The sequence below is a fragment of the Edaphobacter flagellatus genome (assembly GCF_025264665.1).
Lineage (GTDB): Bacteria > Acidobacteriota > Terriglobia > Terriglobales > Acidobacteriaceae > Edaphobacter > Edaphobacter flagellatus.
Genome location: NZ_CP073697.1, coordinates 1,671,255 through 1,728,925 on the forward strand (window position 1 = coordinate 1,671,255; position 57,671 = coordinate 1,728,925).

Below are 57,671 nucleotides of genomic sequence, written 5' to 3' on the forward strand. Positions count from 1 at the left end.
CCGACAGCGATACGCGACGCAGGACGGTCACGGGGTCGTTGTGTCCGGATGCAAGCTGCTGGGCGAATTGGACATATTTGGGATCGTGGTAAAAGTTGGCGGCCTGCTGGAGGCAGCCCAGAAGAGCATCGGCATGGAAGCCTCCGATCTGCTGGTAGTCCCAGGGTTTTCCTTCGGAGTAGGGGATGAGGAAGTCGAGCGCAGCTCGAATGCTGCGTCCGTCGGCGGTGCGGAAGCCCCAGAGATCGACGCCGGCTTGCTGGCCAAGCCAGGCAAGCTGCATAAGGCCGTCGAGGTTGCCGATGGAGTAGCCCCAGCCGTTGGTGCGGGCCAGCTCGAGGGGCTGGCGTCCGTCGGGTTCAATCTGAAAGGCAATGCGGCGGAGCTTGGCACGGGTGAGAGTTTCGACGGCGAGATCGCGGCGGCCGAGGAACAGGGCGTAGTCGGTGACCTGCAGGTCGTACCAGGTGCCGTGGTTGTTCTTGGCGGCATCCTCGTCTCTTCCCTTCTGACTGTCGAGCATCCATTTGAGGAAGGCAGCGTACCAGTCAGTGAGGCCCTTCTGGTCGGCGGCGGTCCATGCGGGTGAGCCCGCGAGAAGGCCTGCGGCGTCGGCGATGGGCATGAGCGAGCGCGTCTCGATGAGTCCGATGCCGCGGCCCGTGTTGATGCCGGGGATACCCTGGCCGAACTCGAGGTTAGGGTTCATCCGTGTGGCGGGTACGAGAAACCAGGTACGGATGAGAAGCGCGGCGCGGTCGGCATAGGCAGCATTTCCAGTGAGATACCAGGCGAGAGCGAGGTTGCGGGAATCTTCGCCGAGGCGGCCAAGCTGGTCGTGATCGGTGATCTTTTTGATCTCGGGGTTATGCTCACCGTCGCGGCGGATATAGGGCAAACCGTTGGGTTTGGAGGGGTCGGCCCAGAAGTAGGGAGCCTGGGACATGTAGTCGTGCTTGTCGCCGCTGGGAGGCGTGACGCCCTTCTGCATGACGGAAAAAGGGCCTTCGGTGATGGCCTTGTCGGCAGCTGCGGTAGCTGCCTTCACGACCTGCTGCTTGCGGACGTCGGAGGCCGGAGCAGCTTTGATGGAAGCAAGCTGGTTGGCATCGAGGAGGAAGACGCGTGGCGGCTGCGCGAGTGCTGGAAGGGTGGCGACGAAGAAAGCTGCAGCGGCGAGAAGTTGCCTCGTGTGGTTCATGGGTGAGTGTTATACGTGAGCGGAGGCACGATGGTCTCGCAGTTTCTTTCGAGAGTGAAATATTTTTTTCGGGAACGAAATCGTACCGAGAGGCCTACTGTGATTTTGCGGCCGCGGGGAACTCCAGACGGAAGCGGGTCCGGATGTTGCCCATGTGGTCGCCGCTTTCGACGGAGATGATGCCTCCGTTTTTTTCGACCAGCTCGCGTGTAACCCAGAGGCCAATGCCGGTTCCGGTTTCGGTCTTGGTAGTGAAAAACGCGTCGAAGATACGCTCCTGATCGTGGAGCTCGATACCGGAGCCGTTGTCCTCGACGAGGATGACGGCCCTGCTGGTGTGGTTGAGGGTATGCAGGCAGAGGCGGGGATTCTCGGTGGTGAGCGCGTCGATCGCGTTGGCGATGAGGTTGATGAGGATCTGGCGAAGCTCGTGCTGCAGGATCTCGATTTCGACGCCAGCGGTGTAGAAACGCTCCACGCAGATGTTGAGGACTTCGCAGCGCCGCTGGAAGAGGGCGAGTACAGAATCGATGACGTCGGCGACGGGAATAGGCGCGCTGACGCCACCAGCGGTACGAGAGAAGGAGAGTGTAAGGCGGGTGATGTTACCTAGACGGGCAAGCTCTTCTTCGGCAAGGGAAAGGTACTGGCGGGAGTCATCGCTGAGGGAGGGGTCCTGGCCAGCGATATAGAGGAGGTTGGTGACGGACTCGAGCGGGTTGTTGACCTCGTGGGCGATGGTAGAGGCGAGTCGCCCCATGGCAGCAAGCTTTTCCGCGTGGATGAGGGCGGCCTCGACGTTTTTGCGACGTGTGACATCAAAGGTAACGCCGCGCCAGATGTTGGGCGAGCGCGAGACCTGGAAGCCGCGGGCAGCAAGCCAGTGGATTTCGCCGTCGGGCCATGTGACACGGAACTCGATGCGGAGGGGCTGGCCCTCCTGATCGGCTTTGATGAAAGCGTCACGGATCGGGATGCGATCTTCCTCAACGACGAGATGCATCGGGAAGGTTTTACCGAACTCAGAGAAAGGGCGGCCGAAGATGAGAGTGGAGCCCTCATCCCACAGCGTCTCTTCGGCATGGACGTTATAGACCCAGGTGGCGAGCTCGCTGGCCTGCTGTGCCTGGGCAAGCGCATCGGTGCGCTCCTGGAGGGTGGCGAGCGCAGTGCGAAGCTTGCGCTCGGTAGCGCGCTGTCGCCAGATGAGGAAGATGAGGAAGAAGGCTGCGGCGAGCAAGACGAGGGAGCGCTCGATCTGGCCGGTATTGAAGGAGACCTGCTGGTAGAGAGGGCTGAAGGGAAACCTTACCGAGGCAACAAAAATGCAGATGGCGAGGAGAGCGGGACCGGGGCCAGCAAAGACGCCAATTCCTGCGATAACGCTGGAGATAAGCGCGAAAGGGATGCCGTGCAGCGCAGGTCTGCTCACCGTAAACCATGCGGCGAGGATAGGCAGAACGACGGCGCTGGCGTAGCCGAAGACGCGGCGGGTTCTGGATTCTTCTGCAGATGATGGGGAAGGTGGCAAAAGAGGGTCCCTGTTTCCCTTCGGACCGGGCTAGAGTCCTAGCTCTGCCCGAATGGCGTTAGCAATGGTATCAGCGTGACGTCGCATGAGTGGCTCGGATTCGGCCTCGATCATAACGCGGGCGAGGGCCTCTGTGCCGGAATATCGAATGACGACACGGCCGGAGTCGGCCAGCTCCTGCTCGGCAGCAGAGATGGCGCTGGCGACAGAGGGAATGGAGTCGAGAGGCTTCTTCTCGCGGACTTTGACGTTGACGATAACCTGCGGGAAGACCTTGAGATCGCCGACAAGCTCCGAGAGAGACTTGCCCGAACGGTGAACGATGTCGAGGAGGAGGAGCGCGGTGAGGAGGCCGTCGCCAGTCGTGGAGCGGCCGGAGAAGATGATGTGGCCGGATTGTTCTCCTCCAAGTGCGGCGTTGGTGGCGCGCATCTGCTCGAGGACGTACTTGTCGCCGACATTGGCGCGAAGCATCTGGATGCCGGAGCGCTTCAGAGCAGCCTCAAGCCCCATGTTGGACATGGTGGTGGCAACGACGGTGGAGTTGGTAAGCAGGCCGCGGGTTTGGAGATCGCGGGCGGCAAGCAGGAGGATAGCATCGCCGTTGACGACATTTCCGTGCTCGTCGGCAAAGAGGGAACGGTCGGCATCGCCGTCGAAGGTGATACCTAAGGCGGCTTTTTGGTGCTTCACCTGAGCAGCGACGATCTCGGGGTGGAGAGCGCCACAGTGCTCGTTGATGTTGCGACCGTTGGGAGAAGCGTGGGTGATGATGACATCGGCACCGGGAATCTGCGCGAAGAGCTCGGGGGCTACAGCAGACGCAGCTCCGTTGGCGCAGTCGACGACGATGCGCTGGTTGCCGAGAGAGAGGCCAGGGACAGCGGCAAGGAGGAAGCGGATGTAGTCTGCGCGGTCGGCTTCGTTGACGGGAGGTGCTGCGTTAATGCCTGCGGGAGAGAAGTGGATCTCTCCACTCGCCGCTTCGTTCGAGATGTGTTGTGTCGCCTCAAGGAATTTGAATATCTCTTCTTCGATAGCCAGCTCGGTGGAGTCCGGGAGCTTGTAGCCGTCGGAGCCGAAGACTTTGATGCCGTTGTCTTCCCATGGATTGTGCGAGGCCGAGATGACGATACCGGCAGAGAAGCTATGAGCCCGAGTGAGGTAGGCAATGGCGGGTGTAGTAATGACACCGGCGCTTTCGACCGTTGCACCGCCCTGTGTGAGGCCCGAGGTGAGCTGTGCGGCGATGGCCGGGCCGGACTCGCGGGTATCCATGCCCAGGATGACACGCGGGGTGGCTCCGAGATGATGGGCGAGAGCGAGGCCAATAGCATGGACGGTGCCTGGATCGAGGGGATACTGGCCCGCGACGGAGCGGATGCCGTCGGTCCCAAAAAGCTTTTTCATAGATACAGGGTACTAGGTGCCGAGAGGCATGGGAGATACAAAGTATCTGGGTTCGTAAAGTGGTCGATTACGCTTCGTTATGTTGTTTAGTCGTCAGGACTTGTGCAGCCAGGCTCCCCTTGGCTAAACGAGCCTGGATTGTTTGCCCTGCGGTAGTTTCTGCTGCAGAGCGGAGGAGCGTTCCATCGGCGTTATAGACGAGGGCATATCCCCGAGCGAGAACATTTAAGGGGGAGAGCGCTTCAAGCCGTGTGGTGATGGATTGTAGTCGGGCACGCTGGAGGGCGAATGCGGATGATGCAGCGCGGTCTAGTCTGAGGTTTGCGTGCTCAAGACGGCGATGCGAGGTGGCGAGACGCAGAGTCGGCTCCTGAGGGCGCAGGCGTTCGATGAGGGCGTGCAGGTGATCGGAGTGAGAGCGGAGACGACGCTCAATGGCTCGGTCGAGGCGATGAATCAGCTCGTCGGTGCGCTGGGCGCGGCGGTTGATGGAGTGGGTAACGGAGCGCAGAACCTGGACAGCCGAAAGGCGATCGTAACGCTGCCGGGTCTCGATGAGAGTCAGCCGGACGGCGCGGCGGAGACGATGGTCGAGTTGGCTGACGCGATCTTCGATGCGATGCTGTGCGGCTGTGATGATTTCGGCGGCAGCGGAAGGGGTGGGAGCACGGAGGTCGGCGACGAAGTCGGCGATAGTGAAGTCGGTCTCGTGTCCGATGGCGGAGACGATGGGGAGCTCAGAGGCGGCGATGATGCGGGCGAGCGCCTCGTCGTTAAAGCAGGCGAGGTCTTCGAGCGAGCCGCCGCCGCGAGCAATGAGGATGATATCGACGTGCTTGGGATTGCGGTTGAAGAAGCGGATACCTGCGGCGACAGAAGACGGCGATGATACTCCCTGCATGACGGCGGGGTAGACGAGAAGGTTAAGCGGCGCATGACGTCGGCGGATGACGATAACGATGTCGCGGATGACAGCTCCGGTGGGCGAGGTGATGACGCCAACGGTGCGCGGAAAAGCAGGGAGCGGCTGTTTCCGTGAGGCGTCAAAGAGCCCTTCAGCGAGAAGACGGGCTTTGAGTTGTTCGAAGGCGAGCTGGATGGAGCCTGCGCCGCGTGGCTCGAGGGTTTCGGCGATGAGCTGGAGTTGGCCACGGGACTCGTAGACGGAGATACGGCCGCGGGCAAGGATGGCGAGACCGTCGGCGGGGCGGAAGCGAAGGAGTTGGGCCTGACGGCGGAAGAGGACGACGGGGAGTTGAGCCTGAGCGTCTTTGAGGGTGAAGTAGATATGACCTGAGGGAGCGATGCGACAGTTGGAGATTTCGCCCTCGACCCAGGTATCGGCGTAGTTGGATTCGACTTGGAGGCGGATGCGGTTGACGAGTGCGGCGACGGTCCAGATATGGCGCTCGATGACAGATGCCGGTTTTACCGGAGCCGTCTTTGGGGGCTCAGGCTCTTCAGGCTCGGTGGCGGGGAAGAAGAGGTCGGATTGCAGGGCGTTGGTATCTTCGTTGCGCGAGGAGCGTGCGAGTGCCCGGCCTGCGCGAAGGCTGGCGAGAGTGGGCGGCTTCTGCTCGGGGGAGGACATCAGAGGTTGAGTCTAGCAGGTGGATCTGAGTGGTGTTTGCGGTGGCATGAACGAAATCAGGCTCCCTGGCTTCGCGAGGGATAGCGCATATTTGCGAAGGAGCGATCCGCGATCTAGCGTCGAAAGTAATTGATGATCCAGAAGATCAGGCACAGCGAAGGAGTGAATTCACTTCGCGGAGGAGTTCGGAGGGCTGGCAGGGTTTGGTGAGGATCGCTGGTGGCCGTGGCAGACTACGGGTCTGACTTTTGAAGACTTCGACCGTGGGTTGAGTGCCGGTGAAGATAAGCACCTGGCAGGCAGGGAGCTCGCCCGATATCTGGCGAACGAGCGTGTAGCCGTCTGTGCCGGGCAACAGAACATCACAGAGGAGAAGATCGGGGAGGAAGGCGCGGGCACATGGCAGTGCGTCCTCCGCGGAGTAGCAGGTGCGGACGTCGAACCCTTTCTTGCTGAAGACGAGTGTGAGGGTATCGGCCACGAGCTGGTCGTCATCCACGATAAGGATGCGAGAGGGGGTCCCGGCCTTTTTCGGCGTGCTCATGACGTGCAGAGCCATCCTGGCTGTAAGTTGAGACCTGGGAAGAGCAGATTATTCAATACTGCAGAAAATGTCTAATGAAAATCCCGGTATTTTTACCGTAGAGAAGATGGGCTGGGCAATCTGTTGGTCCGGAGGTGATTCCTGAGAGGTGACAAAACCATCTAAACGGCGGATCGTTTCCGTAAGAAAGATTTTATAACGAGACAGAGGGACACAGGTTGCGCATAGTTGCTTTGATTACGGGATTGCTGTGCTGCATGGCAGTGTTTGTGGACGCTTTTCAGACGATCATTCTGCCACGGCGAGCGACGGGACGGTTCCGCATCACGCGGTTCTTCTTCATCACGACGTGGCATCCGTGGACAGTGATTGGCGGAAGGATGAAGAACGCCAGAGCGCGCGAACAGTTTTATAGCGCGTATGGGCCGCTATCGTTGATTCTGCTATTGCTGCTGTGGGCCTTGCTGCTGATCGTTGGATTCGGAATGTTTTACTTCGCGCTGGGGACTCCGTTTACGGATGTGATGGGGGTGCAGACGGCGGCGGGGTTGTCGAAGGTGCGGACGGCGCTGTATGTGAGCGGAACGACGCTGTTTACGCTTGGGCTGGGCGATGTAGTGCCCCACAGCATGGCAGCGCGGACGCTGATTATCTGCGAGTCTGGGGTGGGGCTGGGATTTGTAGCTTTGGTGATCGGCTATCTGCCGGTGCTGTATCAGGCGTTCTCTCGACGAGAAGTGAATATTGCTCTGCTGGATGCGAGGGCGGGATCGCCTCCAACGGCGACGGAGCTGCTGCGGAGGCATGGATTCGAGGGTGGCGATGTGGCTCTGACGGAGCTGCTGGTGGAGTGGGAAAAATGGGCGGCGGAGATTCTGGAGTCGCATATCTCGTACCCGATTCTCTGCTTCTACCGGTCGCAGCACGATAGCCAGAGCTGGCTATCGGCACTGGTAGCGATTCTGGATACCTGCTCGCTACTGATCTCGGTGCTGGAAGGGCCCGCATCACGGCAGGCCCAGCTTACGTTTGTGATGGCGCGGCATGCGCTGATCGACCTGGGCAATGTATTTCATGTGCAGGAACAGAGGGCCTGGACGATACAGAGCGCGGTGGATCGACTTCCTGAAAGCGACTTCGGGCGGTTGTGCGAAGTGTTGGGAGATATGGGCCTGCGACTGTGCGGGGATCAAGCCTCGGCGGACAGACTACGGACGGTGCGCGAGCTTTATGAGCAACATGCGAAGGCGCTTTCGCAGTATCTGCGGATGCCGCTGCCTGCGTGGGTTCCGGCGAAGAAAGAGAAAGACCAGTGGACCTTACTAACAAAGTTGCGGACGGAAGCGGAGGCTGGACGGGTGGCTTCGCTGCTGCGCAATGAGCGTGGGCATTGAAATAGCAAAATAGCCTCCGCAAATTTCACCTTAAACAGAACACCTGCAAGCATTGACTAGCTTGCAGGTGTTCTCATGAGATCGAAGCGGTTTCTTAGAGACCTGGGCCAGCCCCAGCGGGGGTTGGGTTGAGCTTCTGAGCCGCGATCGTTCCGGCTGCTCCCTTGTCCTTGTCCTTGAGGGTAGCGTAGACCTTCTTGGCCAGCTCAGGCTTGTTCTCAGCTTCATAGAGATCGGCAAGCTGAAGCTGCGCGGTGCCCGCAGGAACGGCAGTAGTGGGATGCGCGGAAATCTCGTTGTAGAGGTCGATGGCTTGGGAGTCGCGGCCGGTCTGGCGATAGAGCTGAGCCAGGCCGAGTTTGGCGAGAGAGGCGAGATCGCTGTTCCAGCTGGAAGCAACCTGCTTAAGGGTGGACTCAGCGGAAGCGTTCTGGCCAGCTTCGATGTAGGTAAGCCCAGCAAAATAACGGGCGAGGCGACCGGAGGAGGTCATGCCGTACTGATCGGCAACCTGAAGGAAAAGCTGATTGGCAGCCTTGGCACGCTCAGCAGCGCTGGGAAAGGTCTTCATGCCAGGAGGGACCTGCTGTCCAGCCGCTGCGACAGGAGCCTGATAGATCTGCATGGCGTTGCCAAAGGCGTTGTCGGCCTGCTCGCTGCGGTGGCTGTAAACAACAGCGGAGAGGACAGCGACGAGGAGAAGAACGACGACGATGGCGCCCCAGACGATGAGGTTGCGGCGATGCTTCTCGGCCCACTCGATGCCGTGCTGGGTTGTGTCGACGAACTGGTCGTGCTTCAGAGCTTGACGGGTTTGCTGGTCCACTTTGGTCGGATCTTCCTTCTGGATCGTGCGAAAAGGGCACGAGGGATGCCATGCGAATAGGCACTCGCACGGCGGCTTTAAGTTTATCAGGCGGAGCCGAGATTACGAATGGCGGGAAACAGAACGCGGCCATTTTCACAGCAATTGTCGATAAAAGTAGAAAAACGGGATTTTAAAGAGAAAATAATGTAAGCATAAGTGCAAAAGAGTGCAGAGACACTCGTAACTTCCGGGGTACACCCGGGTTGATTCCGATGATGGAAATGTTCCGGTAGCAGACAGGGCCATGGTTATCAGCAGACAGGAAGATATCGACGTTGTAGACCGTCAGATCCGGATGTTTTCGCGGATGCGGTTTCAATGGCCTATCTTCCCAAGCGCACTTGAAGAACGCTTTGAGCAGGACACGGCGGAGCGCCGGGGCAAGCGCTTGTGGCTGGAAGGCCTGATTGCGATTCTGCTATTCGATCTGTTTTTAATCGCCGACTACTTCAGCTCACCGGCAGACTTCCGCCGAGCGTTTGTAGTCAGGATGCTGATCATTACTCCGCTATGCCTGATCGTAAATGCAAGCGTACTACAGCGACCGGGCAAGACGGTTCGCGAGACAAGCATCGCGTTTGCGGCTTCGCTGGCGGGGCTGACACAGCTTTATCTAGAGTCGAACAAGAGCGCGGCGGCCTCGGCATACGTGCAACCCGCGGTGCTGGCGGTAGTGCTGTTTATCAACATCGTGATGCGGTTGCGGTTTCCGTATGCGGTGGTGACCTCGATGGTGATGCTGGGTGGCGATGGAATTTTTCTGCACCTGGACAAGATGCTGACCCACCAGGAAAAGATTTTGGGAATCGGGCTTGCCATCGGCACGATAGCGATTACGCTGGTGGCAAACTACAGCGTGAATCGCGAAGAGCGGTTGAACTACCTGCTGAAGCTACGCGATGAGTTGATGGTCCGAGACCTGAATCGGCTGAACGCACAGTTATTGCGACGATCGGAAAGCGATGCGCTGACTGGGCTGCCGAACCGGCATTCGTTCGATACGCAGTATGCGGAGCTGTGGAAACGATCGATTGCTTCCGGCACGGCATTATCGGTCATTGTGATTGATGTGGACCATTTCAAAAAGCTGAACGACCGGTACGGTCATTTGTACGGCGACGAAGTGCTGCGCCGCATCGGGTCATTACTGCAACAGGCGCTTCGCGCGAAAGATGACTTCGTTGCAAGATTTGGCGGTGAAGAGTTTGTGATTCTGCTGCCTGCGACGCCCCAGATTGCCGCCGTCCACGTGGCAGAACGCGTACGGAAAATGGTGGAGTTGGCGGGCTTCCCTGCCCTGGATGCCTCGCAACAGCCGTATGACTCCAACACGGTTGCGACGGTGAGCTGCGGCATTGCGACCGCATATCCAGTGCCCCACGATGCGGCAGACCGGCTGTTGGAAGCTGCCGACAAAGCGATGTACAAGGCCAAGGCGAACGGACGCAACTGCGTATGCTGCGCGTCTGAAGAGTTGGCCCTGAGCCAAACCGAGCTCTACCTTAGCCGTTAACAGCTACTTGATATCGCGCCAGTTCTGGCCAACGCCAACCTCTGCGACGATAGGCACAGAGAATTCCTGGACGTGCTCCATCTCGTGCTTGACGAGAGCTTCAACCTCTTTTGCCTCGCTGGGGACGACGTCGAAGAGAAGCTCGTCGTGGACCTGGAGGGTCATACGGGAGCGCAGCTTGCGGCGGGTGAACTCGGCGTCGATGCGAAGCATTGCAAGCTTGATGAGGTCGGCGGCAGTTCCTTGCAGAGGCGTATTGACGGCAGTGCGCTCAGCGAAGCCGCGCATGTTGGGATTGCGGGAGTGAATGTCGGGAATAGGACGGACTCGGCCAAAAAAGGTACTGACAGACTGCTCGCGGCGCACGGTGGCCAGCGTGTCTTCGATGAAGCGCTCGACGCCCTTGTAACGCTGGAAGTAGGTCTCGATGTATTCGCGAGCCGTCTTCTGATCGATGCCGAGTTGGGCAGCGAGGCCGAAGGGAGAGATACCGTAGACGATACCGAAGTTGACCGCCTTAGCGCGGTTGCGGGTTTCTTTATCCATCGTAGCGGCGTCGACACCAAAGACCTCAGACGCGGTGAGAGTATGGATGTCTTTGCCGGTGCGGTAGGCATCGAGCAAGAGTGGGTCCTGCGAGAAGTGGGCCATGAGACGCAACTCGATCTGCGAGTAGTCGGCAGACATCAGGAGGTTGCCGGGTGCTGCGATGAAGGCGGCACGGATCTCACGGCCTACAGCAGTGCGGATGGGAATGTTCTGCAGATTGGGGTTGGTGCTGGAGAGGCGGCCGGTCGCAGTGCCGACCTGGTTGAAGGTGGTGTGGATGCGGCCTTCGGAGTCGGCGAGGACGGGAAGGGCGTCGAGATAGGTCCCCTTAAGCTTCTGGAGCTGGCGATGCTCGATGACGAGCGCGGCGATGGGGTGGTTTTCAGCCAGCTCTTCGAGGACGTCCTGCGCAGTGGAGACGACCTTGCCCTTGCCGTACTTCATCGGCTTGGGTAGGAGCATCTTGTTGAAGAGAACATCGCCGAGCTGCTTGGGGGAGTTGATGTTGAAGCGATGGCCGGAGTCTGCGTATATCTTTTCGGCGAGGTTGTCGATCTCGACGGCGAGGCGCGTGGACATACCACGGAGAAAGTCGGGGTCGATGCGGACACCGGTCTGCTCCATGCGGAGGAGGACGGGGACAAGAGGGAGATCGAGGGTCTCGTAGACGTGCTGGAGAGTAGAGATGCTTCCCTGCTGCTTGCCTTCCGCTTTTTGTTTTTTGTCGGCGAAGAGCATCTCGGTTGTGACGGCTCCGCCGAGTGCCGGATCGTCGGCGAGAATGGCATGCTGGGTAGGCGCATAGTCGGCGACCTGTTGGCCGAGCGTAGTGGAGAGGCGAACGATCGCGGCGGCGGCTTCAGGCAGGCGCTTGGGATCGTTGGGATTTTCTTTTGTCGGCTGATGAACGAGGGTTCGGCTGGTGCTGCGTGCGGCGATGTCAGGCAGCGTATGTGAGCCATGCGTCGGATTGACGAGATAGCTAAGCAGCATGACGTCGTTGCGAATACCCTCTAACTGAATGCCGTGTGGCTGGAGTGCGCGCAGGACGGCCTTGAGGTCGTGGATATCTTTGGGAATAGCGCTGTCGGAGAGCGCTTCCTGGATGCCTGGGGTGTCGAGTGGGACCTCAATGGCGAAGTGATCGTTGACGGCGAGGCCGAGGCGGCGTGCTGGGTCTTCTACCGGCTTTGTCGCTGTAGGTTCAGCTATAACTACGGGTGATGCTCCGAACAGAGACATGTTTTCTGCTGGAGGCGGCTCAGGCTCAAGCGTGTCTTCGGAAGGTTCGGCAGCAATCTCTTCGGCGATGGCCTGCGCGTCTTCAAAGATAGCGAGGGCCAGGCCGTTTGCCTTGCCGGTTATTGTGTTGAGCGCGCGTGCTTCTTCGAGAAGATGCTTGATCTGGACGGTGGTGGGTTTGAGCTCGTAGGTGATAACGGTGGTGTCGGCCGCGGGCGCGAGTTCCTTGAGGAGTGTGGTGAATTCGAGTTCCGAGAAGAGGTCGCGGCAGGCGGCGAGGTCCGGAGGCTGCGTACGCATGGCATCGAGTGAATATTCGATGGGGACCTCGGTGTGGATGGTGACGAGCTCCTTGGAGAGAAGAATATTCTCGCGGTTGTTGGCGAGGGATTCGCGGTAGGTCTTGCGCTTGATGGCTTCGGGATTTGCAGTGGCCGCATCGATGGCTGCTTCGACGGTGCCGAATTGCTGGATGAGCTCGACGGAGCCTTTATCGCCGATGCCGGGGGCACCCGGGATGTTATCAATGGAGTCGCCGCGGAGCGCCATGACGTCAATGACGCGCTCGGGGGGGACACCGAGGTTGGCCTCGACGCCTGCGGGGTCGAGGATGAGGTTGTCTTTCGTTGGATTGAGGATGGAGACGTCTTTGGTGACGAGTTGCATCATGTCCTTGTCGGAGGAGACGACATAGACGTGGTGGCCAAGGGCAGAGAGTTTGTGCGAGAGGGTACCGATGACGTCGTCGGCCTCAAAGCCTTCGTAGTAGAGGATGGGGATGCGAAAGGCCTCGAGCGCGCGGCGTATGTAGGGCTGCTGCTGGATGAGGTCGGGAGGAGTTTCGGTGCGGTTGGCCTTGTAGCCGCCGTATTCGATGGTCTCGAACTGTTGGGTTTTGATGTTGAATTTTTTGACGTCCTTCATCTGCGCGGCCATCTCGTTACGATGGACGGGGGCACCGACGTCGTAGACAGCTGCGAGGTATTCGGGCTGGAAGTCCTTGCGCAGCTTGTTGATCATGTTGACGAAGACATAGGTCGCTGCGGTGGGAATGCCGGTGCGCGTGGACATAGGGCGCGAGCGCTGCATGGCATGATAGGCACGAAAGATGAAAGCCATCGAGTCGAGGAGATAGATGGGGGGCTTGGTGGATTTCGATTCGGAGGGCTTGGTGGGCGTCTTTGCCATGGCCTTTTGATGGTAGCGCGTTGGGAGACGATTGTGACGAGCACAACATTTTGCCAGCCCATATCTCAGAATCAAGATGTGGGACACCCATTTGTAATAGGAACCAACTTTAGAGGATCAACATGCAGTCACCGTAAGAGAAGAAGCGGTAACGTTCACGGACGGCGTGCGTGTAGGCGGCGAGGACGGCTTCTCTTCCCGCAAGTGCGCTGACGAGCATAAGCAGCGTCGACTGCGGAAGGTGGAAGTTGGTGAGCAGGCCGTCGATGATGCGGAAGCGGAAGCCGGGACGGATGAAGATGCTGGTCTGACCGGAGTGCGGATGCAGGCGGATACCGGTGTGTGGCTCGAAGGCTTCGGTGGTTGCGATATGGGCGCAGTGCTCGAGCGTGCGTGTCGTGGTAGTTCCAGCGGCGATGATGCGGCGCCCTTCGCGTAGGGCGGCGTTGACGGCCTCAGCCGTAGCTGGGGGCAGCGTGTAGTGCTCAGCGTGGAGGTGGATGTCTTCGACGTCTTCAGTACGCACGGGCTGGAAGGTGCCGAGGCCTACGTGGAGGGTGATGGTTTCGATCTGCACGCCGCGGTGGCGGAGTTGTTCGAGGATTTCTGGTGTGAAGTGGAGGCCTGCGGTGGGTGCGGCGGCGGAGCCGGGCTCATGCGAGAAGACGGTTTGATAACGCTCACGGTCGTCCTGGGTGTCGTCGCGATGGATGTAGGGTGGGAGCGGCATGTGGCCGATGCGATCGAGGATGGCGCGGAAGTCTGGTGTGGGCGTGAAGCGGAGGATGCGCTCGCCATAGTCGGCAGCGGAGAGGACTTCGGCCTCAAGCAGAGGAGGCACTTCGCTGGAGGCGGCGAAGTGGAGACGTTCGCCGGGCTGGACCTTGCGGCCGGGCCGGACAAGCGCAGACCATTCATTCGAGCCGAGCTGTTGGGTGAGGAGGACTTCGATGCGCCCGGTGGGGTCAGGCGAGCTTGCCTGCGTGTGGGGACTGCGGACGCGTGTGGCGTAGAGGCGCGCGGGAATGACGCGGCTGTCGTTGAGGACTAGGAGGTCGCCGGGTTGAAGGATTTGCGGGAGGTTGCGAAAGAAATCGTCGCGGTACTCGCCGGCGTGACGATCGAGGATGAGCATGCGACTGGAACCGCGGACGGGTGGGGGAGATTGCGCGATGAGTTCTTCGGGAAGGTCGAAATGGAAGTCGGCGACGCGCACTGTATTTATTTTAATGCTCCGATCCCGTTCAGTCGTGGCCTTCAGGCAAAATGCGGTGTTTCCTCGTCTCCGCTCGGAATGACGCCCGTTTAAGACGTGTGAGATTCGGCTAAGCCTGTGGCTCGGTCCAATGCGTTTTGTACGGCTTGCTGTTCGGCGACAACGGGGATCGTCCAGGCGATGGTGATGCGGGAGAAGGGCTTAGGGATGAGGAAGCGATCCCAAGAGCGGAGAGCCCAGGCGCGGTGAGGGTGGAGGTAGATGGCCCCCACACGCGCGTTGACGAGAGATGCGAGTTGGGCCACGCCGGGCTTAGTTTTCTGCCTAGGGCCGCGCGGTCCGTCGGCGGTGATGGCAATGTAATTGTTCTGTAGGTAGGCCCGCTGGAGGTTGCGGAGGCCGACGGCTCCATCGCGGGAGCTGGAGCCGCGGACGGCAACGAAGCCGAGCCGCTCGACGGTGCGAGCGATCAGCTCACCGTCGAAGCTGCGGCTGATGAGGATGTGCAGGTTGGCGTTGCGGAAGCGCCATGCGCAGGCGAGGAGGCAGCGATGCCAGAGCGCGTAGATGAGCGGCGGAGGCGTTTCGTACTGCGGGACCATACCGGGCTCGCAGATGTCTTCATAGCGCAGCGTGGCTCCAAGCAGGCAGATGATCATATACGCCAGCGGAGGAACGATGGTTAGCATGACACGCTGCTTGAAGGTGTAATGGACTGCAGGCTCGGACACGTGAATGAGTTTACAGCGAGCTTAGCTGTATTTGATCCAACGTAGGATCTCAGGCAGGTTCGGGCGCTTTCCATACATGAGGATACCGACGCGATAGACGCGCGCGGTAAACCACATGACGGCCCAGATGGTCGCAAGCATCAACACAATCGAGAGCGCAATGTCGTACCAAGGCACGTTGGAGATGGAGATACGCAGGTACATCAGCAACGGCGTGCAGGTAGGGATGAGCGACATGATGCGCGAGAAGTTGGAGCTTGGGTTCGAGATGACCGGACCAAGTACGAACATGCAAACGGCCAGCGGCATCGCGATGACGAGATTGAACTGCTGCAGCTCCTGTTCGGAGTTGACCATTGCGCCGATGGCTGCGGCGATACCTGAGTAGAGCAGGAAGCCGAGGATGAAATAGCCGATGAACGCAATGATCTGCGGCGCGGAAAAATGGATCCGCAAGGTGCCTGCTCCCACAGCCGATACGATGGCCTGCGAGGAGAGCAGCATAGCGGCCGCAACCCAGATTCCGATTTGCGTGAGGCCTACGGCTCCGACGCCGAAGAGTTTGCCCATCATCATCTCTTCCGGCTTGACAGTGGCGAGCATGACTTCGAAAACGCGGGAGGTCTTTTCTTCGATGATGGAGCGGGCGACATTCATGCCGTGCAGCATGACGGCCATGTACATCAGGAAGAAGAGAATGTAGGCACCGAAGAAGGCGGTTACAGTGTCTGATTTGGAGATCTCGCCATTCTTGATGGTGTCAGTCTCCACCTCGACGGGGTCCATCATCGTCTTGATATCGCCCGCGTTGAGACCGCGATGTTGGAGGCCCTGACGCATGACGACGCGACGAAGTGCGGATGAGATAGTGCCGGTGGTCGAGATGTCGCCGTTGCTAATGGAGGTGTAAACAGCCTTAGTCGCTCCATTTGTCGAGTCGATCCAGAGGAAACCATCGATCTGTTTATTGACGGTCTCGTTGACAACATCCTGCCGGGTGGTGCTGGTCGCAGGCGAGATGAGATCGACCTTCATGGCAGAATCCTTGCCATGCTCGAGCTCGTTTTGCAGATCGAGGCCGAAGTCGGCATCGGGAGCGATGACGGCAATGTGCGAGGCAGGCTTGGAGCTTTTGGATTTAAGCACTGAGAAGAGGATGCCTCCGCCCATCAGTGCAGGGATGAGCAGCGTAGTGATGACGAAGGCTTTGGTGCGGACGCGCTCGAGGTACTCGCGCTTGGCGATAAGAAGCGTATTGTTAGGCATCGACTCTGCCCCCTCGGCTGACTTCCTCGATGAAAATCTCTTCGAGGGTTGGCTCCATGACTTCAAAACGGGTTACTTTGGCTCCGGAAATGGCCTTGGCGAGAATCTGCTGTGCGGCCGATTCGTCGCGAAGCTTAATTTCAGCGGAGCTATTGTAGAGCTTGTACTCTTCGATTCCGGGATTTTGCAGGAAGGCGTTACTTCCTTCAAAGGTGATCTGCACGCGATTGCGCGGGTAGCGTGATTTGATCTCGCGCATCGAGCCGGAGAGTACTTGCTGACCGCGCGAGATGAGGCAGATGGCGTCGCACATCTTTTCTACCTGGTCCATGCGATGCGTGGAGAAGAGGATCGCACGGCCTTCTTTGCGCAGATCGATCAGCGTATCGATGAGCAGCGTGGCATTGACTGGATCCAGACCGCTGAAAGGCTCGTCCATGATGATGAGCTCGGGCTCGTGCAGCAGCGCGGCGATGAACTGAATCTTCTGTTGCATCCCCTTGGAGAGCTCTTCGACCTTCTTGGGGATTGCCTCAGTGATCTCCATGCGTTCGCACCAGGCGTGGGCGCGGCGGGTTGCGATGTCGACGTCCAACCCGTGGAGTTGGCCCATGAATACGAGTTGATCGATGACCTTCATCTTCTTATAGAGCCCCCGCTCTTCGGGCAGATAGCCGACCCGGGTGAGGCTTTTGCGGTCGAACGGCTGGCCGAAGAGCTCGACTGTACCGGAGTCGGGTACGGTGATACCGATCATCATGCGGATGGAGGAGGTCTTACCGGAGCCGTTTGGCCCGAGGAGGCCAAACATGGTGCCTGGCTCAATGCGGAAACTCAAATCTTCGACAGCGATTTTTGTGTCGTAGGCTTTGCGGACATGCTGAAGCTGGACGATTGCCATGGATTCTCGCGAGGGTTTGTAAAGGTCAGTTTATCAGGACGGCTTGACGGTCGAGGAGTTTCAGCTTTGCTCTTGATAGCATCGGTCTGTGCTGGAACTTTCGACTCCAATTAAATACGTCAAGCGTGTAGGCGAACGCGTATCTGCGGCCCTGGCGCAGCGTGGAGTCGAGACGGTAGAAGATCTGCTGTACCACCTGCCGTTCCGGTATGAGGATCGGCTAAATCCTGTGCCGATCCGCGAACTGAAGGCGGGCGCGATGGCTTCGATTATTGGCGAGGTACGTGGTGCGGTATTGCTGCGGACGCGTTCGATGCCAATCTTTGAGATGACGGTAGGTCAGGGGCTCGACACAGTAAAATGCATGTGGTTCCACGGTACTTATCTAAAGGACAGATTCAAAACCGGGCAGATGGTCGCCCTGTACGGCAAGCTGGAAGCTTCGCGCTCAACTGCGGGCAAGTTCAAGATGATTCAGCCGCAGTTTGAGATTTTGCCGTCGGCAGATTCTCCTGAAGCTGAGTTTGTTTCGCTGGAAGTGGGCCGTATCGTTCCGGTGTATGAATTCCTCGGCGGAACGACGGCCTGGGGTGCGAAGCTGACTTCGCGGTGGCTACGACGGGTGGTTTGGGGATTGCTCGAGGAGCTCGGGGGGGAGGAGCGAGTCAGCAAGATAGTGAGTCAGCAAGCCAACGCAGTACCAGAGACTTTACCAAGGGCTATGCTTGAGCGACTAGGATTGCCAGCAAGACTGGATGCATTGCGGGCAGTGCATTTTCCTGAAGCAGGGACTCCGATGGTAGAGCTGGTGTCAGCAGCGACACCGGCGCACCGACGCTTGATTTTTGAGGAACTGTTTTATCTGGAGTTAGGGCTGGAACTGAAACGTCGTCGTCTGCGCGAGCGTGAGGGAACAGCTTTTATTACAGACGAGAAGGTGCGGCGAGCGCTGAAACAGATACTTCCATTTCACCCGACATCTGCACAGAAACGCGTGCTTGGCGAGATTGCCACAGATATGCGGCGCAGACAGCCGATGCGCAGGTTACTGCAGGGTGATGTTGGTTCGGGCAAAACGATTGTCGCGATGCAGGCGGCATTGATTGCGATCGAGAACGGCTATCAGGTTGCGATGATGGCTCCTACGGAGATTCTTGCAATGCAACATTATCTTTCTGCACGCAAGCTGTTGGATGGCGCGATTTCGCCACGCACGGGAAAGCCGTATCGTGTGACGCTGCTGACCGGCTCTCTGGATGATGCGGCAAAGCGCGAGGCGCGAGGAAAAATCTATCGCGGCGAAACAGAGCTTGCGATTGGGACACACGCGTTGATCGAGGAGAAGGTGGACTTCGACAATCTGGGACTGGTGATCGTCGATGAGCAGCACCGGTTTGGCGTACAACAGCGATTCAGGTTGATGAAGAAACCCGGGCCGGACGGACGGATGGCTGAGCCTGATGTGCTGGTTATGACGGCCACACCAATTCCGAGGACGCTTGCGCTGACGCTGTACGGCGATCTGGAGACAAGCGTAATCGACGAACTGCCGCCGGGAAGAACTCCGATAGTGACTCGGAGGACAACCGAAGAACGCGCAGAGGACGTCTGGGAGTTTGTGCGAAAGCAGGTGTCTGCGGGACGGCAGGCTTACATCGTATATCCCGTAATCGAAGGTGTTCGGGACGATCAGCCGGAGTTGGACTTTGCTCAGGAAGAGACCGCAGAAGAATTAGTGACTGGGAAGCGAGCCGCGGGTACTTCAGCCGCGCTACGTTCTACGCAGGATGGCACTTCTTCTAAAGCAAAAACAAAGAAGAAGCCTGGAAAGAAGACTGAGGCTGAGAAGTTGTTTCAGAAGAAGGCTCTACGTGCCGCAAGCGATATGTATGAGGAGCTTCGCGCAGGTGCCTTAAAAGGGCTGAGGCTTGGACTGCTGCATGGAAGACTGAATGCCAATGAGAAGGACGTTGTGATGCGGCGATTCCAGCGTGGAGAGATTGATGTGCTGATCGCAACGACTGTTATCGAAGTTGGCGTCGATGTTCCGAATGCCTCGGTGATGGTGATCGAACATGCGGAGAGGTTTGGGCTCGCTCAGATGCATCAGCTGCGCGGTCGTGTAGGCCGTGGGGGGGCAAAGAGCTACTGCATTCTGATGACTGGAGAGCGTGTCAGCGAACAGGCGGAGGCTCGCCTGAATGCAATGGTGACGACGCAGAATGGTTTCGAGCTGGCTGAGTTGGATCTTGAGCAGCGTGGGCCCGGCGAATTTTTTGGCACTCGCCAGGCTGGCATGCCTGAGTTTCGCGTTGCGAACCTGTTGCGTGATCGACAGGTGCTGGAGCTAGCAAAAGTCGAAGCGGCTCGGTTCGCTGAAACCTCGGATAACACGACCCCGCACGAAGAGCGTCATGTTGTGCGGGAACGGCTGAAGCTCCAGTGGCAAAGACGGTACGGGCTGATAGAGGCTTAGAGAGCAAGACATGCATAGCTACTCTCTAAGCCAAGCTATTACGAAGCAACCGCAGAGGTAAGAGTAGGCTGTGGCACTGGATACGCTTTACGCGGACCGCGCTTGCGGGCCACGAGGACGCGAATGCGCTCGATCATCTCGGCGGGCGAGCAGGCTCCCTTCGGGAGGAAAACATCTGCAGCACAGGCGCGATCAAAGGATGAGACCGTGTTCGAGACAATCATCGCGGGGAGCATGGGTTGGATATGCTTGGCACGGCGTACAAGCTCGTTACCGTTCATCTGGGGCATCACGAGATCACAGAGTAAGAGGTCGAGCGAACCCGGAGCAGACTGTTCAATTATTTCAAGAGCGTGCTGCGGCGAGAGAGCCGGAATCACACGATAGCCACGGGTTTCGAGGAGGAAGGTCCGAACGGAGAGGGCTTGTTCGTTATCGTCAACGCAAAGGATCGTCTTCTTAGGCCGCAATGATGTCTCACTTCTGCCGGTGGTATCCGGCTGATGGGCGGACTTAAGCCGGCTGGTTGGCCGGATTTGGGTCCGAATTTCAGGCACACCCCCGCTGGTCCGGCCAAAAAAGTGGTTCTTTGGCGCAGAACGGTCGTGCTGTTTCCCTGAGCAGCAAGTAAAAGACAATAGTCTACTTGCTGCCCCGGGAGGAACAGTGCCGTTATCCGGCCAGGCCGGACAGCGGGGTAGAGAGATGCGACGCCAGTGCAGGTTGCCACGCAAGACTCTCATCATGCGCAGAAATCAATGTCGCGAATGTAGCCGATGCCGATCAAATACAAACGATCATGCGGCTGCGTGTGCAGACAGCGATGTTGCGTCATGAAGGAGATCGCGACTGCCGAGCAGTTACGACATCTCTCAACTCAGGTTGTCAGTAATACAGGCGAAAGAACTCATCAGCGATGTTGTGCACGTTACGTGCACAACATCGTTAACGCTTGCCAAGAGTATGAAGAGTTGAGCGCCAACGCAATGGCGAAGTTAGGGCGAAAAGGAAAGAGATTTGGACTTGCACATCCACCGAATTGCGAATCAGCGCGAATTCATTGGTGATTCACATAAGAGCTCTGTTGAAATCGCGTGCATCACGGCAGGAAAAAGCGTCCCATTGCAACAGGAATGGTGCGCCCTCCCACGAACACATTTGTGACTTTGTCACCAACTCGGGCAGCAGAGACGTATAGGCGGCTTGGACGAAGCATCTCGACACCCTGCTCGATGACGATGCGCCGTTCACTTTCCACTACGCCGTGCTTCACCAACCACGCTATGGATGGGCCAGCTGCCGAACCTGTAGCGGGGTCTTCGCCGTTATAGAACTGCATGCGGGCGTGCCAGTCAGCACCTGATCCGCTCTCAGCCCGCGTAAGAAAATAGAAAAACTTTGCTTTGTTATGGCGGAGGTATTCACTGACTTGCTGCGTCTGCGGCACGCGAAGTTGCGCAGACGCAGCGAGAGATTTCAGTGGAACGATGCAAAAAGGATTGCCCGTACTGACTGTCTGTATGGGCAGAGCTGGATCGAGGTCATCGACTGAGATTTGAAGAACCTTTGCGACCGTGGCGTGATCTTGTATCTCACCAAAGATGGGATCGTTCTGCCGCATCGTTGCGAAAACGCCTTGCTCGCCAGGCTTTGAAGGAGTGAAGCGAACAGGAATTGGGCCGACATTCAGATCGAGCACGATCTCTTCGGCAGCACGCAGCCAGGGATGATGCCAGTAGAGCCAGCTAGCTGTACCGAGAGTGGGATGTCCGGCGAAGGGGAGTTCTTCAGCAGTCGTAAAAATACGAACACGCACGCCGTGGTGGTGCTCAGCCTCGGGATCGCGGGGAAGGATGAAGGTCGTCTCGGAAAGATTAGTTTCGCGAGCAAGTGACTGCATCTCCGTGTCGGTGAGTCCGCGAGCATCGGTAAAGATCGCAAGCTGGTTGCCTTCAAGGGGTCGCTCGGCGAAGACATCGGTTAGGGCATAGTCATAAGCAACGTGTGCGGTGGTTGGAGGAGCTGCAACAGGGGGCAGATTTGACATACGGAACTCCGAGACTTATGTTTTCTATAGACCGCAATCGGGCCAATCAGCTTGATGCTAGCTTAGCTAGCTGCGGTACAAAGATTTTTGAATCCATGATGATCATGCCCAACACGACCTCGATGCGCTGCTGCTGTTGCTGCGACCCGGTGGGGGGTGCGTGGATAAGCAGATCGAAGTAAGCATCTTCGAGTAGCGGAACCCACCCACCCACATAGCGGGTGGGTTTTTCATTCGCACGATAGATACATTCTAAAAATGGGTATGAATCCCCGAAAGGTACGCACATCCTATGTCACTCCGGATCAACGATGTAGCTCCAGACTTTACCGCAGAGACAACCCACGGCACGATTCGTTTCCACGAGTGGATCGGCGACAGCTGGGCAGTCCTGTTCTCGCATCCTAAGGACTTTACCCCCGTGTGCACAACGGAGTTGGGTGCTGTTGGATCGCTCGAGAGTCAGTTCGCAGCACGCGGCGCCAAGGTAATTGGCCTGAGTGTCGATCCGGTCGAGAATCATGGTAAGTGGGCAAAGGATATCGAAGAGGTCACCGGGTCGCCCGTAAACTTCCCTGTCATTGGCGATACGGAGTTGAAGGTTGCGAAGCTATATGACATGCTGCCGGGCGATGCTGGCGACAGCTGTGAAGGACGTACGCCTGTCGACAATGCGACTGTGCGCATGGTCTTTGTAGTTGGCCCCGATAAGCGAATCAAGCTCACTCTGGCATATCCGATGACAACGGGACGCAACTTCGATGAAATTATTCGGGTTCTGGATTCCATGCAGCTGACGGCAAAGCACAAGGTGGCTACGCCAGCAAACTGGAAGCAGGGCGACGATGTCATCATCACTGGAGCGGTTTCCAACGATGAGGCGGATAAGATCTTCCCGGGATATAAGACGCTGAAACCATATCTCCGCACGACAACCCAGCCGAAGTAAGATAATCTTTACAAACTCCGCAGTTATTCTTGCGGGGCCAGATGCACCGATGGCGAAGTGGCTAACGCGCTGGTCTGCAAAACCAGTATTCGAGGGTTCAATTCCCTCTCGGTGCTCCAAGCTCAATAACAAAGCCAGCTCAAGGCTGGCTTTGTTATTTTGGAGAAATTTTGATCAAGGCTAACGCGTTCGGTTCAAGCTGTATTGCGAGCTGCCCTTTATCAAGATGCACAACCTCAGGTTTTTGCAGAGATGTTTCCCTATTCATCTGATCAACCTGGGAAGGAGAGGGATACTTCGGCTTTCCCATCGCCGCATAAATTGGAAGTACGTTACTATGCTCGTTATCGACTCGTTGTATGGTGGCTCTTGCGATAGGAGTGACACCGTCTATGGAGAGCATAATCGTACGGGTGTGCGCTGGATTCTCTGGTCCAGAGTCAGGCTCTGCCAGGTTCCATACAGCAATGGAGAGCATGCCGTTCGCGTCTTTCGTCACAATCGCATTCGGTGATGGATTCGAAATACGCCGATCTCCAAGCATATGGAGCAGAGCGAATGCATAGTAACTCGGTTTATTGATTCCAAACTCTGCACGCAAACCGAATTGACCAATAAATGGCTGCGGCCCAGGACCACCTTCTTCAAACACATCAGAAAATGTCCAGAAGGACATCATGTCGACCATACCATCGCACTGCCTTATCGTGTTCGCTAAAGCAGCTCCGACATAGGTGGTATCACGTACCTTATTCATTCCCGATACATTCCACTCCGTCCAGAACAACGGCATATTAATCTTGCCGGCCGACTTCATCTGCCCTCTCACCTTTGCGATAGCGCGGCAGACACGTTTGCTCATTGGAATCTCTTCGTTCGTTCCAAACATGTTTTCAACGGTGTCATCGGCATAACCATGAGTTGATACAAAATCGACAGGGATATTTTTGTCTGCCGCATGTTTCAGAAAGGCATCTATCCACTGAGCGGCCGCAGTAGCAGGCCCGCCAACACGCAGTCGAGGATCGACCGCCTTCAAATCTCTCGCCGTGTGGTCATACAGTTCGAAATAACTGCGTTGCCTTGGAATGCCGCCCCAAAAATCGATGTTCGGCTCATTCCACACCTCGAAGTACCACTGAGAGATTTCTTCAATGCCATAACGTTCTACTAAGTGATGAGCAAATGCAGTAATAAGGTCATCCCATCTTTCTATTGACTTTGGAGGAGAGACATTGGGCTTATACCAGAAGGGATGTAATGCATCAGGATTGAAGGCGAGTTTCTTCGGCATAAAACTAATTTCAACTACAGGGCGAACGCCGTTGGCGAGCAAACCATCGTATATCTGATCAACGTATGCAAAATTATAGACAGGATTCCCATGCTCGTCCTCGTTGTAGACACCCACCTCGTCATGAAGGATCGCATGAAAGCGGACATAGCGAAAATTCGTAATCTGTTTTACAGCGCGTAGATCGCTGCGATAACTCTCGCGCAGCGAAAGAATCGCGCGGCCGGAGCCAAACATCTGCTCCCAGAAGTGGGGAAATGGAGTACCAGAAGAGTTCGCATCGATCACGATGTGCTCCTGCGCTCCTAACTTAGATGCGATAAGCAGAAGAAGGGCTAAAGCAGAAAATGCTCGCAAAAAACAGCGCATGATCGCTCCCCTGGTACAGATATGAAGAAGGAGCGCTCCATAGCCAAAGCGCTCCTTCGGGGCAAGACTTTACAGTCATTAGAAGCTGAAGCGTCCCTGAAACTCGATGACTCGAGCCCCAAGAGCACCGCTTGATCTACCAAAGTTCGGCGAGGTAATTTGGATATTTGAATCAGCTCCACCCTGGTTTCCTGCAGAATTGCCATTCGCATCAAAGGGAGTCAGGTTGGTTTGATTAAAAATGTTGAAGAACATCGCCCTCACCGTCAACCCAGCGCTATCGCCGAAGATGCGAGTACGGGGAATGCCGAAAGTTTTTTGTGCATCCATATCGGTGTCGAAGTAGTTCGGCCCGCGCAAGCTGTTGCGGCCTACCCCCGGGGGCGGAGGCGCTCCGGTAGCGGGAACAATTGGAGCAGTAAAATATGCTAGGCCGCCATTCGGAAACGCTCCGCCAGGACGCTTAAATGTACTGTTGCTTGTGTCGCCGCTACCTTTGGCAATTTGTGCCGCAGGACGCAGGTTGCAATAGCCACTTCCAATAAAGACGACATTACATTGCGTGTTGCTGTAAACAGGTGTCCACGGAAAGCCGGTGTGATACTGAATGATGCCACTGAGCTGGATTCCTCCGAAGATATCCTCCATGATTCTGTTCTTTGCAAAGAGCTTCGGGGACCAGGTGCCGAATAGTTTCATATTCTGTGCTACGTTGTAATCGGCGGGCCCATAAGCATAGCGGTTATCGTACGGATACTGGCTGACATAGTAATCTTGCGACCCTGTATCCATGATCTTGCCCCATCGATACTGAGCGTTTAGCGAGAAGCTGCGCGAGAACGTATGCTTGGCTTCGGCCAGTAGGGCATGTGAGCTTGCGCTGACATCATTTAAGTAATAAGCGAATGAACTAACAGTAGGATTCAGGTTGGGATAGTAAATCCAGTTGAGATTGGTCTGCCGTGTGTAATGGCGTGAAATACTGCCCTGATAGCCGACACTAACAATCCAGTGCTGGCTAACAGCGTATTCAGTACCAAGCGAAGTTTTGTATGTCATTGGTGTTGGCAGATTCTGCTGAATGGCCTGGAGATTAATTGGAGCGCCGCTGGTTGGTAGGCCGTTGGCTCCAAAGGAAACCTTTGCGGCTGGGTTGGACGGATAGCCGTTAATATTCGTGGCGCTGCTTGAGGCTGCATAAAGGACCCCCGGGCAGTTGGTAAGCGCGGTATCGGTACATGTCGCGTTGAGGGTCGTTACCAATGGCGGATTCGAGCGCCCATTAAGGGTGATCGCTTCCTGCATACGGTTGTAGGCAATGCCAAAGCCTCCACGGACAACGAACAGATGTGTTGAATTTGGATTCACACTATAAGCAAAGCCGAATTGGGGACCCCAATTATTTTTGCCGGTTGCAAAAAGATCACCACCCGTCTTGATATAGGCACCAGTGAGTGTCTGAGCGCCAGTTCCAAGTACAACGTTGCTGATATTTCCATCCTTCTCAGTAATTGGCGTAAAGTATTCCCAGCGCAGGCCGGCGTTGAGAGTGAGGTTGGCGTTGAGGCGCCAATCGTCCTGGATATAACCGGCATAAATATTGGAACGGATGTGCTTCGTAGCAGAGGTTGGCGCCCCAGTGCGTGGATCGAAGGAGCCGGTTTCGAGCCGGGGCTTGTCATTAGCAAACTCCCATAGATTTCGGAAAGTGTACGAGGGAATAGCTGAGCCTGTTTGCGTATCGTTATCGAGCTCGCGATAGCCGTCAAAGCCGAAGCGGATATTATGCGAGCCCCAGGTCTTCGTCATGGTATCTCGTATGTTGTACGTAGTCTGTGCGAAATTTCCCGGACCAGGCGCGCCGAAGTACTGCAGGTTGCTTATGCCGCCCATGTTGTCGATATGTCCCTGCGGGAGACCGAATGGCTCTTGCGGATTCGAAGCGACTTCGTTGAAATACCAACGCACACCATTAAGGCGGAACTCATTAAGGAGTGTAGGAGTGAAGATGTGATTCCAAAGCGTGGCGTGAGAGTAAGCCAGCCTGTCGGAATGCCACAAATTGGCCGTACGATTTGGCCCATTAAAAGAAGTTGTAGACGTTGGTACCCAGTAAATCGTGTAGGCCACCAAGTCACGTGGGTTGAGCTGCCAATCGAGACGTCCGTTGTACTGTTGCGCCGTATTGCGTGTGGGATTGAGCCAATTTACGCGAAATACATCGGGGACACCATCGAATCCTCCTCCTATGCCGGGATGAGCGTTGTCGATATAGGTTGGATCTGTCGTTCCCAGAGCGGTTTTCAAAGGTGAACCGAGATCGAGAGCCGTACCTCCCATATAGGGGACATCACGACAGTAAGCCGGACTAAGGCCAACAAAAGCACAATTGGCTCCCGAGGCAACTGACTTAAAATTCACGCTTTCTCCCGGGTAACCTGCAATTGCTCCTGAGATTCCATTCTTTGTTTGAGAAGCCATCTGATCAAAGGCTGGGGTTTCATACCAATCTGCTCCGGGAGTAAGGCTGCTATTACGCAACTCCTCGTAGGAGAAGAAGGCGAATATATGATCTTTCCAGACAGGGCCGCCGATACTACCTCCAATTTGATTGAATCGATTGTTATCTCGCTGGGGACTATCTGTTGGTCCGTTATAGCGTTGATAGGCGTTCAAACCCGGACGATGAAATTTGAAAAACGCACTGCCGTGGATTTGATTGGTGCCATTCTTGGATACCACCAGAACCTGAGCGCCACTATTGCGTCCATAAGTTGCATCATAAGGACTAGTTTGCGTTTGAACCTCTTTGACTGATTCCTGATTCGGCGTAATGACAGCCCCACCACCCCATGCCAGAGAATTCACTTGGCTTCCATCAATCTGAAAAGAATTGCCTGAGGTGCGAACTCCGTTAGCCTGAGTCTGTGCGCGGTTCTCTACTTGGAAAATACTTCCTGTAGCAGAGCTTCCACCAATGCCGCCGTTACCGGGAGAGGAGAAACTTCCTCCGGCACCACTTTGTGCACCATCACCAAGCGCCCCAGGAGTAAGCCTTAGTAGTTGATAAGGGTCACGATTTGAAGAAGGAAGCGACTGCAGCTCTCCGCTCGAGATAGTCGCCGAAATGGTTGCAGTCGAAGTATTGATTGCTGGCGAATTATCCGTCACCGTGATGGATTGCGAAGACCCAGCTGCTTCAAGAGTGATATTGAGTCCCTGCAGTATCTCACCTGAGATCTTAACCTCATCAATGGTCTTCTTCGCGAATCCTTGCGCATCAATAGAAACTGAGTACGAGGCTGGAGCCAGACGGTTAAATGTGTAGGTACCCGCACCATCAGTCTTTACGGACTGAGATTGATTTGTCTCTCTATCGAGAATCGTTATTGTTGCTCCCGGTACAACGGCTCCCGTGGAATCGGTCACCGTCCCCTGCAAGCCAGCGCGATATTGGGCATAGGCGAGGCGCGCTGGAAGGAGTACGCAGGTAAAGATAGCGAGGGCTAAAGTGCACTTTGAGTACACGTAGAAAGGAATAGCTTGTTGCGTCTTCATCGCGGCTCCTGAAAGAGGAGCGGCCCTGCTTACACGACCGTTTTCTCCTGCTCGGTTAGTGGTTTATATGCGTTGCGTTCGCTTCTTTACCCCTCCTCCTGATAGAAGGCGAATAAAACACGCGAAGCAACACCTACTCCCTAATTCAGAGAACCAAATCAAAAGCGAACAGTTGGAGGGGACGAGCGACTTGCACAATCGATGCAAGAAACCCCATCATCAACGGATGCATAAATTTGCTCTAAGGTAGGATGCGAAGAAAGAAAATTAAAATGCTTGCGCTTGAAGCATCAGGACTCCTGAATAGGTCCCGGCTGGGAGCTGCGGGATACTCGTGAGATCAATCTCCAAGGTAAGATTGTCTACGTGGCTGCCCCCAAGACTTAGTATTGCGCTTGTTGAATACAGGTGAAGACTTGCCCCGGCAGTGGGTGTTCCTTGCGTAAAGGGTGTAAATCCTGTTGGCAAGCCTGCAGTATCTTTCCCTAAAACGTTGGCTGAAGGAATATGCACAACGGGGCTTCCTCCTGAGAGTGCTGCAGTGGAGCTTGAGAAAAATGCATAGAGATCGAGCGATGACAGCAAACTGATCCCCGACCATACAGTCGTTACTGTAATAGAGCTTGTCCCTTGGGCTACACCACGCGATACAAGAGCAAAATTCACGGTTCCCGGAGATGCCGTTACTGTGATGGTGTCCCCAATCGTAATACGTGGATTTGGCCGCAGAGCTCCGATATTTCTTGTCTGTCCGCCCGCTTCTACACTTAGCAAGCACCCCACTAACACCCCAGCCAAGCGTGAAAAATGCATTGTTACGACCTCGCAACGATTACTCGTTGAACCACCACGAGTGTCTCGGTTTGGCTATTGGAACTGCTTCTAACCTCATTCGGAGAGGAAACTACTTTATAGAGACTGCCATCCAGAAATTGATCAATCAAAACCGTAAACGGATGAAGGCGAGGTTTGCGTTCATGAACATAGAAGTATCCTTGCGAGTCTGTATAAACAGAAAGCTGGTCTACCAGTAGTGCTGCTCCCATGATTGGCTGACCATCAATATCTACAACCCTGCCACGTATCACCATGTCGCCAATGGCGCTGCGCATCCCCACTGCTCCTCTTGTCGCCACCTCACGAGAGATCGTCCCCTTTCCCCCGGCAGTATAGAGAAGGCTTCCGTCAGGAGCGACAAATGTCCCACCATTTAAACTCAAGCGTCCTAAGATATTGATCTGGGCATTCACGATAAGAGCTTCTTCAAAAGGTGCATTAATTCGCGCAGGCACGTAAAAAGTTTGGTAGTTCGCACTCAGTGTGGCCAGATTTGAAAGGAACGATGCGCCACACCCAAAAGCTTTTTGACCATTAGTTGTATTGAACATCTGAGAAATGCTCCAACGCGGCGTCAAATTTTCCTGAACATTACCAACAACAGAGGCGGTTTTAGGCGAATTTTCGGGATTACTAACAAGATAGGATGCCTGCGCATAGATACGCGATCTGATGGAGCGGCTAGCAGAATAGGCTGTTGCGATGTTCTCTCCCCCTCCATATTTGGATTGGAAGATTGAGGCGGTAAGCCCCGAACCCAACACCTGGATACTCGCGGATCCTTGATTTACAGTGCTGCGAATCGTATTTGAAGATTGATAAATTGGCGTTAAATAATTCTGCCTGCCTGCTGTAAAGCTCGCCCAAGACGTGGGCCGATAAGTAAACAGAACATTGTCGCGATCTGGCTCTGCAGTTAATGGTACGGCTATATTGGCACGCCTAAACTGCGATGATGATTCGATGTACGCAGCTTTGAGATCGTACTTCTTTCGCTCAATTGAAAGGCTGGATGCGAAGTAAAGCTGTCCGGTCCCCAGGCCACCGGAAAGAGCAAACTGTACGCCATCGCCTGCATCGTATGCCATGCTATGGATAATCGTGGCGCGGAACGAGTTAGGGATAATAACGCGAGTCGCCGCTGTCCACTGAGGACTCACTTTGCCCGAAGCAAACAGAATGACAGCGGGTTTTTCCGCGCTGGTCCCCGTAAAGAAAGGGCTATTGAAGCTCGTTGACGTCTCCCCTATAAAACCATAAACATCTGCATTACTTATCTTCTTCCGCAAACCCAACCCGACTACGGTCAAATAGTGCCCTCCCTGAAAGATATCGGTTGGGAGATCAAACGTTACATTGTCCGTTCCTGCTGTCAGAGAGGCGCTCTCGAACGCTTTCACAAATTGAGCGCCGCCATAGAATTTTCCATTGATCATGCCTCCACCTGTAGCTGCACTATACCCCTTGCCACGCACTGTCACCTCTCCACCCTGCGACTGGAACAAAGTGGAAGTGCCGCCTCCTAGCTCAATCACTTGCGCGCTCAATGGAGCCACACAAGCAATTACGCTTAAAAGGATCACGGCCTTTTTTTTCACCTGAACAGGGGACATGAAGCGCACTTCAATTTCTCGCTGTGGCAACCGAACGTTTTACGTTGAAATGCTCAAAGCGAAAATCGATCTCAGATGGTGGAGAATTCGACTTCCAATCCATTTGGATATGCCGATAGCCCCCGGGCAGCAGTGGGAACCCCGACAAATCACCCGAAGCATGATCGCCCAGTGCACGAACGGACTGAATTCTAGTGAGCTCCGCACTATCGTTTTCTATCGTGCAGGTAAGCTGACGTGTCTCACCGTCATAAGACAGATCCTTCACTTGAACATTCGCTTCCAGCATCGGTTGCTTTTGATAGAGGTACACGGTATGCGGCAGCATCAGCCGTACATCAAGTCCATCGCTATGTTTTGGAGAAGAGAACGTAGCATAAATTGTGAACCATGCTGGCAGCTTATCCGCGGTGGCCTTATAGAAGACATAATAGGTCTGTTGAGGTTGCAGCTTGACGCTCATGGACGAGAGGTCCACATGAATGGAGCTATCCAAATCGCGATAGATTCCCTTCCCCTCCGGGGTGATGTTGAAGCTCTTGGGCTCCAACACCACCACCATAGGTGACGATGAGTTATTCGTTAGGGCAATTTTTCCGTCTGCTTTCCCTTTGTACTCAACGATCACAGGTTGAACGCTCTGCGCGAGCGCACTTCCAGCCATGAGCAGGAGCAGATAGAAGATGGGTTTTCGATACATAGACAAGTCTCCTGAATTCAGCGGATCGACTCATTCATCGACCTTTTAGCCAACAAAGCTCCATTTACAGAGCTTGCGCTTGAATTGTGAGAGTACCTGTATACGTTGCAGAAGGTAGCTGTGGTAACGACGAAAGGTCTATCTCCAGATTTAGATTATCCGTTCGCGTCGATGCCCTGTTTACAGAACTAAGCGACTGCGTAAATAAAGTAAGGCCGGCACCAGCGGTACCAAGTGCCGCAGTCTGAGTAAATGGTGTAAACGTTGTGGGAGTGCCCGTCGTCATCTGCCCAAGCACTGCCGAAGTTGGAATGTTTGAGGCCGGAGGACCTGCGAAGGTTAGAGCAGCGGTACTGGAGAAATATGCATCCAAAACAACATTTGCCCGGCTGGCACCGAGAACCCAGGTTGTTGTGATCGCGACTGGGGCGCTACCGGTCGCGACACCACCTGAAACAAGAGAAAAGTTTACTGCGCCTGGCGTTGCCGAAATTGTCAACGTTTCGCCTAGTGTCGCAGTCAATACAACGCTGGCTGTGTTGGAATTCAGTGCCTGGGAGAATGCTGCGGAGGCAGGTATAAACAAGGTCGCACATGCGCAAATGCAAAGCAGAATACTATTCTTACTTCTCAACATAGGGATACTCCGAATAACTGCTCTGTTCGGCGTCATAGGATATGCATCGATGGCTAAGGCCTGCTGGCATAGCCTGCGACGCGGAAATTAGGTTGTAGTTGATGCACAAAACACACCAACCCGAACTGGTTACCGGCTAGATACTAGGCCGCCAACTCAACGAACTGACATACAACTAACGTTGTAACTGGCTTGACATATTCGTCATCATGCGATTTTTCGGAACAAGCCTATGATCCATACCATGCCATGCAAGTTATCCATGCAAATACTTGTAAAAACTACTACTTGGCAGTTGTACTTTTCTCTGCCAATACTTGTATCGATTTCTATTCTGTCCTTAGGAATCTCAATTCATGCTCAAAATCCAAGCGAAATGGATGCTATCGACCGCATAAATCCTCCTATATTTGGCTTTTACGTGAAGGCAATGCATTGCGGCGGAATCACTGTTCGCGGGAGTGCTCATCTACGCGACGATTCCATCCTTACTATTTGCAATCGGGCAAAACAACTTCTATCGAAATCGGATTCTCTTCAACAGAACATGGCGCAGCGAGGAGTTGAGCTACATGTTGTAGCTATAGGCGAAGCAATGTCTCTGCTTCCAGAGCTTAGCGGGAAAGACGAAAGTAATTCTTCGAACCGCTCTTTATTTCAGCCTGGCTTATATCGTGTGTGCTTTGAAACTGAGGATGAACGTACGATGCTGAATCAATGTACGAGCCAAATAGCATTAAGCATGATGTTGTATGGATTTGATTCGGCAATGAGAAGGAACATTCAAGCTCAATTTCAGAGTACACGAACGCAGCATTTATGGAACGGGCTTGAGGCTGGTGTCGATGCTCAGGAATACTGGTCACAACTTTCAGCATGGTATTTCGGCGGAAGAGGCAATTGCCCAGACACATCTCAGATATGTCCTGAGAGTGGAGTCGAAGCCTTAAAAAGCTACGACCGTGGCGGCTATCTGCTGCTCCACCAGCTTTATGAAGGTATTGAAAGGCCTAAAGCCGTCACCGTTATGCGGGCAAGAAGCGTCTCCAAACTAGCGATCTCTTCTATGAATCCCGTTCCTGCGGAACTGCAGGTTGTGAATAACAGCGGACATTTACTCTACCTCTCGAAGATGGACCCTTATGGGCATATCATTCAGGCGGGTGAGCTTGGTCCATTCAATCGAACGGTTTTAAGCACATCTCTTTTTCAAGTATGGATAGTAAGCAACCAGAAGAAAATTGAATTAGATCGCTTCATCGTAGAAGACTCTCTAAGCGAATATATTTCAGAAAACTAACTATCCTGGATTGCCGCATTTTCAAGACAAGTGCACAGCTCTATAGGGCTATCACCACGTCAACAAACCTTGGCCCGTGAACTCCTTTAATGCGGGTCATCTCAATATCCGCGGTAGCGGAAGGACCGCTGAAGAACGTCGTCGGTAGATTCTTTGTTGCCTCCAGAATATGCATTCCTTCAACAACGGTCTCCACGACCTTGCTCGCAGGCAGAATGCAGAGATGATAATCGGGCACGAGAGTGATGGCTCGTCTTCCCTGGCCCGGCAAAGTTTGCAAAACGATGGTTCCGGTCTCAGCGATGCCAAGTGTTGCTGTCGTCATCACTGAGGTGAATTGATCAAGCTCAGTCGGAGTAAATCCACGATCGACAATGAACTCTGCTCCAACCTGCCATTCTGCGGGCAGCCCTTCAGGGACCAGCACACGCTGAATATTTCGATCACGGAGGACAGCAGCTACAGTAGAAGCGACCTGCTGGCTATCGACACAATAGACATTTGCATCGTAATCGCGAAGACGATCTTCAAAGAGATGGAGTATCTTTTCGCGCGAGAAGCTCGCTACGGATTGATAGTCCCGCTGGATGCTGCTGTATGACTGGTTTACTGCCTCCGCCGGTGAGGTTCCCTTGGCGACTCGTATGCGGTTGAGGATCACTTCACGCGCGGTGCTCATGCTTTACCTCGCTTTTCCCACCAGTCGCGGAAGGTCTCTTTTGGCATGGCCTGCAGGTCGCGCGTGTCGGTCCATCCGCCGAGAAGTCCGGGAAGCCAGCCAATCCAGCCGGACTTTGTGGCTTCTTCCTGATCGAGAATGGGGAACGTCGACTTCTCTCTTTTAACGAGAGGCGACTCTGCTATGCGGCCCAGTCTCTGCGCGGCGCGAAAGCGGCGTTCTGAACGAAAGACGAATGCTACCGCCTTCATCGCGAGGCTCTCGGGCGCGTACCATCCGTTCTGCTCAACAACCTTGTTGCGGAGGTGGATGAGGACTTCGGGGATGTTGATCTTGACCGGGCAAACCTCGTAGCAGGCTCCGCACAACGACGAGGCATAAGGCAGTGTCTGCGAGTGATCCATGTGCATCAGCTGCGGCGTAAGGATGGCTCCGATCGGTCCGGCATAGACGCTCCCGTACGCGTGACCGCCGGTCTGACGGTAAACGGGACAGGCGTTTTGGCAGGCTCCGCAACGGATGCACTGCAAGGTCTGCCTTCCTTCAGCGTCGGCGAGAACATCGGTGCGGCCGTTATCGAGGAGGACAACGTGCATTGTCTGCGGGCCGTCGCCGGGATGAATACCGCTCCAGAAGGAACTGTAGGGGTTCATGCGCTCGCCCGTTGCGGAGCGTGGGAGAAGCTGAACCAGCGCCTCAAGATCGCTCCAACGCGGAATGACCTTCTCAATCCCAACGACTGAAATCAGCGTCTCGGGTAAGGTAAGGCACATGCGGCCATTGCCTTCGCTTTCGACGATGCAGATTCCGCCAGTCTCGGCGATGAGGAAGTTGGCTCCGCTTACTGCTGTCTTTACGCGGAGGAACTTCTCGCGGAGAAACCTGCGTGCTGCGTCGGCGAGGTCGGCTGGCTTGTCGCCAAGATCGGGAAGATCCATCGCTTTGCGAAAGATCTCACGAATCTGAGCGCGATTCTTGTGCAGCGCGGGAACAACGATATGTGAGGGTTGATCTTCGCCAAGCTGGATAATCAGTTCGGCCAGATCGGTCTCGTAGGCGCGAATGCCCGACTCTTCGAGAGCGTTATTGAGATGAATCTCCTCGGTCGTCATCGATTTGATCTTGATGACTTCGTTTGCGCCAAGCTGCTTTACCAGACCGACAACGATGCTCTGTGCCTCGCGCGCGTCACGCGCCCAATGAACGACTCCTCCTGCGCGCGTGAAGTTGCGCTCAAACTCTTCGAGATAGACATCGAGATGCTGAAGCGAATGGGCACGAATCTGGCGCGCGCTTTCGCGAAGCTGCTGCCAATCCTGCTTTTCTTCGACGAGCTTGCGACGCTTGGCCTGAATAACGTCGGTAGCGTGGCGAACATTTTTGCGTAGCTGCGCGTCACCCAGAAGCGTCTTCGCTGCCTGCTGAAAAGTTGGCGCAGTGCGAGGGTCGAGAGGGACGCGGCTCATAGCTTGACCTCAGCTTGAACAGCGTCGAGCTCATCCTCTTCGGTGTGCGCGAGGATTTCGGCGATGTGGCGTGTATTGACGCCGGTTCGCTGGCGGTGAAGCGCTCCCTGAATGTGCATGAGGCACGAGTTGTCGCATGCGGTGCATTCTTCGGCGCCTGTATTCAGGACGGCGCGCGATTTTTCAGCGAGCATGGCACTGGAGACATCTGCATTTTTTACAGCGAAGGTTCCGCCGAAGCCGCAGCATTGTTCGAGATTGGAAATCTCGACGAGATCAAGTCCGCGCACTGCTTTGAGCAGACTTGTGGGGCCATCGCCGAGGCCTAGCGAGCGAAGACCGTGGCAGCTTGCGTGATACGTGACGCGATGCGGATAGTAGGCGCCGACATCGGTGAGGCCGAGTTTTTTACTGAGGAACTCGGAGAACTCCCAGACGCGCGGCAATAATTCAGCGACACGGTGCGGCAGAGAGGCATCGCCTCCTTCGGAGGCGATGCGCTCGGCCATGAGGGGATAGTGCTCTCGCATCATGGCGACGCAGGACGATGACGGAACGACGACGGCTTCGGCATGCTCGAACTGCGAGAGGAAGCGCGGCAGGAGCGGCAGAGCTTCCACCTGATAACCGGTGTTCCAGTGCATCTGACCGCAGCAGGTTTGGCCAGCCGGAAACTCGACCGTGTGTCCAAGCCGTTCGAGCACTTTGACTACGGCTTTTCCGGTAGAGGGGAAGAGCGTGTCGTTGTAACAGGTGATAAAAAGCGCAACCCTCAAGCCGCAACTCCCAGATTCCAATAGAGATTATATTTCCGAGGATTCGCTCGATACGGAAGCGACGTTCCAGCCGCATTGCGAAACAATCTCTTCGTCTCTCTATATTGTCTTTTGTATCAGACAGCCGACCGAAGAGCTTTGCCCCACTCCATAGCGACTCCACCCCCCTGGTGGTATCTGGCTAAGGCATTTATTTGCAGCATGTTGCAAGATTTCAACAAGGCAAAATATAGAAACGAAACGAGTTAGAACTAAAAATATTGATTCTAAAGGAGAAACCCCTGAGCCATGCCAAGGGGTTCTTTGTTTGACCTCTATAACCAGTATAGCGAATGGGACGGGGTGAATGCGCAAATACATCTATCTGATTACAAACGGGATAGGGCAAAACAGGGCTTGACAGAATTTCTGTGGAAATCGTGCCCGTTACTGCTTCGCCTGCTCGACCAGTTCGGGAAGATGGCGATTGTGCGTGGCCTGCTGGTAGGCGTAGGCATAGCCCAGCAGATCGCCATCGTGCCAACGGATGCCGGAGATCTCGAGTCCGAATGGGAGACCGTTGGCGTAGAACCCTCCGGGGATGGAGACAGCGGGGACACCGATGCGGTTGACCCATCCGGTTTCGCTGTATGGGCCTGCTTTCGAGGCTCCGGGCAGGGTCTCGTCGTAGGTGGGGATCTGAAGGGCGGGGTACACGAAGCCGTCGAGATGCCACTTCTTCAACGTGTCCTCATAGATGGCGAGGGCCTCTTTCTGCGGTCCGTAGTAGTTGCTGTCGCGATTGGGATCGTTGTCGATGCTGCGTTGTTCAAGAGGCCCGCCGGTGTCTTTACCAGGGCGGATGCCACCGATCATGAAGGGAGGAAACTGCTGCCCGGTTGCGGACTCATACTCCGCAACGGAGTGGTATGAGGAGGGGCCGAAGTCGCGGAGAAAGAGGTCGACGCCTTCGCGGCGATAGGGGCGGGTGTTCATGCGGCGCGCGGTGATGAAGAAACTTTCGGGTAGGATCTGTTTGTCGATGATGACAGTCGCACCGGCAGCGCGCATCTGGTCAATTGCTTTCATGAAGGCGGCGCGCGTTTCCGGAACGACACCGCCATCGAATGGTGGCGCGTCGGGCTGGCCACGATAGACAGACGGCGAACCTTCGAGAATGAACCAGGGGACAGCGAAGCGTTTGCCTTTGAGTGCGCCGGGGTTGAGGTATTTCGTATACGGTCCTCGTTCGGCTTTTGCAGAGGAGCCCTTCGTCCAGGGATCGAGCGGGTCTTCGGCCTGCATGACTTCGAGCGCGATGGCTGCGCTTGTGACATCGCGTGCGAGCGGGCCGGTGTTGTCGCGCAACCAGTCCAGAGGATGGATGCCTGCGATACTGGTGAGTCCGCGTGTGGGAAGGAAGCCGACGAGGCTGTTGTTGGCGGCAGGCTGGCGGATGGAATTGGCGGTATCGGTGCCGGTGCCGAGGACGGCGAAGTTTGCTGCGACGGCAGTGGCGGTTCCCCCTGAAGAGCCTCCTGGGGAGAAGCGTACGTCATAGGCGTCGCCGGTGCGTCCGCCGGCAGTGCTGATGTTGGTATCGCTGGCAGCGAAGTCGGGCATGTTGGTTTGGCCAAGCAGGATGGCTCCAGCGTCGCGCAGGCGCCTGACGACGAGTGCGTCTTTAGGCGAGATCAACTGCTTGCCTTCGAAGGTGTATCCCTTCCATCCGGCACTGGTGAGCCACCCTTGAACGCTGGTGTTGGCTTTGATGACGATGGGGACGCCCCATAGCAGACCGTGCTTTTGGGAGGGAGGCTCGGCGTCTTCCTGCGCGGCGCGCGCGAGTGCTCCTTTTGCGTCGACATACAGGAGGGCGCGATATGTGCCGTCATAACGGGCGATGCGATCCAGATACCACTGCGTGACCTGGGTTACGGTGTAACGGTGCTGCGCGTAGAGCTGATGCAGCCGAGGGACGGTGACCTCCATCAGGTCGCGATCCATGGCGGAGGGCGCAACGTCCGGTGTTTTTTGCGCCGTAGCGGGGAGTGTGGTCGAGAGCAGGAACAGAGCCGCGACGATCGCGATCAACAGGTTTCTCCGGTTCCACAGACACCGATTTCGCACAAAGCATTTCATCTTTCGCTCTCCTTCACAGGGCGATTGGCCATTCTTCGCTTGATCCCGATTGTCTGAAATTATCGCTCGCTTCTTTCAGACGTGTTGATAAGCTTGGACAGGAGCCGTCTGCGCTCGTATGAAAAAACGCCCTTCTCCACCAGCACGTCCTCGTCAGGTCAGCCTAAAAATGCTAGGCGAATACCTGGGGCTAAGTCCATCGACCGTCTCGTTTGTGCTGAATAATACGCCGGGAAGAGCGATCCCTGAGGCCACGCGCATGCGCGTGCGAGAAGCAGCGCAGAAGTTCAACTATCACCCCAGCATGATCGCGCGCTCGCTGCAGGGGAAACGCATGCAGACGATCGGCATCCTTTTACCGGAGCTGGGTGAGGGATATCACTCGCAGGTTCTTTCGGGAGTGGGTGATCTGCTGGTGCAGCGCGGGTATTTTTACTTCACGGTCCATCATCGCCATCGCAAAGACCTTGTCTCGACGTATCCGAATCTGCTTGGACTGCGTGGAGTCGATGGCATTCTGGCGATCGATACACTGCTCGAGACGGCGCCTGCACTGCCGACTGTCACTGTAGCCGGGCATACGACTCTTCCGGGGATCTCGAATGTTCTGCTGGATGAAGAACGCGGGGCGCGGCTCTCGCTGACACATTTGCGCAAGCTGGGGCATCAAAAGATTGCTTTTATGCATGGACAGCCGTTCAGCTCGGACGCGGATACGCGCTGGATCGCAACGCTAAAAGCGGCCAAAGAGTTGGGCGTAGAGATTCATGATGACCTGATGATCTATCTCTCGAAGGATTCGCATTCGCCAGAGATCAGCTATCCGGGCATTCGCAAGCTGATTCAAAGCAAGCATGCGTTCACTGCGGTGCTCTGCTTCAACGATGTTTCGGCGATGGGAACGATACGCGCTCTGCATGAGGCCGGGTTGCGCGTGCCGGACGATGTGTCCGTTATAGGCTTCGATGATATTCAGTCTGCGGCTTACCAGATTCCGAGCCTTACGACGATTCGGCAGCCGCTGCAGCAGATGGGAAGTACTGCTGCGGAGATGCTGCTGAAGAAGCTGGCAGGAGAGGCGATTCCAGATGTGGTCCAGGTGGAGCCGGAGCTGATCATCCGCGAATCGACGGCCCCTGCGGCCCACAAAAAAGCAAAGACCATGCGATAGAAGATCGCTGATCTGGCTTAATGCTGCATCTAAATTGGCAGTGTTTTTTAACGACAGATCAACAGGAATTCAGCGTTCAAAGCATGATCAACTACTGTCCAGAAAATTTTATGCGGAGACTCTATTCCGTTGCAGCTTACTTCCTATTAGGCGCTGTTCCCCTGCTTGCGCAGGGTCAGCGGGAGCAGCCGATTCTTATCGATGCGCATGCAGAGGGCACACCCTTTCCTCATTTTTGGGAGACGATCTTCGGCTCGGGGAGGGCGATCCTTTCACTGCGCGATAGCTACCGGCGTGATCTGCAGGCGACAAAAAAAGTGACAGCGATTAAAGCCGTACGCTTTCACGGCATCTTTATGGACGAGGTCGGTCTTTACGATCCTGACCGGCGCCCCATTCAGTTTGCGCAGATGAAAGATGCAACTGCGAGCTCGTCGACAAATACCGGGATTTATAACTTTTCGTACATCGATCAGATCTATGACGGTTTGCTGGATGAAGGTGTGAGACCTTTTGTCGAGCTGAGTTTTATGCCGAAGAAACTGGCATCCGATCCGGCAGCTTTGCACGCGTTCTGGTACAAGCAGAATGTCTCGCCGCCGAAGGATTATGCGCAATGGGACGCGATGATCGCAGCGTTTGCGAAGCATCTGGTGGAGCGCTACGGTATCGAGGAAGTTTCGCAGTGGTACTTCGAGGTTTGGAATGAGCCGAACATCGACTTCTGGGCGGGAAAGCCAGCGCAGGCGTCTTATTTTGAGCTGTACGACCATACGGCGAAGGCACTGAAGAGTGTCAGCGATCGGCTGCGTGTTGGTGGGCCCTCGACAGCACAGGCGGCGTGGACGGGAGAGTTTCTTCGCCACTGCAAAGAGAACAACGTACCAGTGGATTTCGCTTCCAGCCATGTTTATGCGAACGACACGGCGAAGGATGTTTTCCATAGCGATGAAGTGATTCCTCGCGACCGCATGGTATGCCGCTCCGTTCGCAAAGTGCATGATGAGATTGCCGCTTCGCCGCTGCCGTCGACTCCGCTCATCTTCAGCGAGTACAACGCCAGTTATGCCAATGAGCCGAATGTGACCGATACGATTTACATGGGACCATGGCTCGCAACGACGATCAGTCAGTGCGATGGGCTTACGGAGGGGATGAGCTACTGGACCTTCTCAGACGTTTTTGAAGAACAGGGCGTGGTGCGAACTCCGTTTTACGGCGGATTCGGCATCCTTGCGGAAAACAATATTCCCAAGCCTGCTTATAACGCATTCGCCATGCTGCATGAACTGGGCGACAGACGGTTGCCGGTTGCATCGGACTCTGTACTTGCGACGCGGCGGCCTGATGGCGCACTTGCTATTGCGCTTTGGAATTATGCTCCGCCAGATGGAACGGGAGCCTCGTATACGCCTCCGCCGGCGAGTCGCGGGCCGTCGAAGGTTTTTCATCTGCATCTTGCGGGAGTTGCGGCTACTGCGCAGGGTTCCCTTCTGCGTGTCGATGAGGACCACGGCAATGTGATCAAAGCCTATGATGCGATGGGCCGTCCTGCTTTTCCGTCGCGCGAACAGATTAAGAACCTTCGCGCGGCAGGACAGGCAGCGGCTCCCAAACAAATATCCTTACAGAACGGCGACCTGACGATCGAGGTTCCTCCACAGGGTCTGGCCGTTGTCATTGTCAGAAAGAACAGGACGGCGCGATAAACTCGAGTGTCGATAGGTTTCAATCTCCTGATGGTGGCTTCTGCATGAGGGCTGGCCCGACACACGGTATCACGCGTCGCGAAGCAACTCGTCTGCTTGCGGGCACATTCGCAGGTTTGTCCGTGCCTCAGTTTGCCAGCCAACCGCTGTTCGCAGAACCGCATCCGACGCAACTGAATGAGGCCGATGCGGCGTTCCTTGATGAGATGGTGCGCCAGGCGTGCCTCTATTTTTACGAGCAAGCTGATCCCGCAACAGGGCAGGTGCTGGACCGGGCGAATAATCGAACTACCAATGGGCAGATGGATTCACGCTTTGCTTCCAGCATTGCAGCAACGGGCTTCGGACTTACGGCACTCTGCATCGCAGACAGCCGCCGCTATTTTCCTACCGATAAAATTCGCCGGCGCGTGCTCGCAACGCTGCAGTTCCATCTACGGCCGATGCCGACGGAGCATGGCTTTTACTATCACTTCAACGATGTGAAGACGGGCCTTCCTCTTTTGAATATCGAGGTGTCGCCGATCGACACGGCAATTCTGCTTTGCGGAGTTCTGACCTGCCGCGCTTATTTCAAGGACGCGAAGATCACGGACCTCGCAACGCAGATCTACAACCGGGTCGACTGGCCCTGGATGCTGAACAACAGCAAGACATTCGCGCTTGGCTGGCTTCCGGCGACCGGATTTCTTTCGCAGCATTGGGACCACTATGCCGAGATGATGATGCTGTATCTGCTGGCTATTGGCTCGCCGACGCATCCGATCGACCCCTCGTACTGGAATAACTTTTCCCGGCCGCGTGTGCGATTCGACAAGTTCAACTTCATCAGCGGACACGATCCTCTATTTATTCATCTCTACTCGCATGCGTGGTTTGACTTCTACAGGAAGCGCGATGCGTACACGGATTACTTCGCGAACTCCGTTCTGGCGGTACGAGCGCACAAGGCCTTCTGCCTCGGCCTGAATCGTGGATACAGCGAAGACTACTGGGGCATTACAGCATCGGACTGGATACATGGCTACACCGCGTGGGGAGGCCCACCGCTGATGGGTCCCATCGACGGATCCGTTGTTCCGTGCGCGACGGCAGGCTCGTTGCCTTTTTTAGCGAAAGACTGTTTGCGCGTTCTTCGTTCGCTCAAAGCGAAATATGGAGAGTATGCCTGGGGGCGCTATGGGCCATGCGATGCTTTGCACCCTAGTCTGTCGTGGTATGACGCCGATGTTCTGGGTATCGACCTTGGAATCAGCCTGCTAATGGCAGAGAATCTGCGCACGAGTTTTGTGTGGAAGACCTTTATGCAGAACGCCGAAACGACAAAGGCCATGAAGCTGGCGGGGTTCCGCAGTTATTGATTTCTATGCAGCTACACCTCAAGATGTAGCTGCAATCTTTGCGGGAGCGGCTTCTTCCAGAGCTTCGCGCGACTGCTTGCTCAGCGGCTTTTCATGCAGCAAAAGTTCTGTAGCACGCACAATCGCGTTTGCATGGAACCACCGCTGGAAACATGAATCGCGCAGAAGGTTAGCCAAGGCCAGCAGGCTCATTCCCTGATGGTGGGCCATCCATGAGCGCACGAGCTGCGGCTCGCGCCCTTCGGTGTAATCGATGGCTTCGTAAAAGCCGTAGTCGCCAACCCAATTCATCGATTCCATGCGCCGAAGATTTTCAATCGCAGCATCGCGCAGCATCGGTAACGCTAAAAACGTGGAATAGGGCGAGATGACCGGACCGTCCTGCGCTCCGTATTTAAGTGCAAGCTGTGGAATGCCCCAGGCCTGGTATCCATATCTCCCAGCTGGATCCGTTTGGGCAAAACCAGACTCCGAGATGCCCCAGGGAATATGTTTTACATGATCGCGCTGAATGCGCACGGCGGACTCAAGCGACCTTGTGATCAATGTATTGGCGTAAGACCGCATCCAGAGCGCAGGCATCATGTACTCGAACATGGTTCCAGTCCATGAGACCAGACATGCGCGTCCTTTGACCAAAACATGCGATCGATCGAGCTTGAACCATGACTCCTGATCGATATCTCCCTTGGCTACTGCAAGAAAGAAAGCCATGCGGGCCTCGGATGCCAGCAGATCGTAGCAAGCGTTGTACAGCTGGCCGGAGACGCCGTCATACCCGATTGAGAGAAGCTTTCGCGATTCGACCAGAAGAAACCCATACTGCATGGCATTTGCGTAACGATCGGCACGCTCGGCAATCTCCAGAAGATTATGGATGAGCTTTGTGAGCCGCTCTCGCGCCGATGGCAACAGAGATCGCAACTCAGCCGCAAGCGGGCCCAGATCGGAGCCATCCGCATTTACTCCGGAGAATTCGGCTAGTCGGCGCTCCAGTTCTGCAACAAATTTTGCGCTTCCACCTACCGCAGGAATCTTGTGAATCTCGGCGAGTGAAGCGTGATGCAACAACACGCTGAACTTCGCATCGAGCCAGGGTGCATAGGATTCGATGAATGCTGCCCCTTTTTCTCGTGAGCGACGGCGTTCCTCGTCAACCCAATCTCCCGCTTTGCTCTTCGCACCAAACACCTGTTGCCGCAAAACTTCTTCTCGCAAAAGGGGTGATTTCAGCAGGTCTAACGTACCGGCGTGCAGCGAATAAAAAGAAGCAGCGAGATTTCCGCTATCTACGGCAGAGACAATCTTCGGCATGATCGGCTCCAGCCGTTCGATGTCGTACCAGTTATAGATGTGGCCGTTCATCTTCTCGAGGCGCTCATAGGTGTTCAGCGTGCCAAGCGTTGCCTCAGCGAATGCATCGAGCGTAATGAAGTTAAACTCGCAGGCTGCTTGCCGCGCGTTGAGAAGCATTCCAAGGTTCGTCGGCGAAAGCTTCCTCACCTGGAATGTGCCAGACTCTTCGACATTGTCAGGAATCAGCCAGTGATTTTCGGGGCCTCCGAATTCAGCGAAATAGCGCCAGATTAACAGGGCCTGCCTCTCCAGAAATTCCCGGTCAACAGCCTTCAGCGGTCCTTCTTCGGAGCGAGGTGATGAGTTCAACCATGAAGCGACCGCGGGGGCGAGCGCCCACAGGATCAGTACAGGAGCGGCAGCGAGCAGCGCCTGCGGTCTTGCCAGAAGGAGACCTAAAGCAATCGTCAAAGCGATGACGGGTGAGAGCTTCAGGTACATATCGAGTGAACCGCGCTTGCTCCCTGATTCAGACTGAGCGGCAGTTTCCCAATCCAGCAGGTTCCTCCCCGAAAGATAGGTTCGGCTGAGCGAGCGGATGATGGCATCGAGCGAGAGCAACATGTGATGCGGAAGAAAGATCAGATTCAGCAGCGTGATGCCGAGTGACGACCACAACGTTGCGAATGCATCACGCAACACCGCCAGGCTTCCATTGAATACGGCTCGAATGAAGTTGAAGCCGAACTGAATGATTCCCGGGAGCAATACCAGCAACAGTACGGTTGCGGTCCAATACATGGGGCCGCCGGGCAGAAAAAACCAGCCGAAGACGAATAACAGAAAAGCTACCGGCTCAATCAGGCTGCGACGCAGATTATCCAGAATTTTCCAGCGTGAGATGGTACTGATGGGATTGGGAACGATGCGTCCGTATTCATCGGGCACGGAGTTGAAGAGCCAGCGAAGAATCTGCCAATCACCGCGCAGCCAGCGATGTTTACGTCGCGTGTGCGCCGAATAATGCGACGGGTAATCGTCAATGACTTCGATATCCGACACCAGACCGGCACGCGCGTAGGCCCCCTCGATCAGATCGTGCGAAAGCAGAGCGTTTCGCGGGAACCGGTGATCGAGCACCTGATGGAATGCGTTCAGATCATAGATGCCTTTGCCTGTGAAGATACCCTCGCCGAAGAGATCCTGGTAAGCGTCGGAGACGGCACGAGCATAGACATCGAAACCTGTCTCTCCAGAGTAGAGAGCCGCGAGACGTGAGCGCGATGCCGACGAGACACTGACGCCGACTCGCGGTTGCAGAATGCCATATCCAGCTGTGACGATGCGCAGACGTGGATGGATGATCGCACGATTCAGCGGATGCGCCATCGTCCCCACCATGCGGGCGGCTGTTCCTCGAGGGAGTTGCGTATCTGAATCCAGCGTAATGACGTAGTGAATGCGCTCCAGCGTAGCGAGCGGACCGACTTTTCGGGGAAAGCTGTCCAGTTCGCCAAGAAGTAGCTTATTAAGATCAAGCAGCTTGCCGCGCTTACGTTCCCACCCCATCCATGCGCCTTGACGCGAGTTAAACACGCGATGCCGGTGCAGGAGAAAGAATGATCCGCCTTTACGTCCTGCATACTTTTTGTTCAACGTAGTAATCGCACGCGCCGCCATATCCACGAGAGGACCCTCGTCCGGATCGAGCGGGCGTATGGAGGTATCGGGAAGATCGGTCAATAGAGCGAAATGCAGGTTTGGATCTTCATTGCACAGATAGCGCGCTTCCAGCTCTTCCAGCAGCTCTTCCACCTGGCGTTCATGCAATAGCAGGGTTGGAACAACGACGAGGGCCGCTGCATCACTCGGAATACCCTTTGAGAAATCGAGTTTCGGCAGTGCTTCTGTCTTCATGAGGGCGGAGATACTTCCGTTCACAAGATCAACGGCGCCCTGCGTTGCAGGCAACATTGCCAGGAGAAGCGCTGCCATAACAGACCAGAAATCGTTATGGGGCACCAGAGGCAGAATGATTGCGGTAATCAGCAACAAGGCCAGCACAAAGGTGCCGAGGATATAGAACTCCTCGCTGTAGCTGCGCACAATATCTCGCAAGCGTTCGAGCGCAGGAGGATGATAGCCAATACGCGCCTTCAGTTCGCGCAGGCCTTCAGCCATCAGATAATAGCCAATGTGCGATTTACGCAGGGCCATCGTCGCATCGTCGTGGCTGGCTCGCGAGGCCATATGCGCAAGGTCCAGAGCGACCTGGGTTGTTTGCAGCTCACTGGTATCCGCATGACGTGCAAGCTCGGCTACACGCAGCTGATAGGCTGCGCGCGTCTCCTCTTCCATCGAGGCATAAACACCTGCGGGATCCTGACGAAGCACGGCATCGAATGCAATCAGCGGCTCCAGAACCTCGTGCCATTCTGTCTGATTCAGACGCCTCAGGCTATGGATTGGAGCGGAGAATGGCGACTGCTCTATGGGAGGCATCTGGCCGCTTGCAAAAACCTCTTCGGCGCGATTGAGTATGAACTCCAGTTGCGCCAGCTTCAAAGCGTCCGGCAACAGTTGAATCTCGCGTAGCGTCAGCGCTTCATGTCGCTGGAACTGATCGATCAAGGCTGTCAGCGATTTCGTGGACCAGATTCCATCTGCGCTCGCAATATAACCTCTGGCTACATGAATCACTCTAGGCAGATTTCCTGTGGGCGGCAGGTTCACGAAGGGTAATTTCGCAAACATCTCCTTGCCACCGCTGCCCCGCGGAACAACAGACTCAAACATCCGTGTGCTCTCGACCAGCTCCAGCTTCGGTGTCAGCTCAGTTGTTGAAGTGCCGATCTTCCACTGAGGTGCCGACTTGCTCAAGCGAGACTGCAAGCCTTCCAGATAACGCACGAGATCTTCGCTGCTCTCGACAGAACCGCCGGATCGCAACCTTTGCGCAAGCTCGTCGCCTGCTCGGCGCAGATCCGCCTCAGACGTAACCGGTTCTTCCGGGAGCCCCGCGGACGCCGTCTCCTGCACAGGAGCCGTTAGCGGCGAGGTATGCGTATCTTCTGAGGACAACGCCATTCGAAACTTTTCTCCTCTATGATTTCCAGATAAATAATCGAGCTCTATCTATAACTAGCCGCCTGCATCTCGAACATGCCAGCGTAGACGCCGCCCGCCGCCATAAGCTGCTGATGGTTACCTTCCTCAATCAGGCGGCCACCCGACAAGACAACAATGCGGTCTGCCATACGAACAGTTGAAAAGCGATGCGAGATCAGCAGAGCCATCTTTCCTTCGGTGAGCTCAGCAAAGCGTTCAAAGACCTCAAGCTCACTGCGTGCATCAAGAGCCGCTGTCGGCTCGTCAAGTATAAGCAACTCGGCATCGCGCAGATAAGCTCTTGCTAATGCAATCTTCTGCCACTCTCCTCCAGAAAGCTCAACGCCGCCTTCGAATCTGCGGCCGAGCATCTGATCATAGCCACCCGCAAGTTTTCCGACGACCGTGTCTGCGAGGCTCTTCTGCGCGGCGGACTCAAGTTCCAACTGCGTGTGGGGCTTGTCCACACGTCCGACAGCAATGTTCTCTCGCGCTGTCATCTCGAAACGCACAAAATCCTGAAAGATGACGCCGATATGACGATGCAGATCTTCCAGCGAGTATTCGCGCAGATCGACGCCATTCAGCAGAATCTGGCCTTCGGTCGGATCGTAGAGCCGCGTAATCAACTTCACCACGGTCGTCTTGCCTTGCCCGTTTTCTCCAATCAATGCGATGCGCTCACCGGGACGCAGCACCATATTGAAGTCTTTCAGCACGCGGCGTGTCGTACCGGGATACGCAAACGAGACATTGCGAAACTCAAAACCTTGAACAATCGCAGCAGGAAATCGGTGACCTTGCGGGTTTGCATCGACAGTTGGCTCCATCTGGAAGAACGCCAGCAGATCGGTCAGGAACAATGCCTGATCTGCAATACCGGATGCGGTCGAGAAGACCTGCTGAAGATTTGAGCTGGCTTGCTGAATCGCTGTTGTCAAAAAGAAAAACTGGCCGATGTCATATCCTCCGCCGAGAGTGCGCCAGATTACGTAAACATAAGCGCCGTAGTAACCCAGTGTGCCGATTGTTCCAAGCAGGCCACCGAGAAACAGCTTCTTTTGCGCGAGTGCGACATCTTCGCGATAGATTCGATCGGCAAGCGCTTTGAATCTGTCGGTAAAGAAGCGATGCAAGCCGAACAGCTTGACCTCTTTCGCACCTTCACGGCTGCCGGCGACCTGTCGCAGGTAGTCCATCTGCCGCTTGGCCGGAGTCTGACGAAAATTCTTCGCATATCCCAAAAAGGCAAAGTGCGTCTCGCCTAAAAATGACGGAAGCACGCCGAGCAGCAGCAACAACACAAGCCACGGCGATGCCCAGGCAAGCGCAGCAGAAAAAGCGATGGTGGTAATGACCTGCTGCACGAGACGCCCCATCTGCTGAATCATCACCAGGCGGTCGGTCGCCTGCACACGCGCTCGCTCCAGGCGGTCATAGAAAGCAGGATCTTCGTACGTCGTCAGATCGAGCCGCGATGCCTGATCCATGACGCGCACGCTTACCAACTGCGTGTAGCGGTTCGCCAGCAACGCATCGGTGTAATCGATCACACGCAGCAGGAGACCAAGAAGAACATTGAGCACCACCTCTGCGACCACCAGCGTCCAGAAATTCGGAGCGAGCGGATGCCCATGCAGTGCAATGGAGATGTCATTGAGGATGTATTGCGCAACCTTCGCGATACCAAAGGGCAGAACCGCGACAAAACCACGTAATATCAGCCCCCATGTCACCACCCACGGGCCAGAGTCCCAGAGAATACGGAGCACGGGCGGCACATTACGCAATGCGCGTACGCGTTCCAGCCACGGGCTCTGGGGTTTTGCAGGGTATTGACGGTCGCTCATATCTTATTGATTCGCTTTATTTTGATCGCTTTATTGGAATGCATCAAGAAAGATTGCGCGCTCGCCGGCTACTGCATCATTCCTGTTAAGGATGGATGCGCGATATCCCGCGCACGTTGGATAGCAGCACACAGGTAACTGCTTGTTCCAAAAAACGAAAGCGGCTGGTGAGCCCCAGCCGCTTCGTCCCAATTCAACGTTTCAGTCTACTTTGCTGTGACCCGCATCGCGATCCTGCGATTCTGCTGGCGTCCTTCCTCTGTTGCGTTGTCACCCACCGGGTATTGATCGCCGTAGCCCTGGGACTCGAGACGCGAAGCATCGACCCCCTTGGCGACCAGTTCATTCATGACATTCTTCGCACGCTCTTCCGAGAGTTTCTGGTTTGCTGCGGCATCCCCTGTATTGTCGGTATAACCGCCAATCTTCAGGTGAACATTTGGGAAGGCCTTAAGAATCTCTGCAATGTTATTCAGCTGCTCTTGTGAAGCTGGCTGAAGCGTCGCTTTTCCGGTGTCAAAAGTGAGGCGATCAAAATTGAACCAGGTCGTCGAATCCACCGGTTTCGAGCTGTCCTGAATAAACGCAAGCAGCTTGTTCTCGACACCAAATTGCGGGATGTTCAATTCAACGCCATCCGGCAATTTTGTCTTGAAGAAGTCACCCAGCGCCGATGCAGCTGAAGAGGCTGCAGAGGAGGCAGTGTTCGCTGCGTTCTGCATCGTCTCGGTCACGGGCGCTTTGGAGCGATTGAAGAACCAGAGGCCTGCCAACAACAAGGCAGCAAGCACGATCACAGGCCACAGCCAACGGCTGGTCGATGCAGCTGCAGCCGGTGCCGCCGCCGCGAGACTGGGAATTCCTCCGCCCAGCAAATTACGGAACCCCGCAGGCAAAAATCCTTGCAGACTCGGCGCTTCGCTCTTCAACGAAGAGAGCAACCCTGTGGCGCTCACGTTATTGTCGCGGACAAATTTGCTCAAGCCTCCGAGCACCAAGGGAGCTGCCATTGTCAGAAGGCTCGATGCTTTGCCTGAGCCTATTCCAGCGGCTTGACCGATTGAGTCCGTTATCGATCCCAGACGAGAGCCAAAGAGCATGGAGAGGAACTTCCCGCCGAGATCGCCGAGAGGCGATCCAGCCACTGCAGTCGTAATTGCCGAAGGGTTAGAAGCTAAACCAGAAAGCGCGCTTGTTGTAGACGGGTTCGTGAGCATGCTGAAGATCTGGCTTAAAAATCCAGGCTCATCGGCTTTCGCGATCAGGCCAGACAGCATTGCCGCTGCACTGCCCTGCAAGCCTTGCTGTACAACCGCGCTCGATTCGCCCAATTGAGAGGCAACGGCACCCGTCACCTGAGGCCCAATGAAACCCATAACACTATCGATGATTGAGCTGGACATGAAAATCCTCCTCTTTTCTTTTCGTGTGTGTCTCTCTTTCGCGGCCCAAATTCTTCTTTCAACACAAACTGAACTCGCAACGACCTTTGCATGGAGACGTCAAGATTGTTGCGGTCTCCCATCATAGACTCAATCCACATCATTGCATCCCGAAGAGGGCAGGTTTTACCTGACTTTAACTCGCCATGCTATTCCTCCTCGTCGCCTACAGGCCGCTTCGCCGTCGCCATAATCTTCTCCGAGAGGTGCTGCGGCACGACATCGTAGTGATCCATATCCATACGAAAACTTCCTCTTCCCTGCGTGATCGAAGTCAGCGAGGACCCATAATTCAACATCTCCGCCATTGGGACCTCCGCTCGGACAACCGTTCCCGTGTCTGAGCTATCCATGCCCTGCACGCGACCACGCCGGCTGTTGAGGTCGGCCAGCAGCGCTCCGGAAAACTCATCCGGCGCTTCAATCTCAACACGCATCACCGGTTCAAGAAGCGAGGGCTTTGCCTGTTCCATACATTTTCGGAAGGCAATTCGCGCGGCCAGCTTGAAGGACATCTCGCTTGAATCCACATCGTGATAACTACCGTCGAAGACCGTCACCTTGAAGTCCACTACGGGATAGCCTGCGAGAAACCCTCTCGCAGCCGACTCATGAATTCCCTTTTCGACTGCTGGCACAAATTGCCGTGGAATCGCGCCGCCGAAGATCTCATTTGCGAACACAATACCACTTCCGCGCGGCAGAGGCTCCAACCTGATCTTGCAGTCGCCAAATTGCCCATGCCCTCCCGTCTGCTTTTTGTGTCTTCCCTGCGCCTCGGCGCATCCGCGAATCGTCTCGCGATAAGGCACCTTCGGAGCCTTCAACGTTACCTCCGTGTGGTAGCGCTTCTTCAGCTTGGAGACGATCGCCTCGATGTGCGTCTGCCCAGAGCCCGCTACGAGAAATTCGTTCGTCTGGGGATCGCGATAAAAACGCACCATCGAATCCTCCTCCATCAATTTATGGAGCGCGGGTGCAAGCTTGTCCTCGTCTGCACGCGATTTTGGCTCGATGGCATAGGTCATCACAGGCTCAGGCGCAGTGACAGCCTCAAGAAAGATCTCGTGCTGTCGATCGCCGAGCGTATCGCCGCTCAGCGTCGAACGCAGCTTCGGCACTGCTCCAAGATCACCCGCATGGAGCTCCGGGATTTCTGCGGGCTTCCTTCCCTGCATTACAGACAAATGCGCTAACCGCTCCTGCTCGTGCCGCGTAAAGTTCTGTACCGTCATATCGTTCTTCACCACGCCACTTACAACCTTGAAGAACGAGATCTTTCCAGTAAATGGATCGGACATGGTTTTGTAGACATAGAGAGCGAGCGGCTCCTTGTCATCCATGCGCCGCATCACCATCTCTTCATGCGCCAGCGCAGCAAGACCGTCACCAGCCTTCGCTTCTCCGTTGCCGTTTGTGGCCGTAGTGCGTGCCGCGCGGGCGGCAATGGGAACACGCTCTGCCGGAGCTGGTGCATATATCTTCAAGAAATCCAGCAGATGATCTGTACCAACGTTTCTAAGTCCGCTGGTGTACAGCACGGGAAAGATGCGATCCTCGCGAATGGCCTCATGCAAGGCAGCGATCAAATGCTCCTCGGGAATTGTGCCTTCGCGGAAGAACTCCTCCATCAGCTCATCCTTGCCCTCTGCCACCAGCTCCACCAGAGCTTCATGTGCCTTCTGGGCATCGTTTTCAAGAGCGGGTGGAATGGGTCCGGGCTCTCCACGACCGTTGCCGTTCGGTTGATATAGATAGGCTTTCATCGTGACCAGATCGACGACGCCATGAAAGCCCTTTTCGTCCACAATCGGAAGCTCGATAGGAACAACCTGCCTTCCCCATCGCGCCTGCATCGCTTCGATCATCTGGTCGCGCCCGATGCGGCTGTCGGCCTTGGGATGGTCGAGCTGATTTACGACGATGGCACGAGGCAGCGCCACCTCCGTCGCATACTTCCATACCCTATCCGTCATCGTCTCGACACCAGAGCAGGCGTTGACGACCACCAGCGCCGATTCGACGGGCATCATCGCCGTCCGCGCCTCATGCACAAACATATGGAATCCTGGCGTATCGACGAGGTTCACCTTGACTCCGCTCCACTCCGCGAAGGCCACGGCGTTCGACATTGTTGTCTGCCGGGCCACTTCTTCGTCGTCGTAAGCCGTAACGGCAGAGCCGTCTTCCACACGCCCAAGCTCGGGAGTCATCTTTGCTGCGTGCAGCATGGCGGCAATCAACGATGTCTTTCCGCTGTGCGCATGACCCACCACGGCCACATTGCGAATATCGCTTCCTGTATAGACCCTCATACGGATTCCTCCATCGGCTCTGCCTCTATTGCAAACAGAAGGAACGCAGCTCGATTCCGCTGCGTCGTATTTATCGTTTTGCTTTTGAGCGGATTCTGATACGTGCTGCAAAGCGCAGGGAATGCGCTGCGCCCCGGATGCACCGGTCGTCTCTGCCAGCGCTGGGTCACCGGCATCGTCGGTTTGCTCATCCATTCCATGGATGGAGGCACCCCAAACTCAGATGTTTCGCCGTTACGGGCCAATCGACCCGTTCAACGAGACACGGATGCTATCACATATCGAGACGGCGGCGTCAATGGGCGAGTTTCAGCTCGCCACGGTTAAGATTGCGTCTTCAGCATCTCCAGCAGAGCGGCCTCGTCCAGCACCTTTACTCCTAGCTGCTCCGCCTTTTCGAGCTTTGAGCCAGCCTCTTCTCCTGCTACTACGAAGCTCGTCTTCTTGCTCACGCTCCCGGAGACTTTGCCGCCAGCCGCTTCAATCATCGACTTGGCTTCATCGCGGGTCAGCGTCGGGAGGGTACCAGTCAAGACAAAGGTCATTCCGGCCATGGCGGTTCCAACCACTCTTTTCTCTGCGGTCATTACAAGCCCAAGAGCGGCAAGCTCTTTTACCAGGTGCTGATTTTTGCGGATCGCAAAAAAGTCGACGATGGCCTGCGCCACCTTGGGCCCAACCTCGTTTACTGCCTCCAGATCTTCGACCGACGCCTCCATGAGTGCTGTCATCGAGCCAAAGTGCTCCGCCAGCAGCTGCGCCGTACGCTCCCCGACGAAACGGATTCCCAACCCCAGAAGCACTCGAGCAAGGCCAGCTTCCTTAGAGCGCCCGATCTGCGCCAACAGCGCATCGGCCGTCTTTTCGCCTACACGTTCCAAGCTAAGTAACTGCTCACGCTTCAGCCGATAGAGATCGGCGATGCTGTGAATCAGTGCCGTGCGCGGGACGACAGGTGCAACTTCTTCCTCATCAGCCCCCTGAGCATTCAGCTCTTCAAGCACTGCGCTCTGTCCCAGAAGCTGCGCGACCATCGCGTCGCCCAGACCCTCAATATTCATCACGCCGCGCGCGGCCCAGTGCAGCAGCTCCTCACGAACGCGAGCAGGGCATGAGCTGTTGACGCAGCGCCAGTCAACTTCTCCCTCCACGCGTACCAGCTCCGTCTCGCACACAGGACACTTTGCGGGGAAGACGATCTCCTTTGTCCCGCGCGGATGCTGCTTATCGTCGACGACCTCGACGATCTTCGGGATCACATCGCCGCCGCGTTCGACGTTTACGTAGTCGCCAATCTTTACGCCCAGCCGGGCAATCTCGTCGGCGTTATGCAGCGTTGCGCGCGTGACTGTTGTACCACCGACAAACACCGGTGCAAGCGCGGCCACGGGAGTCACCTTGCCCGTGCGCCCCACCTGGAACAGAACATCTTCCAGCTGCGTAATCGCAGCGCGTGCAGGAAACTTATACGCAATCGCCCATCGCGGGGCTTTCCCCGTAAAGCCCAGACGGCGCTGCTGGGCAGTCGCATCGACTTTAAGTACGACACCATCGATCTCGTACCCCAGCTTTTCGCGCAGCGGCTCGGCATCTGCAATAAACTTCACGGCCTGATCAATGGAATCGACGGTCTTCGCATGCGTATTGACGCGAAATCCTGCCGTCTTCAGCGCTTCCAGTGTTTCCGTGTGTGTAGGCAGAAACGTGTCGCCATCGCGCAGAAGAAAGTAGGCATAGAAATCCAACCGGCGCTGTGCCACGATATTGGGCTCCAGCGTCCGTATCGTTCCCGCAGCGGCATTTCGCGGATTGACGGCGGGGGCCAGACCCGCTGCAACGCGTTCTTCATTCATCTTCAAAAATGCTGCCTGCGGCAGAACCACCTCGCCACGCACTTCAAACGATTGCGGCAACCCTGCGGTCTCGAGCTTCTTCGCGGCGACACTAAGGGGGATCGAGCGAATCGTCCTCACGTTCGAGGTTACGTCCTCGCCGATCGAACCATCGCCACGCGTCAACCCGCGCTCCAGCTGGGCAGCTGCCTTCGCCGCGGCACCATACTGCAGCGCCATCGACAGGCCATCCAGCTTCAACTCGCAGACATACCTTACCTTCTCCGACGCTGGCAGTCCCGAGCGCACCCGCTGGTCCCAAGCGCGCAACTCCTCTTCGTTGTAAGCATTGTCCAGCGAAAGCATCGGCCGCGAATGCGCCATTTTGGCGAAGCCTTCGCGTGGCTTGCCACCGACACGCTGCGTCGGCGAATCCGGCGTTAGCATCTCCGGATGCTCCCCTTCCAGCTTCTTCAGCCGGTTCATCAGCACGTCATACTCGGCGTCCGAGATCTCTGGCGCATCGAGGACGTAGTAGAGATATTCGTGATGGCGAAGCTGCTCGCGCAACGCCTCAATCTGTTGTTCTATCGAAGATGCAGTCGCCATAACGGATTCGATTATAGAGAGATTGCCGATGCAGCATCGGCCGCTTCGTCACTCAGTCCAACGGCTTCAAGACAGGCTCAACCCAACGCAGCCGCGCCTCCGTGGAGGCAACGACATCGAAATCGTAATAGTCGCGGAATATATCTCTGCGCGCAGCAAAGTAGCTGACGGCAAGCGCTGCGAACGAGGCCCGATCCATCGTGCCCGCCTCGCGCCTGAGACGATCCAGCAGACGTATCCACATCACCGTGATCGTCTCGTGATATCCGCTCGTCTCTGTATTCTTTCCGCCTACCGATTCGTTGTACCGCCGGACGCATTCACGCATCCTGCAAAGCGCCGCCTCGCGGTCCATCGCATGCACATAGCAGGCGCCCGTCAGCAGATGCGCGGCATGGGTCCACTGCTCCTTTGGGAGAGTGCATCCTTCAAAGGCCGCAAGAAATGCATCGATCTCCGGCTCAGTCACTGGCAATGCAGGCATACAAACAGAATACGGGAGAGGATCCTTATTCGCTTGCCGGGACGTTCTGCTGTCTTGCGATATGGATGCGGCCCCAGGCGCATATCGATTCCAGCACCGGCAGCATCGTCATTCCGTACTCAGAGATGGTGTACCTTACGGTCGCGCCTCTCCTGGTCTTATCGCGCACAAGAATTCCATCGTGAGTCAGTTCCTTAAGATGACGGATCAACATACGTTCCGTGATCTGGGGAATACTGCGTGCCAACTCACTCGTTCGCATAGGCCCATCAAGCAGCCTCCAAAGAATCGTCCCCTTCCAACGGCCATCGATCACGGAGAGCATGGCATCAATCGGGCAAGGTGAGATCTCTTTCTTTGAAACCGCCATCCAATCACCTCACACTGACAAATTTGTCAGGTTCACTTTATGAACCAGAATAGGCGATTCTCCCCTCTCATCTGAAGCACCAGAACAGGAGTCAGCTTGTATGTCTATGCTTGATATCGCCACGATCGTCATCATCGGCCTTATGGTCGGCAACGAACTCACCGTATCTCTATTTATCAATCCAGCGATGCAGCAGCTGGAGCCTGGCGCGAGGGCAAAAGCAGTGAGTCTCTTTGCGCGCTCGCTTGGGCGAGTCATGCCCTTCTGGTACAGCGCGTGTCTCATCCTGCTGATCGCCGAAACTGTTCTGCGAAAAGCACAGGCCGCATTCGCGCCCCTGTTAACTGCTTCCGCACTCTGGGCCGCGACGATTCTCTTCTCTGTTCTTCTGCTGGTGCCCATCAACAACCGCATGTCTGCACTCCAGCCCGACGATTCGCCGCAATGGGTCGTCGAGCACCAGCGGTGGGAGAACCTCCACCGCCTGCGAATTTTGCTCCTTGTGGTTGCCATGATTCTCGTCGTACACAGCCTGCTGCGATAGTTTGCAGGCGCGGTATGCTGGAACCACATGGATCCTGTAACGCATTTCATGACCGGCGCTGTTCTCGCGCGCGCCGGCTTCAATCGGAAGGCGGCCTATACAACGCTTGCTATGACGCTCGCCGCCGAAGCGCCGGACCTCGACGTTCTCTGGAGCCTGAAAGGGCCTGTCGCCGCCTTTGAGCATCATCGCGGCTGGACGCATACCCTGATCGGCATCCCGATTGAAGCCACCATCGTCACCGGCTTTGTCTGGCTCCTGCATCGCTGGTTCTTGAAGCGCGACGCGAACAAACATCAGGCTGCACCGGTTCGCTGGCTACTCCTCTATCTCTTCTCCATCCTTGCGCTGCTCAGCCACATCCTTCTCGACTGGACCAATAACTACGGCGTCCGTCCTTTCTTCCCGTTCAATCCGCGCTGGTACGCCGGCTCATTCGTCTTCATCTTTGAGCCGCTAATCTTTTTCTTCCTCCTCGCCGCATTGATCGGGCCAGCACTGTTCGGACTCGTTGGCAGCGAAATCGGCGCGAAGCGCCAGCCCTTCCGCGGACGCGGCTGGGCCATCAGCGCACTGGCCGCCATCGTCGCTCTGTGGGGAGTTCGCTTCATTCAGCACAACAAGGCTGTGAACCTTGCGCGCGCGGCTGAATCTGATCCAGCGGCGGTCGCCCGCGCAACCGCCGATCCCTACCCGCTGAACCCCTTTCGCTGGCAGACCATTGTCGACACGCCGCTCCTCTACCGGCTCTCCACCGTCACCACCCTCACCGGCGAGGTCTTATCCAGCAACCAATCCGACATCTATTACAAGCCTCCCAGTACCCTGGCCGCCCTGGCAGCCAAGCGAAGCTGGCTGGGCCACATCTATCTCGACTGGTCGCAATATCCCCTGGTGAATGAGACGGGAACGGACAATGACGGTTTGACGACCGTCACCTTCCGCGACCTTCGCTTCGTCTACTCCAGCGGCTTTCTGGCAGGACGAACGCCGTTGATGGGCGTCGTCGTCATCAACAGCGACCGCCGGGTCGATCACATGGAGATGGACGGCCGTACACAACCCTGAACCCACCGGAACCTGAAAGGTTGACCGCGCCGCTGCGAAGTCTGAGAATGATAAAAGCCGTTACTGGCGCAATTTTTGAGGTCGTTCACCATGTCAGCCTATCTTGCACTTATTGTCGCGGTTCTCAGCCGCATTCTCCCGTCGGCCTTTCATTCCACAGGGATCGGCTTTACCGCCGTCGGCGGTGGCCTGCTCTTCTTCGGCGCGCGACGCAGCCGTTGGCAGGCGATTCCTGCGGTTATCGCGATGATGGCGACCGACTATTACCTGACAACCTTTGTCTACAACTACCCCTTCCAGATGCGCGAGTATGCTGTCACCTGGATCTGGTACGCCGCCATCTGCCTCTTCGGCCACCAGTTCCTCGCCGGCAAGCCATCGGCATGGCGTGTTGCGGGAGCCGTGCTGGTCAGCTCGACCTCCTTTTTCCTTCTCAGCAACCTCATGGTCTGGGCTACAGGTACGATGTATCCGCACACCGCGGCTGGCCTGGGAGCCTGCTACGTTGCAGGAATCCCCTTCTACGCGAATGATGCGATGTCGAC

The 57,671-nt window shown here is 55.9% G+C and carries 40 protein-coding genes and 1 tRNA gene (2 of these 41 cut by a window edge); 13 read left to right on the forward strand and 28 right to left on the reverse strand.

Annotated elements, in window-relative coordinates; all coding sequences use genetic code 11:
• From KFE13_RS07090 to KFE13_RS07110, 5 genes are all read right to left on the reverse strand, one after another.
• Nucleotides 1–1,201 carry the 5' portion of an alginate lyase family protein gene (locus KFE13_RS07090; protein WP_260706465.1) on the reverse strand. It extends 17 nt beyond the left edge of the window, so the window shows 1,201 of its 1,218 coding nt (coding positions 1–1,201); its start codon is at nt 1,199–1,201; its stop codon lies beyond the left edge, outside the window.
• A 94-nt stretch (nt 1,202–1,295) separates the two neighbouring features.
• Nucleotides 1,296–2,732: a PAS domain-containing sensor histidine kinase gene (locus KFE13_RS07095; RefSeq protein ID WP_260706466.1), complete on the reverse strand. Its 1,437-nt coding sequence runs from the start codon at nt 2,730–2,732 to the stop codon at nt 1,296–1,298.
• A gap of 30 nt (nt 2,733–2,762) precedes the next feature.
• Complete coding sequence (glmM, locus tag KFE13_RS07100; protein ID WP_260706467.1) at nt 2,763–4,142, reverse strand: phosphoglucosamine mutase; 1,380 nt, start codon at nt 4,140–4,142, stop codon at nt 2,763–2,765.
• Nucleotides 4,143–4,209: 67 nt separating this feature from the next.
• A complete protein-coding gene (gene xseA, locus KFE13_RS07105) occupies nt 4,210–5,733 on the reverse strand; it encodes an exodeoxyribonuclease VII large subunit (protein ID WP_260706468.1) in 1,524 nt (507 codons plus the stop codon).
• A gap of 145 nt (nt 5,734–5,878) precedes the next feature.
• Nucleotides 5,879–6,277: a response regulator transcription factor gene (locus tag KFE13_RS07110; protein ID WP_260706469.1), complete on the reverse strand. Its 399-nt coding sequence runs from the start codon at nt 6,275–6,277 to the stop codon at nt 5,879–5,881.
• A gap of 257 nt (nt 6,278–6,534) precedes the next feature.
• On the opposite strand from KFE13_RS07110, the gene KFE13_RS07115 reads away from it, so the two are divergent.
• Nucleotides 6,535–7,671: a potassium channel family protein gene (locus tag KFE13_RS07115; RefSeq protein WP_260706470.1), complete on the forward strand. Its 1,137-nt coding sequence runs from the start codon at nt 6,535–6,537 to the stop codon at nt 7,669–7,671.
• Nucleotides 7,672–7,765: 94 nt separating this feature from the next.
• On the opposite strand, the gene KFE13_RS07120 is transcribed toward KFE13_RS07115, so the two are convergent.
• Entirely contained in the window at nt 7,766–8,497 is a 732-nt protein-coding gene (locus tag KFE13_RS07120) for a tetratricopeptide repeat protein (protein WP_260706471.1), read from the reverse strand.
• A 286-nt stretch (nt 8,498–8,783) separates the two neighbouring features.
• Between KFE13_RS07120 and KFE13_RS07125 the strand changes: the two genes are divergently transcribed.
• Complete coding sequence (locus KFE13_RS07125; RefSeq protein ID WP_260706472.1) at nt 8,784–10,052, forward strand: GGDEF domain-containing protein; 1,269 nt, start codon at nt 8,784–8,786, stop codon at nt 10,050–10,052.
• Nucleotides 10,053–10,055: 3 nt separating this feature from the next.
• Here the strand turns inward: KFE13_RS07125 and polA are convergent, their stop codons facing one another.
• From polA to KFE13_RS07150, 5 genes are all read right to left on the reverse strand, one after another.
• Nucleotides 10,056–13,031: a DNA polymerase I gene (gene polA, locus KFE13_RS07130; protein WP_260706473.1), complete on the reverse strand. Its 2,976-nt coding sequence runs from the start codon at nt 13,029–13,031 to the stop codon at nt 10,056–10,058.
• Between the two features lie 109 nt (nt 13,032–13,140).
• Nucleotides 13,141–14,247 (reverse strand): tRNA preQ1(34) S-adenosylmethionine ribosyltransferase-isomerase QueA, encoded by a 1,107-nt coding sequence (queA, locus tag KFE13_RS07135; protein WP_260706474.1) that lies wholly within the window; start codon nt 14,245–14,247, stop codon nt 13,141–13,143.
• 89 nt (nt 14,248–14,336) lie between these two features.
• The gene (locus tag KFE13_RS07140; protein ID WP_260706475.1) at nt 14,337–14,978 is read right to left on the reverse strand and encodes a lysophospholipid acyltransferase family protein; all 642 of its coding nucleotides are present in this window, start codon (nt 14,976–14,978) and stop codon (nt 14,337–14,339) included.
• Between the two features lie 21 nt (nt 14,979–14,999).
• Nucleotides 15,000–16,244 (reverse strand): ABC transporter permease, encoded by a 1,245-nt coding sequence (locus KFE13_RS07145; protein ID WP_260706476.1) that lies wholly within the window; start codon nt 16,242–16,244, stop codon nt 15,000–15,002.
• On the reverse strand, nt 16,237–17,145 hold the full coding sequence (locus KFE13_RS07150) for an ABC transporter ATP-binding protein (protein ID WP_260706477.1): 909 nt from the start codon (nt 17,143–17,145) through the stop codon (nt 16,237–16,239). The genes KFE13_RS07145 and KFE13_RS07150 overlap by 8 nt, the downstream gene beginning before the upstream one ends.
• Nucleotides 17,146–17,233: 88 nt before the next feature.
• Between KFE13_RS07150 and recG the strand changes: the two genes are divergently transcribed.
• Entirely contained in the window at nt 17,234–19,621 is a 2,388-nt protein-coding gene (recG, locus tag KFE13_RS07155; RefSeq protein WP_260706478.1) for an ATP-dependent DNA helicase RecG, read from the forward strand.
• A 38-nt stretch (nt 19,622–19,659) separates the two neighbouring features.
• Here recG and KFE13_RS07160 read toward each other — a convergent pair whose 3' ends face one another.
• Together KFE13_RS07160 and KFE13_RS07165 are read right to left on the reverse strand one after the other, a co-directional pair.
• Entirely contained in the window at nt 19,660–20,091 is a 432-nt protein-coding gene (locus KFE13_RS07160) for a response regulator (protein WP_260706479.1), read from the reverse strand.
• A gap of 629 nt (nt 20,092–20,720) precedes the next feature.
• Nucleotides 20,721–21,668 (reverse strand): PhzF family phenazine biosynthesis protein, encoded by a 948-nt coding sequence (locus tag KFE13_RS07165; RefSeq protein WP_260706480.1) that lies wholly within the window; start codon nt 21,666–21,668, stop codon nt 20,721–20,723.
• A gap of 292 nt (nt 21,669–21,960) precedes the next feature.
• On the opposite strand from KFE13_RS07165, the gene KFE13_RS07170 reads away from it, so the two are divergent.
• The gene (locus KFE13_RS07170) at nt 21,961–22,617 is read left to right on the forward strand and encodes a peroxiredoxin (protein ID WP_260706481.1); all 657 of its coding nucleotides are present in this window, start codon (nt 21,961–21,963) and stop codon (nt 22,615–22,617) included.
• Nucleotides 22,618–22,660: 43 nt separating this feature from the next.
• Nucleotides 22,661–22,736, forward strand: a tRNA-Cys gene (locus KFE13_RS07175).
• A gap of 35 nt (nt 22,737–22,771) precedes the next feature.
• Here the strand turns inward: KFE13_RS07175 and KFE13_RS07180 are convergent.
• From KFE13_RS07180 to KFE13_RS07195, 4 genes are all read right to left on the reverse strand, one after another.
• On the reverse strand, nt 22,772–24,280 hold the full coding sequence (locus tag KFE13_RS07180) for a GH39 family glycosyl hydrolase (RefSeq protein ID WP_260706482.1): 1,509 nt from the start codon (nt 24,278–24,280) through the stop codon (nt 22,772–22,774).
• Nucleotides 24,281–24,358: 78 nt separating this feature from the next.
• On the reverse strand, nt 24,359–27,838 hold the full coding sequence (locus tag KFE13_RS07185) for a TonB-dependent receptor (protein ID WP_260706483.1): 3,480 nt from the start codon (nt 27,836–27,838) through the stop codon (nt 24,359–24,361).
• An 815-nt stretch (nt 27,839–28,653) separates the two neighbouring features.
• Nucleotides 28,654–30,288, reverse strand: a complete 1,635-nt coding sequence (locus tag KFE13_RS07190) for a hypothetical protein (protein ID WP_260706484.1) — start codon at nt 30,286–30,288, stop codon at nt 28,654–28,656.
• Between the two features lie 10 nt (nt 30,289–30,298).
• A complete protein-coding gene (locus KFE13_RS07195; protein WP_260706485.1) occupies nt 30,299–30,988 on the reverse strand; it encodes a hypothetical protein in 690 nt (229 codons plus the stop codon).
• 311 nt (nt 30,989–31,299) lie between these two features.
• Between KFE13_RS07195 and KFE13_RS07200 the strand changes: the two genes are divergently transcribed.
• Together KFE13_RS07200 and KFE13_RS07205 are read left to right on the forward strand one after the other, a co-directional pair.
• On the forward strand, nt 31,300–31,716 hold the full coding sequence (locus KFE13_RS07200; protein WP_260706486.1) for a hypothetical protein: 417 nt from the start codon (nt 31,300–31,302) through the stop codon (nt 31,714–31,716).
• Between the two features lie 141 nt (nt 31,717–31,857).
• Complete coding sequence (locus KFE13_RS07205; protein ID WP_260706487.1) at nt 31,858–32,925, forward strand: hypothetical protein; 1,068 nt, start codon at nt 31,858–31,860, stop codon at nt 32,923–32,925.
• Nucleotides 32,926–32,965: 40 nt separating this feature from the next.
• Here KFE13_RS07205 and KFE13_RS07210 read toward each other — a convergent pair whose 3' ends face one another.
• From KFE13_RS07210 to KFE13_RS07225, 4 genes are all read right to left on the reverse strand, one after another.
• Nucleotides 32,966–33,604: a LutC/YkgG family protein gene (locus KFE13_RS07210; protein WP_260706488.1), complete on the reverse strand. Its 639-nt coding sequence runs from the start codon at nt 33,602–33,604 to the stop codon at nt 32,966–32,968.
• Entirely contained in the window at nt 33,601–35,070 is a 1,470-nt protein-coding gene (locus KFE13_RS07215; RefSeq protein ID WP_260706489.1) for a LutB/LldF family L-lactate oxidation iron-sulfur protein, read from the reverse strand. Before KFE13_RS07215 ends, KFE13_RS07210 begins: the two co-directional genes overlap by 4 nt.
• A complete protein-coding gene (locus KFE13_RS07220) occupies nt 35,067–35,846 on the reverse strand; it encodes a (Fe-S)-binding protein (RefSeq protein WP_260706490.1) in 780 nt (259 codons plus the stop codon). The genes KFE13_RS07215 and KFE13_RS07220 overlap by 4 nt, the downstream gene beginning before the upstream one ends.
• 426 nt (nt 35,847–36,272) lie before the next feature.
• Nucleotides 36,273–37,919, reverse strand: coding sequence for an amidase (locus KFE13_RS07225; protein ID WP_260706491.1), 1,647 nt, complete (start codon nt 37,917–37,919; stop codon nt 36,273–36,275).
• 166 nt (nt 37,920–38,085) lie between these two features.
• On the opposite strand from KFE13_RS07225, the gene KFE13_RS07230 reads away from it, so the two are divergent.
• From KFE13_RS07230 to KFE13_RS07240, 3 genes are all read left to right on the forward strand, one after another.
• Complete coding sequence (locus tag KFE13_RS07230) at nt 38,086–39,138, forward strand: LacI family DNA-binding transcriptional regulator (protein WP_260706492.1); 1,053 nt, start codon at nt 38,086–38,088, stop codon at nt 39,136–39,138.
• 110 nt (nt 39,139–39,248) lie between these two features.
• Nucleotides 39,249–40,847, forward strand: coding sequence for a GH39 family glycosyl hydrolase (locus tag KFE13_RS07235; RefSeq protein ID WP_260706493.1), 1,599 nt, complete (start codon nt 39,249–39,251; stop codon nt 40,845–40,847).
• Between the two features lie 44 nt (nt 40,848–40,891).
• Nucleotides 40,892–42,208 (forward strand): glucoamylase family protein, encoded by a 1,317-nt coding sequence (locus KFE13_RS07240; RefSeq protein WP_260706494.1) that lies wholly within the window; start codon nt 40,892–40,894, stop codon nt 42,206–42,208.
• Nucleotides 42,209–42,226: 18 nt separating this feature from the next.
• Here KFE13_RS07240 and KFE13_RS07245 read toward each other — a convergent pair whose 3' ends face one another.
• From KFE13_RS07245 to KFE13_RS07275, 7 genes are all read right to left on the reverse strand, one after another.
• Complete coding sequence (locus tag KFE13_RS07245) at nt 42,227–46,591, reverse strand: glucoamylase family protein (protein WP_260706495.1); 4,365 nt, start codon at nt 46,589–46,591, stop codon at nt 42,227–42,229.
• 44 nt (nt 46,592–46,635) lie between these two features.
• Nucleotides 46,636–48,462, reverse strand: coding sequence for an ABC transporter ATP-binding protein (locus KFE13_RS07250; RefSeq protein ID WP_260706496.1), 1,827 nt, complete (start codon nt 48,460–48,462; stop codon nt 46,636–46,638).
• Nucleotides 48,463–48,668: 206 nt separating this feature from the next.
• Complete coding sequence (locus KFE13_RS07255) at nt 48,669–49,865, reverse strand: OmpA family protein (RefSeq protein WP_260706497.1); 1,197 nt, start codon at nt 49,863–49,865, stop codon at nt 48,669–48,671.
• A 188-nt stretch (nt 49,866–50,053) separates the two neighbouring features.
• A complete protein-coding gene (gene fusA / locus KFE13_RS07260; protein ID WP_260706498.1) occupies nt 50,054–52,219 on the reverse strand; it encodes an elongation factor G in 2,166 nt (721 codons plus the stop codon).
• Between the two features lie 323 nt (nt 52,220–52,542).
• Complete coding sequence (gene ligA / locus KFE13_RS07265) at nt 52,543–54,660, reverse strand: NAD-dependent DNA ligase LigA (protein WP_260706499.1); 2,118 nt, start codon at nt 54,658–54,660, stop codon at nt 52,543–52,545.
• Nucleotides 54,661–54,712: 52 nt separating this feature from the next.
• Complete coding sequence (locus KFE13_RS07270; RefSeq protein ID WP_260706500.1) at nt 54,713–55,135, reverse strand: hypothetical protein; 423 nt, start codon at nt 55,133–55,135, stop codon at nt 54,713–54,715.
• 34 nt (nt 55,136–55,169) lie between these two features.
• Nucleotides 55,170–55,514 carry a winged helix-turn-helix transcriptional regulator gene (locus KFE13_RS07275; protein ID WP_260706501.1) on the reverse strand — a complete coding sequence of 115 codons (345 nt, stop codon included), beginning with the start codon at nt 55,512–55,514 and terminating at the stop codon, nt 55,170–55,172.
• Nucleotides 55,515–55,614: 100 nt separating this feature from the next.
• Here KFE13_RS07275 and KFE13_RS07280 point away from each other — a divergent pair, with 100 nt between their 5' ends.
• The 3 genes from KFE13_RS07280 to KFE13_RS07290 form a co-directional block, all read left to right on the forward strand.
• Nucleotides 55,615–56,058, forward strand: a complete 444-nt coding sequence (locus KFE13_RS07280) for a DUF1772 domain-containing protein (RefSeq protein ID WP_260706502.1) — start codon at nt 55,615–55,617, stop codon at nt 56,056–56,058.
• Between the two features lie 27 nt (nt 56,059–56,085).
• Nucleotides 56,086–57,126, forward strand: a complete 1,041-nt coding sequence (locus tag KFE13_RS07285) for a metal-dependent hydrolase (protein WP_260706503.1) — start codon at nt 56,086–56,088, stop codon at nt 57,124–57,126.
• Between the two features lie 90 nt (nt 57,127–57,216).
• Nucleotides 57,217–57,671, forward strand: partial view of a DUF6580 family putative transport protein gene (locus KFE13_RS07290; protein ID WP_260706504.1) — the 5' portion only. Its footprint extends 94 nt past the window's final position; the window shows 455 of its 549 coding nt (coding positions 1–455); its start codon is at nt 57,217–57,219; the stop codon falls past the right edge of the window.

Excerpts from the sequence above, each read along its gene's own strand:
- glmM (WP_260706467.1), bottom strand. The coding sequence starts at position 4,142 with ATGAAAAAGCTTTTTGGGACCGACGGCATCCGCTCCGTCGCGGGCCAG.
- xseA (WP_260706468.1), bottom strand. The coding sequence starts at position 5,733 with ATGTCCTCCCCCGAGCAGAAGCCGCCCACTCTCGCCAGCCTTCGCGCA.
- KFE13_RS07110 (WP_260706469.1), bottom strand. The coding sequence starts at position 6,277 with ATGAGCACGCCGAAAAAGGCCGGGACCCCCTCTCGCATCCTTATCGTG.
- KFE13_RS07115 (WP_260706470.1), top strand. The coding sequence starts at position 6,535 with ATGGCAGTGTTTGTGGACGCTTTTCAGACGATCATTCTGCCACGGCGA.
- KFE13_RS07125 (WP_260706472.1), top strand. The coding sequence starts at position 8,784 with ATGGTTATCAGCAGACAGGAAGATATCGACGTTGTAGACCGTCAGATC.
- polA (WP_260706473.1), bottom strand. The coding sequence starts at position 13,031 with ATGGCAAAGACGCCCACCAAGCCCTCCGAATCGAAATCCACCAAGCCC.
- KFE13_RS07145 (WP_260706476.1), bottom strand. The coding sequence starts at position 16,244 with ATGCCTAACAATACGCTTCTTATCGCCAAGCGCGAGTACCTCGAGCGC.
- KFE13_RS07150 (WP_260706477.1), bottom strand. The coding sequence starts at position 17,145 with ATGGCAATCGTCCAGCTTCAGCATGTCCGCAAAGCCTACGACACAAAA.
- KFE13_RS07165 (WP_260706480.1), bottom strand. The coding sequence starts at position 21,668 with ATGTCAAATCTGCCCCCTGTTGCAGCTCCTCCAACCACCGCACACGTT.
- KFE13_RS07170 (WP_260706481.1), top strand. The coding sequence starts at position 21,961 with ATGTCACTCCGGATCAACGATGTAGCTCCAGACTTTACCGCAGAGACA.
- KFE13_RS07180 (WP_260706482.1), bottom strand. The coding sequence starts at position 24,280 with ATGCGCTGTTTTTTGCGAGCATTTTCTGCTTTAGCCCTTCTTCTGCTT.
- KFE13_RS07185 (WP_260706483.1), bottom strand. The coding sequence starts at position 27,838 with ATGAAGACGCAACAAGCTATTCCTTTCTACGTGTACTCAAAGTGCACT.
- KFE13_RS07190 (WP_260706484.1), bottom strand. The coding sequence starts at position 30,288 with ATGTCCCCTGTTCAGGTGAAAAAAAAGGCCGTGATCCTTTTAAGCGTA.
- KFE13_RS07195 (WP_260706485.1), bottom strand. The coding sequence starts at position 30,988 with ATGTATCGAAAACCCATCTTCTATCTGCTCCTGCTCATGGCTGGAAGT.
- KFE13_RS07200 (WP_260706486.1), top strand. The coding sequence starts at position 31,300 with ATGTTTGAGGCCGGAGGACCTGCGAAGGTTAGAGCAGCGGTACTGGAG.
- KFE13_RS07205 (WP_260706487.1), top strand. The coding sequence starts at position 31,858 with ATGATCCATACCATGCCATGCAAGTTATCCATGCAAATACTTGTAAAA.
- KFE13_RS07210 (WP_260706488.1), bottom strand. The coding sequence starts at position 33,604 with ATGAGCACCGCGCGTGAAGTGATCCTCAACCGCATACGAGTCGCCAAG.
- KFE13_RS07215 (WP_260706489.1), bottom strand. The coding sequence starts at position 35,070 with ATGAGCCGCGTCCCTCTCGACCCTCGCACTGCGCCAACTTTTCAGCAG.
- KFE13_RS07230 (WP_260706492.1), top strand. The coding sequence starts at position 38,086 with ATGAAAAAACGCCCTTCTCCACCAGCACGTCCTCGTCAGGTCAGCCTA.
- KFE13_RS07235 (WP_260706493.1), top strand. The coding sequence starts at position 39,249 with ATGCGGAGACTCTATTCCGTTGCAGCTTACTTCCTATTAGGCGCTGTT.
- KFE13_RS07240 (WP_260706494.1), top strand. The coding sequence starts at position 40,892 with ATGAGGGCTGGCCCGACACACGGTATCACGCGTCGCGAAGCAACTCGT.
- KFE13_RS07245 (WP_260706495.1), bottom strand. The coding sequence starts at position 46,591 with ATGGCGTTGTCCTCAGAAGATACGCATACCTCGCCGCTAACGGCTCCT.
- KFE13_RS07250 (WP_260706496.1), bottom strand. The coding sequence starts at position 48,462 with ATGAGCGACCGTCAATACCCTGCAAAACCCCAGAGCCCGTGGCTGGAA.
- KFE13_RS07255 (WP_260706497.1), bottom strand. The coding sequence starts at position 49,865 with ATGTCCAGCTCAATCATCGATAGTGTTATGGGTTTCATTGGGCCTCAG.
- fusA (WP_260706498.1), bottom strand. The coding sequence starts at position 52,219 with ATGAGGGTCTATACAGGAAGCGATATTCGCAATGTGGCCGTGGTGGGT.
- ligA (WP_260706499.1), bottom strand. The coding sequence starts at position 54,660 with ATGGCGACTGCATCTTCGATAGAACAACAGATTGAGGCGTTGCGCGAG.
- KFE13_RS07275 (WP_260706501.1), bottom strand. The coding sequence starts at position 55,514 with ATGGCGGTTTCAAAGAAAGAGATCTCACCTTGCCCGATTGATGCCATG.
- KFE13_RS07280 (WP_260706502.1), top strand. The coding sequence starts at position 55,615 with ATGTCTATGCTTGATATCGCCACGATCGTCATCATCGGCCTTATGGTC.
- KFE13_RS07285 (WP_260706503.1), top strand. The coding sequence starts at position 56,086 with ATGGATCCTGTAACGCATTTCATGACCGGCGCTGTTCTCGCGCGCGCC.